Annotated in this window: 53 protein-coding genes and 1 riboswitch; of the genes, 28 read left to right on the top strand and 25 right to left on the bottom strand. The window is 57.8% G+C overall.

The features are described from left to right. The first annotated feature begins 169 nt into the window (after positions 1-169). From ACW9HX_RS11345 to ACW9HX_RS11310, 8 genes are all read left to right on the top strand, one after another. A complete protein-coding gene (locus ACW9HX_RS11345; protein WP_457380679.1) occupies positions 170-457 on the top strand; it encodes a hypothetical protein in 288 nt (95 codons plus the stop codon). 511 nt (positions 458-968) lie between these two features. Next, positions 969-1286, top strand: a complete 318-nt coding sequence (locus ACW9HX_RS11340; RefSeq protein ID WP_457380678.1) for a hypothetical protein — start codon at positions 969-971, stop codon at positions 1284-1286. Positions 1287-1489: 203 nt separating this feature from the next. Further along, entirely contained in the window at positions 1490-1900 is a 411-nt protein-coding gene (locus ACW9HX_RS11335; RefSeq protein WP_457380677.1) for a hypothetical protein, read from the top strand. Positions 1901-1982: 82 nt separating this feature from the next. Further along, positions 1983-2240, top strand: a complete 258-nt coding sequence (locus ACW9HX_RS11330) for a MafI family immunity protein (protein WP_457380676.1) — start codon at positions 1983-1985, stop codon at positions 2238-2240. Between the two features lie 185 nt (positions 2241-2425). Beyond that, on the top strand, positions 2426-2791 hold the full coding sequence (locus tag ACW9HX_RS11325; RefSeq protein WP_457380675.1) for a hypothetical protein: 366 nt from the start codon (positions 2426-2428) through the stop codon (positions 2789-2791). Positions 2792-3028: 237 nt separating this feature from the next. Then, positions 3029-3625: a LysE family translocator gene (locus ACW9HX_RS11320; protein ID WP_457380674.1), complete on the top strand. Its 597-nt coding sequence runs from the start codon at positions 3029-3031 to the stop codon at positions 3623-3625. A 108-nt stretch (positions 3626-3733) separates the two neighbouring features. Beyond that, entirely contained in the window at positions 3734-4441 is a 708-nt protein-coding gene (locus ACW9HX_RS11315) for a class I SAM-dependent methyltransferase (RefSeq protein WP_457380673.1), read from the top strand. Between the two features lie 117 nt (positions 4442-4558). Further along, a complete protein-coding gene (locus tag ACW9HX_RS11310; RefSeq protein WP_457380672.1) occupies positions 4559-5254 on the top strand; it encodes a tRNA (adenine(22)-N(1))-methyltransferase in 696 nt (231 codons plus the stop codon). 129 nt (positions 5255-5383) lie between these two features. On the opposite strand, the gene ACW9HX_RS11305 is transcribed toward ACW9HX_RS11310, so the two are convergent. Beyond that, the gene (locus ACW9HX_RS11305) at positions 5384-6448 is read right to left on the bottom strand and encodes an alkene reductase (protein WP_457380671.1); all 1065 of its coding nucleotides are present in this window, start codon (positions 6446-6448) and stop codon (positions 5384-5386) included. 100 nt (positions 6449-6548) lie between these two features. Between ACW9HX_RS11305 and ACW9HX_RS11300 the strand changes: the two genes are divergently transcribed. Both ACW9HX_RS11300 and ACW9HX_RS11295 read left to right on the top strand, forming a co-directional pair. After that, positions 6549-7430: a LysR family transcriptional regulator gene (locus ACW9HX_RS11300; RefSeq protein ID WP_457380670.1), complete on the top strand. Its 882-nt coding sequence runs from the start codon at positions 6549-6551 to the stop codon at positions 7428-7430. A gap of 71 nt (positions 7431-7501) precedes the next feature. After that, positions 7502-7666, top strand: a complete 165-nt coding sequence (locus tag ACW9HX_RS11295) for a DUF2986 domain-containing protein (protein WP_457380669.1) — start codon at positions 7502-7504, stop codon at positions 7664-7666. Positions 7667-7708: 42 nt separating this feature from the next. Here ACW9HX_RS11295 and ACW9HX_RS11290 read toward each other — a convergent pair whose 3' ends face one another. After that, positions 7709-10087: a DUF3772 domain-containing protein gene (locus ACW9HX_RS11290; protein ID WP_457380668.1), complete on the bottom strand. Its 2379-nt coding sequence runs from the start codon at positions 10085-10087 to the stop codon at positions 7709-7711. Positions 10088-10244: 157 nt separating this feature from the next. On the opposite strand from ACW9HX_RS11290, the gene ACW9HX_RS11285 reads away from it, so the two are divergent. The 5 genes from ACW9HX_RS11285 to ACW9HX_RS11265 all read left to right on the top strand — a co-directional run bounded on the left by ACW9HX_RS11285 (position 10245) and on the right by ACW9HX_RS11265 (position 16682). After that, positions 10245-10586 carry a hypothetical protein gene (locus ACW9HX_RS11285; protein WP_457380667.1) on the top strand — a complete coding sequence of 114 codons (342 nt, stop codon included), beginning with the start codon at positions 10245-10247 and terminating at the stop codon, positions 10584-10586. 99 nt (positions 10587-10685) lie between these two features. Next, positions 10686-11936: a TolC family protein gene (locus ACW9HX_RS11280; RefSeq protein WP_457380666.1), complete on the top strand. Its 1251-nt coding sequence runs from the start codon at positions 10686-10688 to the stop codon at positions 11934-11936. Further along, positions 11933-13180 carry an efflux RND transporter periplasmic adaptor subunit gene (locus ACW9HX_RS11275; protein WP_457380665.1) on the top strand — a complete coding sequence of 416 codons (1248 nt, stop codon included), beginning with the start codon at positions 11933-11935 and terminating at the stop codon, positions 13178-13180. The genes ACW9HX_RS11280 and ACW9HX_RS11275 overlap by 4 nt, the downstream gene beginning before the upstream one ends. Beyond that, positions 13177-16335: an efflux RND transporter permease subunit gene (locus ACW9HX_RS11270; protein ID WP_457380664.1), complete on the top strand. Its 3159-nt coding sequence runs from the start codon at positions 13177-13179 to the stop codon at positions 16333-16335. Before ACW9HX_RS11275 ends, ACW9HX_RS11270 begins: the two co-directional genes overlap by 4 nt. Continuing rightward, positions 16332-16682, top strand: a complete 351-nt coding sequence (locus ACW9HX_RS11265) for a copper-binding protein (RefSeq protein WP_457380663.1) — start codon at positions 16332-16334, stop codon at positions 16680-16682. The genes ACW9HX_RS11270 and ACW9HX_RS11265 overlap by 4 nt, the downstream gene beginning before the upstream one ends. Before the next feature lie 55 nt (positions 16683-16737). Here the strand turns inward: ACW9HX_RS11265 and arsH are convergent, their stop codons facing one another. The 4 genes from arsH to ACW9HX_RS11245 all read right to left on the bottom strand — a co-directional run bounded on the left by arsH (position 16738) and on the right by ACW9HX_RS11245 (position 19002). Next, positions 16738-17427, bottom strand: coding sequence for an arsenical resistance protein ArsH (arsH, locus tag ACW9HX_RS11260; protein ID WP_457380662.1), 690 nt, complete (start codon positions 17425-17427; stop codon positions 16738-16740). 11 nt (positions 17428-17438) lie between these two features. Then, a complete protein-coding gene (locus ACW9HX_RS11255) occupies positions 17439-17909 on the bottom strand; it encodes an arsenate reductase ArsC (protein ID WP_457380661.1) in 471 nt (156 codons plus the stop codon). 9 nt (positions 17910-17918) lie between these two features. Next, a complete protein-coding gene (locus ACW9HX_RS11250) occupies positions 17919-18266 on the bottom strand; it encodes a metalloregulator ArsR/SmtB family transcription factor (RefSeq protein ID WP_457380660.1) in 348 nt (115 codons plus the stop codon). A gap of 115 nt (positions 18267-18381) precedes the next feature. Further along, the gene (locus tag ACW9HX_RS11245; RefSeq protein WP_457380659.1) at positions 18382-19002 is read right to left on the bottom strand and encodes a LysE family translocator; all 621 of its coding nucleotides are present in this window, start codon (positions 19000-19002) and stop codon (positions 18382-18384) included. Between the two features lie 283 nt (positions 19003-19285). Here ACW9HX_RS11245 and ACW9HX_RS11240 point away from each other — a divergent pair, with 283 nt between their 5' ends. The 4 genes from ACW9HX_RS11240 to ACW9HX_RS11225 are packed head-to-tail and all read left to right on the top strand — an operon-like array spanning position 19286 to position 23040. Beyond that, complete coding sequence (locus ACW9HX_RS11240) at positions 19286-20245, top strand: hypothetical protein (protein ID WP_457380658.1); 960 nt, start codon at positions 19286-19288, stop codon at positions 20243-20245. 2 nt (positions 20246-20247) lie between these two features. Then, on the top strand, positions 20248-20880 hold the full coding sequence (locus ACW9HX_RS11235; protein ID WP_457380657.1) for a DUF2997 domain-containing protein: 633 nt from the start codon (positions 20248-20250) through the stop codon (positions 20878-20880). Next, a complete protein-coding gene (locus ACW9HX_RS11230; RefSeq protein WP_457380656.1) occupies positions 20881-21402 on the top strand; it encodes a 4Fe-4S single cluster domain-containing protein in 522 nt (173 codons plus the stop codon). A 27-nt stretch (positions 21403-21429) separates the two neighbouring features. Then, positions 21430-23040, top strand: coding sequence for an AAA family ATPase (locus ACW9HX_RS11225; RefSeq protein WP_457380655.1), 1611 nt, complete (start codon positions 21430-21432; stop codon positions 23038-23040). 325 nt (positions 23041-23365) lie between these two features. Here ACW9HX_RS11225 and ACW9HX_RS11220 read toward each other — a convergent pair whose 3' ends face one another. Further along, positions 23366-24289, bottom strand: a complete 924-nt coding sequence (locus tag ACW9HX_RS11220; RefSeq protein WP_457380654.1) for a bifunctional helix-turn-helix transcriptional regulator/GNAT family N-acetyltransferase — start codon at positions 24287-24289, stop codon at positions 23366-23368. A 130-nt stretch (positions 24290-24419) separates the two neighbouring features. On the opposite strand from ACW9HX_RS11220, the gene ACW9HX_RS11215 reads away from it, so the two are divergent. Continuing rightward, entirely contained in the window at positions 24420-24863 is a 444-nt protein-coding gene (locus tag ACW9HX_RS11215; RefSeq protein WP_457380653.1) for a hypothetical protein, read from the top strand. Between the two features lie 61 nt (positions 24864-24924). Here the strand turns inward: ACW9HX_RS11215 and ACW9HX_RS11210 are convergent, their stop codons facing one another. From ACW9HX_RS11210 to ACW9HX_RS11175, 8 genes are all read right to left on the bottom strand, one after another. Beyond that, on the bottom strand, positions 24925-25416 hold the full coding sequence (locus ACW9HX_RS11210; protein WP_457380652.1) for a GNAT family N-acetyltransferase: 492 nt from the start codon (positions 25414-25416) through the stop codon (positions 24925-24927). A gap of 35 nt (positions 25417-25451) precedes the next feature. Next, positions 25452-26135 (bottom strand): phytanoyl-CoA dioxygenase family protein, encoded by a 684-nt coding sequence (locus ACW9HX_RS11205; protein ID WP_457380651.1) that lies wholly within the window; start codon positions 26133-26135, stop codon positions 25452-25454. A 59-nt stretch (positions 26136-26194) separates the two neighbouring features. Further along, positions 26195-27232, bottom strand: coding sequence for an alpha/beta hydrolase family protein (locus ACW9HX_RS11200; RefSeq protein ID WP_457380650.1), 1038 nt, complete (start codon positions 27230-27232; stop codon positions 26195-26197). Between the two features lie 16 nt (positions 27233-27248). Continuing rightward, positions 27249-27680: a bleomycin resistance protein gene (locus tag ACW9HX_RS11195; protein ID WP_457380649.1), complete on the bottom strand. Its 432-nt coding sequence runs from the start codon at positions 27678-27680 to the stop codon at positions 27249-27251. A 59-nt stretch (positions 27681-27739) separates the two neighbouring features. Further along, positions 27740-28213, bottom strand: coding sequence for a hypothetical protein (locus ACW9HX_RS11190; protein WP_457380648.1), 474 nt, complete (start codon positions 28211-28213; stop codon positions 27740-27742). A gap of 112 nt (positions 28214-28325) precedes the next feature. Further along, the gene (locus tag ACW9HX_RS11185; RefSeq protein WP_457380647.1) at positions 28326-29237 is read right to left on the bottom strand and encodes an ABC transporter substrate-binding protein; all 912 of its coding nucleotides are present in this window, start codon (positions 29235-29237) and stop codon (positions 28326-28328) included. Beyond that, a complete protein-coding gene (locus tag ACW9HX_RS11180) occupies positions 29234-29593 on the bottom strand; it encodes a (2Fe-2S) ferredoxin domain-containing protein (RefSeq protein WP_457380646.1) in 360 nt (119 codons plus the stop codon). The genes ACW9HX_RS11185 and ACW9HX_RS11180 overlap by 4 nt, the downstream gene beginning before the upstream one ends. Next, positions 29593-31530, bottom strand: a complete 1938-nt coding sequence (locus ACW9HX_RS11175) for a TonB-dependent receptor plug domain-containing protein (protein ID WP_457380645.1) — start codon at positions 31528-31530, stop codon at positions 29593-29595. Before ACW9HX_RS11175 ends, ACW9HX_RS11180 begins: the two co-directional genes overlap by 1 nt. 92 nt (positions 31531-31622) lie before the next feature. Further along, positions 31623-31828, bottom strand: a riboswitch (cobalamin riboswitch). A gap of 661 nt (positions 31829-32489) precedes the next feature. Between ACW9HX_RS11175 and ACW9HX_RS11170 the strand changes: the two genes are divergently transcribed. Beyond that, on the top strand, positions 32490-32750 hold the full coding sequence (locus tag ACW9HX_RS11170; protein WP_457380644.1) for a DUF2790 domain-containing protein: 261 nt from the start codon (positions 32490-32492) through the stop codon (positions 32748-32750). Between the two features lie 51 nt (positions 32751-32801). On the opposite strand, the gene ACW9HX_RS11165 is transcribed toward ACW9HX_RS11170, so the two are convergent. The 5 genes from ACW9HX_RS11165 to ACW9HX_RS11145 form a co-directional block, all read right to left on the bottom strand. Next, positions 32802-33731, bottom strand: coding sequence for a LysR family transcriptional regulator (locus ACW9HX_RS11165; protein WP_457380643.1), 930 nt, complete (start codon positions 33729-33731; stop codon positions 32802-32804). A gap of 260 nt (positions 33732-33991) precedes the next feature. After that, positions 33992-34945 carry an aldo/keto reductase gene (locus ACW9HX_RS11160; protein WP_457380642.1) on the bottom strand — a complete coding sequence of 318 codons (954 nt, stop codon included), beginning with the start codon at positions 34943-34945 and terminating at the stop codon, positions 33992-33994. 19 nt (positions 34946-34964) lie between these two features. Then, positions 34965-36383, bottom strand: coding sequence for an efflux transporter outer membrane subunit (locus ACW9HX_RS11155; RefSeq protein WP_457380641.1), 1419 nt, complete (start codon positions 36381-36383; stop codon positions 34965-34967). Positions 36384-36402: 19 nt separating this feature from the next. Continuing rightward, entirely contained in the window at positions 36403-37869 is a 1467-nt protein-coding gene (locus ACW9HX_RS11150) for a DHA2 family efflux MFS transporter permease subunit (RefSeq protein WP_457380640.1), read from the bottom strand. Continuing rightward, entirely contained in the window at positions 37869-38993 is a 1125-nt protein-coding gene (locus ACW9HX_RS11145) for an HlyD family secretion protein (protein ID WP_457380639.1), read from the bottom strand. Before ACW9HX_RS11145 ends, ACW9HX_RS11150 begins: the two co-directional genes overlap by 1 nt. Positions 38994-39243: 250 nt before the next feature. Between ACW9HX_RS11145 and ACW9HX_RS11140 the strand changes: the two genes are divergently transcribed. Further along, complete coding sequence (locus ACW9HX_RS11140) at positions 39244-39867, top strand: TetR/AcrR family transcriptional regulator (protein ID WP_457380638.1); 624 nt, start codon at positions 39244-39246, stop codon at positions 39865-39867. 9 nt (positions 39868-39876) lie between these two features. Beyond that, complete coding sequence (mug, locus tag ACW9HX_RS11135) at positions 39877-40386, top strand: G/U mismatch-specific DNA glycosylase (RefSeq protein WP_457380637.1); 510 nt, start codon at positions 39877-39879, stop codon at positions 40384-40386. Here mug and ACW9HX_RS11130 read toward each other — a convergent pair. Continuing rightward, positions 40359-40991: a TetR family transcriptional regulator gene (locus ACW9HX_RS11130; protein WP_457380636.1), complete on the bottom strand. Its 633-nt coding sequence runs from the start codon at positions 40989-40991 to the stop codon at positions 40359-40361. The two genes, mug and ACW9HX_RS11130, sit on opposite strands and share 28 nt — an antisense overlap. Positions 40992-41103: 112 nt before the next feature. On the opposite strand from ACW9HX_RS11130, the gene ACW9HX_RS11125 reads away from it, so the two are divergent. Next, positions 41104-41760 (top strand): O-methyltransferase, encoded by a 657-nt coding sequence (locus tag ACW9HX_RS11125; protein ID WP_457380635.1) that lies wholly within the window; start codon positions 41104-41106, stop codon positions 41758-41760. A 145-nt stretch (positions 41761-41905) separates the two neighbouring features. Then, entirely contained in the window at positions 41906-42409 is a 504-nt protein-coding gene (locus ACW9HX_RS11120; RefSeq protein ID WP_457380634.1) for a hypothetical protein, read from the top strand. Between the two features lie 18 nt (positions 42410-42427). Here ACW9HX_RS11120 and ACW9HX_RS11115 read toward each other — a convergent pair whose 3' ends face one another. Both ACW9HX_RS11115 and ACW9HX_RS11110 read right to left on the bottom strand, forming a co-directional pair. Next, positions 42428-42808: a c-type cytochrome gene (locus ACW9HX_RS11115; RefSeq protein WP_457380684.1), complete on the bottom strand. Its 381-nt coding sequence runs from the start codon at positions 42806-42808 to the stop codon at positions 42428-42430. 69 nt (positions 42809-42877) lie between these two features. After that, the gene (locus tag ACW9HX_RS11110) at positions 42878-43063 is read right to left on the bottom strand and encodes a hypothetical protein (protein WP_457380633.1); all 186 of its coding nucleotides are present in this window, start codon (positions 43061-43063) and stop codon (positions 42878-42880) included. Between the two features lie 272 nt (positions 43064-43335). Between ACW9HX_RS11110 and ACW9HX_RS11105 the strand changes: the two genes are divergently transcribed. Continuing rightward, positions 43336-45075: a DUF262 domain-containing protein gene (locus ACW9HX_RS11105; RefSeq protein WP_457380632.1), complete on the top strand. Its 1740-nt coding sequence runs from the start codon at positions 43336-43338 to the stop codon at positions 45073-45075. A gap of 462 nt (positions 45076-45537) precedes the next feature. Continuing rightward, positions 45538-46059, top strand: coding sequence for an AidA/PixA family protein (locus ACW9HX_RS11100; protein WP_457380631.1), 522 nt, complete (start codon positions 45538-45540; stop codon positions 46057-46059). Positions 46060-46170: 111 nt separating this feature from the next. Here the strand turns inward: ACW9HX_RS11100 and ACW9HX_RS11095 are convergent, their stop codons facing one another. Both ACW9HX_RS11095 and ACW9HX_RS11090 read right to left on the bottom strand, forming a co-directional pair. Then, positions 46171-46956, bottom strand: a complete 786-nt coding sequence (locus ACW9HX_RS11095) for a molybdopterin-dependent oxidoreductase (RefSeq protein ID WP_457380630.1) — start codon at positions 46954-46956, stop codon at positions 46171-46173. Further along, positions 46953-47591 carry a cytochrome b/b6 domain-containing protein gene (locus ACW9HX_RS11090; RefSeq protein WP_457380629.1) on the bottom strand — a complete coding sequence of 213 codons (639 nt, stop codon included), beginning with the start codon at positions 47589-47591 and terminating at the stop codon, positions 46953-46955. Before ACW9HX_RS11090 ends, ACW9HX_RS11095 begins: the two co-directional genes overlap by 4 nt. A 139-nt stretch (positions 47592-47730) precedes the next feature. Between ACW9HX_RS11090 and ACW9HX_RS11085 the strand changes: the two genes are divergently transcribed. Further along, positions 47731-48603: a patatin-like phospholipase family protein gene (locus ACW9HX_RS11085; protein WP_457380628.1), complete on the top strand. Its 873-nt coding sequence runs from the start codon at positions 47731-47733 to the stop codon at positions 48601-48603. Positions 48604-48642 lie beyond the last annotated feature (39 nt).

Below are 48642 nucleotides of genomic sequence, written 5' to 3'. Positions count from 1 at the left end.
AAACTGCAGGGCGCGGTGGCTTTTAACCTTGACTTGAGACCGGCTAATGGGTGTCCCCTTTTTTATTGGACGCAAGTAAGTCCCAGCAGTACTTGCTTAATAAACAGGGTGGAGAACATCTCCCTGAGGTAAAAAATATTACTGTGCTAGATAGTAAGTGAGAGGGCTTATGGACGCTTTTCAGTTTAATAAAGAAGTTAAGCCTCTATTGAAAGGCTACTCCGTAGAGTATTCAACATTCGCCAACGGGGATTTTGGTAACCTTGAGCGGATAGAGCTGGAAGGCTTTAATAAGCTGGCGACCGTAGAGTTTTGGTCTGAAGGCTGGGTAGGCATTGATATATATGACTGTGCTTGTGATGAGCAGGTCATGAATATTTTGCTTTCTCCAGAGGAGAAAGATATTGTCCCTAAAGCATTTGAAAAGCTTCTGGATACATTAAGTCGAAATAGTTAATAAATATCTCCGGAAATCCAGGGTGCTTATTTATCTGTAGATCCCAGTCTCGATTTGACACCGGCCCTGCGCCGGTGTTGTTTTATCTGCTTTGCCAAAGCGATAGACGACTCTGTGTCCTATGAGAAATGACTTGAGGTCAACGGCACGAGAGTTAATGTTTAATAGGAAAATGGCTGATTCCTTGAGCAAAGCTGACCCGAATAGAACTTGGAGTGAGATTGTGAATAAGTACTCAGGTCAAGGTTTGTCAGGAGATGAACTATGGTCGAAGATTATAGAAAAATTCCAGTCTTCAGCGAGTCCGGAGCTGTTGAATAAAGCGGACGATCTCGGGATCAAGCTAAGAAGTGGTGGGGCGCGAACAGAAAGACCTGAAAGCATTAGGCTTGACTGATCTGGTTAATCAGTTAACTAAACAAGCAGGCCGAGAGGTGAATTTCATGATTTATGATTCGACTACGTCTGCGATTAGTCGTGCTCCAAGTATTATGTTGCCGAGGAAGTGAGAATGGCTGCTTACGATTTATATGGTGTGAAAGATTTGAGCATTTTTGCAGCCAGTTTGAGCATCGAGGAAAGTTTGAAACTCTCCTTTGAACGGCGAGAAAGTTCGTATCATGGTGGGGAGTATTATTTTTCTGGCAATAAAGAGTCAGAGCACTTTACGCAAAAAAATAATGTGGATCCTTTTGACGGGGAAGCTGTGGAACACGAATTTCCCGAATATCCAATTTTGTTATATGTGGATATGACCGATCGCGCAGAAGAGGTGAAAGGGAAACTGGGAGTAGAGTTTCACCTCCTTAGGCATGAGTTGCTTGATTAGCGTCAAGTTCTTCGAGTTCCTGTCACCGCTCGGTAATCGCTGTGGCCGACCACAGGCGTTTGAATTCCTGAAAAAGGGACACCCATTAGCCGGTCTCAAGTCAAGGTTGATGGGTGTCCCCCTTTCTGTGCCTTTCTGTATGGTCTAGATGAAAAATTTTATAGAAGCCCTTGGTTTGACCATATTTCAGTGGATTTTTAAAAATGAAAGACATCTCGTATTATTACTCTTTGCCGGACTCCATGTCAGAAGGTGAATTGTATATTGAGTTTTTTGAATTTGTTAAAAGCTGCAAGAGTGTTAGGTTGGATAAGATAGGCGTTGTAGATATTCTGTTTGAGCTTAGTGATCGTCAGTGGCATACGTATACGGTCTTGAATGACTCTTTGAAGAAGGCGCTGGAGGATATTTTGATATCCTGCTGGGATGGTGGTAATTTGGAATTTGTTGAGGGGGGTATTGCGGTCACTGCAAGACTCGGCCTTGTAGGTTTTTTTGATTTTCTATGTGCTCAGGCTGTTGAAGGGCTGTCGTTTGAAGTCGCAGGGGAAATTAGAGGGGCAATAGCTGAATTCGGAGGTTCTGTGGCTGATCCATATAGTGGTATGCGGTAATTTTTAAAAAATTGTGGACTGAAAAGAGGGAGATTTATTTGAATTAATAAAGCTGTCCCCTTTTTAAATACAGAGATAGGCTGTGTATTCGAAACGTATATTGGTTTTTGGCGTCAAGCTAAAGGGGCGGTTGGACACGCTATTTCTTGAGGGAGCACTGGATTACGTCAAGCACAATGAAGAGAGTCTGGCATTGGAGATTCTTTGTGACCATATCTGCGAGTATGACGTGTTTCTCAGTGGTGAAGAGTTTGATGAGGTAAGGTCGTTGATAGTTGATATGGGACTTGATATGAGCAAGGCGCCCTTTAAGTATCTGGAAGGGATGGTCCGAAGGTGAAGATACGGAAAATAGAGGAAGTGTCTGGTTTCAATGTGGTGAAAGTTCCAATGTGTTAGCGGGGGGGCGATTGTCGAAGGAGGAGGTAAAAGGGCAGGTGTCATTTAGTTAATCTGCCTTATTTTGAGCGGCGCTATTTTGCTGAGCTTGCGCATCCATGGTTGTAGAGCATTGAGGGGGTGAATGTGTCAGCAGTGAAAAGTTATAAAGAAATACAGCTATGGATGTTTGATTATTATCCGATTTATTGCCGGCTTAAACTCAGAAGTAGCAAGAAAAGAGGCTTTTCCTGGGTTGAGGGCGAGACGGAAGTTGGATATGCCCTGAATGAAATGGAAGACAGCTTCTCTCATCCAGTGGAAGAGATGATGTTGCAAATAGCAGGGCTTGTGCTCTCGGCCGGAAGAAGCCCTGCAATCGCTTTTGATATTGCGTGCATCAAAATAAAGGAAATAATTGCTCGGCACGGGCTGGAGTCTCTCTTGGCACAATTGTCTGAAGAGGATTCCAGAGTGGTTCGGTCGGATTTGGAACTTTTGGATATTATTTGATGCTCTGTGCGTGGTGGGTTTATCCCTCCAGGCTATCAAGGTAGTCGTAACCGGTGGCGAAGCACGAGTACATGTGCTTTTCGTTACCGGGGCTGGTGAGGATATTTAAACCTTGGCAGGCATTGGCCACCTGAGTCGTTGATCCCGGCGTGGCTCCTCAAGCGCTGCTCAAACCTTCCAGACTGATCGTCGCGCAACCGCGACCATGGCTCCCTGAACTGATCCGGAGTCCATGCCATGGAATCGTTGTTGCCCTTTTTGCTGTTTGCCTTCGTCGCCTCGATCACCCCGGGGCCGACCAATATTCTGGTGATGAGCCACAGTTCGCGGCGCGGGATGGTCGCCACGCTGCCGATCATCCTTGGCGCTTGCCTGTCGGCGGCACTGGTGGTGCTGGTGGTCGGGCTCGGCGTCGGCGAAACGCTGCTGCGCTATCCCCGCGTGCAGCAGGCAATGGCCTGGTCAGGGGTACTGTGGCTGAGCTGGCTGGCGTGGCAGATTTTTCGCAGTACGCCGCCGTCACTGGATCCTGTAACGGCGGATGAGGAGGGAATTGGTGTTTATGGCGCTGCCGGCCTGCAACTGATCAATCCCAAGGTGTGGATGATGGCGGTGGCGGTGGTGAGCGTGTTTGGCGGGAACGGCGACGAGAGTGTGCGGATGCTGTCGCTGGCCTTTGTGTTTCTGCTGGTCTGCCTGCCGTGCATGACGGCGTGGGCGTTGCTGGGCGTGGGCAGTGCGCGGCTCTTTGGTTCGCCACGGGCATTCAGGCGCATGAATGCCGGGCTGGCGTTTTTGTTGTTGCTGTCGGCTTGGTTGACGGTGTTGGTCTAGGTGTCAGCGCCTCCCGCATTCCTGGCGGGAATGCACTGCATAAAATCAATGAATTTCTCTTGTCGATCACTGTGACGTAGGGTGACTCAAGGACACGGAGAAGCGCCCTTGAACTCTTCATCGACTGAAAAATTCGACACCTCCCGCGCCAATGAATATGGCAAGCAAAGCCGCATTGCGCTGGCGGGGTATGACGCTTGCCATGACCTTGCCGCGTGCATGCTGGCGGCCAGCCTCGGTAACGCGGGCTCGGCGCGGATTCTGGCAGTTGGCGCAGGTGGGACAGCCCAGGAAATCATCGCGATGGGGCGTCTGGAGCCGGACTGGCGTTTCATGGCGGTTGACCCTTCCGAGCCGATGCTGGCCGCTGCGACCGAGCAGTTGCGTTCGCATGACTTGCTGGCGCGCACGGATCTGCATTTGGGGCCAGTCGACGACTTGCCGGCCGATGAGTCATACGACGCCGCAACGGTGATCGGCGTTCTACATCATCTGGAAGGCGATGAGGCCAAGCGAGCGCTTCTGCAATCCATTCGGGCGCGTTTGAAGCCGGATGCTCCGCTGATCGTGGCTGGCAATCACTATGCATACGCCAGCCAACCGTTACTGCTGGAAGCGTGGGGACAACGCTGGCGCCAGAACGGTGCCAGCGCAGATGAGGTGAAGGCCAAGCTGGGGAAAATCCTTCAGGGTGCCGATCCTCCCCATTCCGAGGCGGCGGTTCAAAAGCTGTTGCATGAAGCCGGGTTCGGTGAGGCCATCCGGTTTTTCAGCAGTCTGTTCTGGGGGGCGTGGTTGACGCGTAGAACGCGCTGACCCGTGCCTTAGTTGACGATTCCGACCACGCGCATTTGAAATCCCCGCCGTTGCCCCCCAGAATCGCGCCCCGATCCGGCCACCGGAGCCGGACGTTCAGAGTGAAAGGGGTTGCGGTTGAACGAACAGACATTGTCCATGCGCCTGGAGCGGGTGGCGGCGCACGTGCCCGCCGGTGCGCGGCTGGCCGATATCGGCTCGGATCACGGCTACCTGCCGGTGGCCCTGATGCGCCGTGGCGCGATCGCGGCGGCGGTGGCGGGCGAGATGGCCGAGACGCCGTACCGTTCGGCGCAACGCACCGTGCGCGAAAACGATCTTGAGCAGCAGATCACCGTGCGTCTGGCCAATGGTTTGATGGCCGTCGAACCGGAAGACGGGATCACGGCGATTACCCTGTGTGGCATGGGCGGCGAAACCATCCGTGACATCCTCGAAGCCGGCAAGGCGCGCCTGAGCGGTCGCGAACGTCTGATCCTGCAACCCAACGGCGGCGAGCAGCCGCTGCGCCAATGGCTGATGGACAACGACTACCGAATACTCTGCGAAGAAGTCCTGCGGGAGAACCGCTTCGACTACGAAATCATCGTCGCCGAGTGGGGAGAACCGGTGACCTACACCGCCGAGGAACTGTACTTCGGGCCGCTGCAGTTGCAGGCGCGTAGTCCGGCGTTTGTCACAAAGTGGCAGCACCGATTGCGGCACAAACAGCAGACGCTGGCTCATTTTGGACGGGCACGGCACGGCGTATGCGAGCAGAAGGTGGGGGATCTGAAGCAGCAGGTGCGGTGGATCACTGACGTGCTGGGGTGAAGTTTTTGCAACAGGTTCAATGACGGCAATCCTTGCCGGAGCGCCGTCTTGCGGGTGCTTGATGGCTATGAAGTCCAGGTCATCTGGCGATGCCAGAGCATCACCGACAATGGAGCATGGCTGCGTTTCTCAAGCCTCTGCGGATAGGGTCGGGTAGTCGATGTAGCCTTCAGGGCCCGGGGCGTAAAAAGTGTTTTTGTCCGCAGCGTTGAGCTCGGCACCGCTGTGCAAACGCTCGGGCAAGTCAGGGTTGGCGATAAACGCACTGCCAAATACCACCGCATCGGCCTGGCCACTGGAGATCAGGGATTCGGCGGTATCTTTGTCGAGACCGCTGCCGATCAGGTAGCGCCCGGCAAAGAGAGGTCGCAGCGCTGCGTGGTAGTCGAACGTGGCGCCGAACAGCGCGACATGCAGGTAAGCGAGATTGAACGCGCGCAGTTGTTCGACCAGATGCGTGTAGGTTTCCTGCGGGTTGGCATCGACGATGTCGTTGAAGTTCATCTCGGGCGAGATCTTGATGCCGACCCGGTCACCGCCGATCTCATCGACCATGGCGGCGAGCACTTCCAGCACGAAGCGGACGCGGTTTTCGACCGGGCCGCCATATTCGTCCTCTCGTTGGTTACTGCCAGTGGACAGGAATTGCTCCGGCAGATAACCCGATGCCGCATGCAACTCGACACCATCGAAACCCGCCTCGATCGCGCGGCGTGCAGCCTGGCGATAGCCTTCGACGACGGCGGCGATTTCGACGATGGTCAAGGCGTGCGGGACGACGAAATCCTGCAAGCCGCTGGCGGTGTAGGTCTGTCCCGCTGCCTTGATGGCAGAGGGGGCCTGCGGCTGAGCGCCATTGGCGAGCAATGAAGGGTGGGACACTCGTCCGCAGTGCATCAGTTGCATGAAGATGCGACCGCCACGGGCATGCACGGCATCCGTGACCTGCTTCCAGGCCGCCACCTGTTCGGCGGTTTCGATACCCGGCGTTCGGGTATAGCCCTTACCGAGTGCAACGGGAAACACGCCTTCGGAAATGATCAGCCCGGCACTGGCGCGCTGACCGTAATAAGTCGCGACCAGATCCGTCGGTACACCGTCATCATCGGCGCGCGAACGCGTCATGGGTGCCATGACGATACGGTTGGAGAGGGTGTGGCGGCCTACCTGGATTTCAGAAAAAAGTGGGTTCATCGCGGTGCTCCTCAGCAGTGATGGGGCTATCATCAGTCAATTCAAATTCGGGATAAATCCGTCTGAATTGAAATGACTGATCCACTGGTGGAGCAATCTTTTGGAATACCTGAACGACATGGCGTTGTTTGTGGAAGTTGTGAAAAAGCGCGGCTTTCGTGGGGCGGCGGAGTCTCTCGGCATGCCCAACTCAACGCTTTCCCGGCGCATCAGTGGCCTGGAGAAGGCCATCGGCTTGCGTCTGTTGCACCGCACGACACGCCGGATCGAGTTGACGGAGGCCGGGCAGCTTTATTTCGATCGCTGCAAACGGATTGTGGAAGAGGCGAGGCTGGCCCATGAACAATTGGGCGAAATGCTTGCCCGGCCCAGTGGTTTGCTGCGGGTTTCGATGCCGGTGGACTTTGCCACAATCTATCTGGCGCCGTTGATTGCCGAGTTTGCCCGTGAATATCCGGGTATCAGCTTCGATCTCGAGCTCACACCACGGCAGGTGGATCTGGTCAGCGACCCGGTCGACATCGTCATTCGGATGGGAGAACCACCGAATTCAAACCTGATTGCCCGCAAGTTGGCGAGTATGAAGCGTGGTTTTTACGCATCCCCCAGGTATCTCGAACTGTCCGGGGAGCCGGAGCAACCTGCCCAACTCATCAATCATGAATGCCTCAGAATGCGCGGCTCCGGTTCTGACCGCTGGACGCTCACCAGTGAAGCAGGGAGCGTACAGGTGGAGGTCGGTGGACGTTTTGAACTCAACAGTGTGGGCATGCTCCGGCGTATGGCGTCTCTGGATCTGGGGATCGCGCTGCTGCCGGAAGGTGTCGCGGTCCAGGACGTGGCGAGCGGAACATTGCGCAGAGTGCTGGAGCAATGGCAGGCACCACCGGTTTCGGTCTACGCACTGACCGAGACGCGATTGCTCCCGGCCAAGACGCAACGTTTCATCGAGTTTCTGCGCGACCGGCTCGATAGTGTGTGAGGAATGCACAAGGAATCGGTGCCGGACTCAAGCTGATATCATGCGACAACTTTCAAGCAGGGCAGAACACCATGAACCGTCAGAAAAAACTGCAACAGCTCTTCAAGGAAAAATCCAGAAAGGCCAACGCCAAACTGGCTCCCAAAAGCAACAAGCCGAAGTACATCAGCAAGGCAGATCGCTTGAAACTGGCGGCGGAAACGGCTCCAGAGTCCGTGGAAACCCCTGAGGCCTGATCAGGCAGGCGCGCAGTGGTACAGAACCACATAAGGTTTCCCTCAGGTACTCGGCGGCTTGGCCAGTTCAATCCCCGCCGCCCCCAGCCGCTTGAGAATCTCGAACAACAAATCACTCTTGGTCTTGCCGACAATCCTCGGGCTGTCGACGTAACCCGTTACAGTCAGGGTGATGCCATCGGGCGACAGTTTGCTGAAACGCACGAACGGCGCCGGTTTTTCGAGGATGATTTCGTGCTCTTTGTAGGTGTCGAGCAACAGGTTTTTGACCTGCTCGGGGTCGATGTCCAGCGGAAACATCAGCTCCAGTGTCGCCACGCCCTGGGCGCTGCCGCCGAGGGTGACGTTGCGCAGGTTCTGCGAAATCAGTTGTGAGTTGGGGACGATCACGATCGAGCGATCGCTGAGCTGGATCTCGGTGGCGCGCACATTGATCCGGCGGATGTCGCCCTCGACGCCGCTGATGCTGATCAGGTCGCCGACCTTGACCGGGCGTTCGGTGAGCAGGATCAGACCGGAGACGAAGTTCTTCACGATCTCCTGCAAGCCGAAACCGATCCCCACTGACAGGGCGCTGACGATCCACGCCAGATTGGTCCACTTCACGCCCAGCGAAGACAGCGCCAGCAACACCACCAGTGCATAGCCGATATTGGAAAACAGTGTGCTGAGCGAGGCGCACATGCCCGGGTCCATGTCGGTCTTGGGCAGGAATTCGTTGTCCAGCCAGCGGCGCAGGGCGCGGATCAGATAAATGCCGATCAGCAACGCGAGCATCGCGTTGAGCAAATGCCCGGGAACGATGTTCAGTTTGCGCAGACCGGCGCCGCCGAGAATCGCACCGATGTTGGTCACCAATTGGCCGAGGGTCGTGCCGATGCCACCCACGAACAATGTGATCACCGCCAGTAGCACCAACGCAGCGCGGCCCACACCTGCCAGCAGGGTCGAGGCTTGTTCGAGGCGCCGGTCGCCGACACCCAACAGTTGCTTGAGCGCCTTGCCGCTGGAATGGCGGGGCGAGAAGAAGTATTCGCAGCTGTCCTTGAGCAACTGCATCAGCAAGTAGAAACCCGACAGCACGATAAAGGCCCACACCACTTCATAGGTGATGAACCGTGCCAGCGACACATACCCGGTCAGCAAGGCACCCAGCGACGCAACCATCGCCAGGGTTGTAACGCTGTAAATCACCCCGGCAAGGGTGTTGCCGGTCACTTGCGGATCTGCGTTCGCCAGCAATGCCTTGCGCACCTTGCCAACGCGCATCAGCAGTACTGTGATGATGCCCAGCACCACCAGTGAGATCACACCACGGCCGGTGATCACGATCTGGCTGCTCATGCCGGACGCGTTGCCGACTTGCACCGCTGTCACCAGCACCAACAGCGTTGCGGCCAATATTCGTGCGTAGGGCTTGAGCGTCAGTGCCACCGGGTCGGCAATCACCGGCAACCGCCAGGATGGATGTTCGGTGGACAGCAACGCGCGGCTCAGGCCGGTGATCATCACGCAGGCGTACACGACTTTCTGGAACTCGTCGGAGAACGTCGCCAGGATCGGCGGCAGTGGCACATGCCGGGTGCAGGCGTAGTACAACAACTCCAGGGCAATCGCGGTGGTCGCCAATGTCGCCAGTGCTGAGGCGAACGCCAGCGAACTGCGACGCAGCCGTCCTTCCGGCATGCGGTGAATGCACACCCATGCCAGCCAACGGTCGGCGAGTCGTCGGCCCAGCGTCCAGACGATGAAGGCCAGCACCACCAGCGCACCGGTGTAAAAGCGTTGGCCCGGTCGCCAGGCTTCGGTGCCGGTTTCCTTGATCTGATCGACGAACATCTGCAGGCGCTGGCGATCATCAGAGTCAGGATCAACCAGTGGTGACCAGAAATCAGGGCTCAGTACGCTGTCAGTGCGCAGGGTGAGTTCGCTTTCCAGCAACGTACGGCGAATGCTGGCAATTTGTGTGATCAGGTCTGTGGCGTTCTGCTTGAGTGTCGCCAGGTTTTTCAGGGCGGTGTCGACTTTGGTCTTCTGCTCGATCAGCGTTGCCCGCTGTGCTGCGATGTCAGCCTGTTCGGCGGCAACCGTTTCCGTCGGTGTCGCCCCCAATACACCCAGTTGCACGGTCAGTTGAGCCTGCTGCGGCAACAGCGACGCCGACAACCGATCAATGTCCAGAATGAACGCCTGCACCCGATCCTGCGGACCTTCGAGCTGGTTGTAGTTGTTGGCGGACGAAATTTGCTGTTTGAGGCCGTCGAGGCGCTGTTGCAGCGCTTGCAAATCGTTTTGGCTGACCCCGGGAAGCGGGGCACCAATGTCGATTGCGTTCGACAAATCGGCGGCCGACACGGTTGTCAGGCCCGGGCCGAACAGTGGCAGAGCGACGAACAACAATAATTTCAATGCATTGCGCATGGGACGGGCTGCTTCCGGTTGATCACACAACCAATGAGGTTAGGTGATCGTTCGACCGCTGCATGATTTTCCGCTGCTAATCCTGGCTTAATGCTTATCCGTTGATATCGCCGGCACTTGATTGTGAATCCCTTTTTTCGCAACTAAACTTCCGGCCATGAAACGCTACCTGCGGTTTTGTCTCATCTTCCTGATCAGCCTGGCGCTTCCCCTCAGCGGGATGGCGGGCGTACAGGCACCGACAGAACCCTGCCCGATGCAAGCCATGGGCATGGCGATGATGGACGGCATGGGCATGGACTGCTGCAAGGACATGAAAAGCCCCACCGACCACGGCACGCCTTGCAAGCCGGGTCAGGAGTGCAAGACCGGCGGTGTGCTGCAAGTCTCCATCCTCAAGCCCCTTGTCACCGTGTTCAGCCCCGTGACACATACTTTCTTCAGTGATTCCCTGCCCGTAGCGACCCCGTCCGGGGTCTGGCGACCGCCCCGCGTCTGATTCCTGTCTCCCTTGAAAACTCATTCCGCCCGGGCGGAGTGGATTGGCTGTGCGCGTGTTTTGCGCCGCGCGCAGCGGACGATCACAGGAATCGTAAACATGACATTCAAGTGCACAGGTTGGCCCTTCGCGGCCGGCCTTGCGGCAAGCGTGCTCGCGTGGCCGGGCTTCGCCGCCGCGCTGACACTCGATGAAGCGCTGCGGCTGGCGGAAACCAACGCACCGTCGCTGAGCGCTCAAGATGCAAAAATCCAGGCCGCCAGCAGTGCCGCCATTCCGGCGGGGGAGCTGCCCGATCCGAAACTGGTGCTGGGCGTGCAGAACTATCCCGTGGGCGGACCGGATCGCTACAGCCTCGATAAAGACTTCATGACTATGCAAATGGTCGGCTGGCGCCAGGACATGCCCAACGACGACAAGCGCAAGGCGCGTATCGAAGTCGCCGAGGCTGGCGTCGAGCGCGCGGCGGCGGAACGTCGCGTCGAACGTCTGAAAGTCCGTCAGGCCACGGCGCTGGCGTGGATCGGCAGCTATTCGGTGGAGCGCAAACAGGCGCTGCTTCAGGACTTCTACAAGGAAAACCGCCTGCTGACCGATACCGTTCGAGCGCAGATCGCCGGCGGCCGGGCGCAGCCTGCCGATGCGGTGACGCCGAAGCAGGAAGCCACTCGACTGGCGGAGCAGGAAGACAACCTGACGCTGGAACGCACTCAGGCCCGGGCGGCGCTCAAACGCTGGATCGGTACCGCCGGTAACGACCAGCTCGAGGGCAACCTGCCGCAGTGGTCGGTCGAGCCCGCCACCTTCAATCATCAACTGCAACACCATCCCGAGCTGGCCGCGTTTGTGCCCATGGCCCGCGAAGCGCAGGCGAAGGTTCAGGAAGCAGTGTCCGAGAAAAAATCCGACTGGAGCTGGGAAGTGGATTACCAGCACCGTGGCCGCGAGTTCGGCGACATGGTCAGCGTGCAGTTTTCCTGGGATCTGCCGCTGTTTCCCGAATCGCGACAAAACCCGAAGATCGCCGCCCGGCAGGCCGAACTCAGCCAGCTCGAAGCCGAGCGTGAAGCCTTGTCCCGGGAGCACACCGAGCAACTGGAAAACGAGTTGGCCGACTACGCGCGGCTCGACCGGGCGCTGCGGCGCAGTCAGCAAAGCCTCGTGCCGCTGGCCAAAGAGAAAGTCGATTTAAGCCTGGCCAGTTATCGCGCCGGCAAGGGCGATTTGAACGCGGTGGTCAGCGCCCGCCGCGAACTCATCGAAGCCCGCCTCAAACAGATCGACGTAGAAGAACAGCGCGCACTGACCGCTGCGCGCCTGCATTTCGCTTATGGGGAGACCAGCCTGTGAACCTACAAAAACACAACAGCTTCTGGCTGGTCGGCCTCGCCCTTGCTGTGGGTGTTGCTGCGGGCTATGGCGTGGCTTATCAGCGCCTGCCTGGCGAAACCGGCGCGGCAGCGGAGCAGGGCACCGAATCCAAGGCCCTGTACTGGTACGACCCGATGTACCCGCAACAGAAGTTCGACAAACCGGGCAAGTCGCCTTTCATGGACATGCAACTGGTGCCGCGATACGCCAGCGAAGGTGCAGGCAATGCGACGGTCAGCATCGATCCGGGCCTGACCCAGAATCTGGGCTTGCGCACGGCGACGGTCACGCGTGGGGCCTTCACCTCAAATCTCGATGTGACAGGTGTGCTGGCCTTCAACGAGCGCGACGTGGCGGTGATCCAGACCCGCACCAGCGGTTTTGTCGAACGGGTCTACGCCCGGGCGCCGGGGGATGTGCTGGCGGCGGGGGCGCCATTGGCGGACATTCTCGTACCTGACTGGGCGGCAGCACAGACGGAGTTTCTGGCTCTCAAGCGTAGCGGTGACCACGACCTGATCGCAGCAGCGCGTCAGCGCGTGCAACTAACCGGCATGCCATCGAGCCTGATTGCCCAGGTGGAACGCAGCGGCAAGGTTCAGCCGAACCTCACCGTCACCAGCCCGGTGGGCGGCGTGGTACAGGAACTCAACGTGCGCACCGGCATGACCGTGGCGAGCGGCGAAACTCTGGCGCGGGTCAACGGTCTGGGCAGTGTCTGGCTAGCCGTGGCGGTGCCGGAAGCGCAGACCGGTTCCATCATCGAAGGGCAATCCATCGAAGCGCGTCTGCCGGCATTTCCTGGCACCGTGTTCAACGGCAAGGTCAGCGCCATTCTTCCGGACACCAACCCCGACAGCCGCACCCTGCGCGTGCGGGTCGAACTGGCCAACGCCGAGGGTCGCTTGCGGCCGGGGATGACGGCGCAGGTTCGTTTGAATCGTTCGACCGGTCAAAACAGCCTGTGGGTTCCGAGTGAAGCGGTGATCCGCACCGGCAAGCGGGCCTTGGTCATGCTGGCCGAAGACGCGGGTCACTATCGCCCGGTGGAAGTACGGCCCGGACAGGAAAGCGACGGCAAAACGGTGATCCTCCAAGGCCTGGAAGAAGGGCAGAAGGTTGTGACTTCCGGCCAGTTCCTGCTCGATTCCGAGGCCAGTCTGAAGGGCATCGTCGCTGCGCCGCTTGAGACGGAAGGTGAAGCCTCGGGGAGTCAGCCATGATCGCCGCGCTGATTCGCTGGTCCGTGGCCAACCGCTTTCTGGTGCTGTTGGCGACGTTGTTTGTCACCGGCTGGGGTGTGTGGTCGGTGCAGAGTACGCCGATCGATGCATTGCCGGACTTGTCCGACGTGCAGGTGATCATCCGCACGCCGTACCCCGGGCAGGCGCCGCGGATCGTCGAGAGCCAGGTGACCTATCCGCTGACCACCACCATGCTCTCGGTGCCGGGGGCGAAAACCGTACGCGGTTATTCGTTCTTCGGTGACAGCTTCGTGTACGTGTTGTTCGAGGACGGCACCGATCAATACTGGGCCCGCTCTCGGGTGCTGGAGTACCTGAGCCAGATCCAGAGTCGTCTGCCGGCCAGTGCCAAACCTGCGCTGGGCCCGGATGCCACCGGGGTCGGCTGGATCTATCAGTACGCGCTGGTGGATCGCAGCGGCCATCACGATCTTGCGCAGTTGCGCGCGTTGCAGGACTGGTTCCTCAAGTTCGAGCTCAAGACCCTGCCCAACGTCGCTGAAGTCGCCACCCTCGGCGGCATGGTCAAGCAGTATCAGGTGCAGCCCGATCCGGTAAAACTGGCCAGTCTCGGCATCACCCTGGCACAGGTGCGTGAAGCCATCGGCAAGGCCAACCAGGAAACCGGCGGTGCGGTGCTGGAGATGGCCGAGACCGAGTTCATCGTGCGCGCGTCCGGCTATTTGAAGACGCTGGATGACTTCCGGGCGATCCCGCTCAAACTTGGCGTCGGCGGGGTGCCGGTGACCCTGGGCGATGCCGCGACGATCCAGACCGGTCCGGACACGCGCCGGGGTATCACCGAACTGGACGGCCAGGGCGAAACCGTCGGTGGCGTGGTCGTTCTGCGCAGCGGCAAGAATGCTCGGGAGACCATCGCCGCGGTCAAGGCCAAACTCGACGACATGAAAAGCAGCCTGCCGCCCGGTGTGGAGATCGTCACCACCTACGACCGCAGCAAGCTGATCGACCGCGCCGTGGACAACCTCAGCCACAAACTGCTCGAAGAGTTCATTGTCGTCGCACTGGTCTGCGGGATCTTTCTCTGGCACCTGCGCTCGTCACTGGTGGCGATCATCTCGTTGCCGGTCGGGGTGTTGATCGCGTTCATCTTCATGCGTCATCAGGGGCTGAACGCCAACATCATGTCGCTGGGCGGGATTGCCATCGCCATTGGTGCGATGGTCGATGCCGCTGTGGTGATGATCGAGAACGCGCACAAGAAAATCGAGGCGTGGCACGCCGCCAATCCGGGGCAGGAACTCAAGGGCGAGCGCCATTGGCAGGTGATGACATACGCGGCAGCGGAAGTGGGGCCGGCGCTGTTTTTTTGCCTGTTGATCATCACGCTGTCGTTCATTCCGGTGTTCACCTTGCAGGCTCAGGAGGGGCGGCTGTTCGGTCCGCTGGCGTTCACCAAGACCTACGCGATGGCGGCGGCAGCGGGGTTGTCGGTGACGCTGGTGCCGGTGCTGATGGGTTACTGGATTCGCGGTCGGATTCCGGATGAGCGCCACAATCCGCTCAACCGTTGGCTGATCCGGATCTACCAGCCAGCCTTGGATGCGGTGTTACGCCGACCGAAGTTCACGCTGGTGGTGGCGCTGCTGGTGTTCGTCAGTGCCGCGTGGCCGGTCTCGCGTCTGGGGGGCGAATTTCTGCCGCCGCTGGACGAAGGCGATCTGCTTTACATGCCGTCGGCCTTGCCGGGTTTGTCAGCGCAAAAAGCCGCGCAGTTGCTGCAGCAGACTGATCGTTTGATCAAGACTGTTCCCGAGGTCGAGCATGTGTTCGGCAAGGCCGGCCGCGCGGAAACGGCTACCGATCCGGCGCCGCTGGAGATGTTCGAAACCACGATCCAGTTCAAGTCCCACGAGCAATGGCGCTCGGGTATGACCCCGGAAAAACTCGTGGAAGAACTGGACCGCGTGGTGAAGGTGCCGGGGCTGACCAATATCTGGATTCCGCCGATCCGCAACCGTATCGACATGCTTGCCACAGGGATCAAAAGCCCCATCGGCGTGAAAGTCGCCGGCAACGATCTGGCCCAGATCGATGCAGCAACCCAGGCCGTCGAACGCGTGGCCAAAACCGTGTCCGGCGTCAGTTCGGCGCTGGCCGAGCGACTTACCGGTGGTCGTTACATCGACGTCGATATCGACCGCAACGCCGCCGGTCGCTACGGGCTTAACATCAGTGATGTGCAGTCCATCGTGGCCGGCGCCATCGGTGGGGAAAACGTCGGCGAAACCATCGAAGGACTGGCGCGGTTTCCGATCAACATCCGTTACCCGCGAGAGTGGCGCGATTCGCCCGGCGCCCTGGAGCAACTGCCGATCTATACGCCCTCGGGCAGTCAGGTCACCCTCGGCATGTTGGCGAAAATCCGGGTCACGGACGGCCCGCCGATGCTCAAGAGCGAAAACGCCCGACCGTCCGGCTGGGTTTACATCGACGTGCGCGGGCGGGACATCGCTTCGGTGGTGGCTGATTTGCGCCGCGCGGTCAGCGAGCAAGTGAAGTTGCAGCCCGGCATGAGCCTGAGCTACTCGGGGCAGTTCGAGTTTCTCGAACGGGCCAATGCCCGCCTGAAGCTCGTGGTGCCGGCCACGCTGCTGATCATCTTCGTGCTGCTTTACCTGACGTTCGCCCGTTTCGATGAAGCGTTGCTGATCATGGCCACGTTGCCGTTCGCCCTGAGTGGCGGTGCTTGGTTTCTCTACCTGCTGGGCTACAACCTGTCGGTGGCCACCGGGGTCGGGTTCATTGCGCTGGCCGGGGTCTCCGCCGAGTTCGGCGTGATCATGCTGCTCTATCTGAAAAACGCCTGGGCCGAGCGTAAAGACCTGGGTGATCACTCCGAACGCGGGCTGATCGCGGCAATTCGCGAAGGCGCCGTGCAGCGCGTACGCCCCAAAGCCATGACCGTGGCCGTGATCATCGCCGGGCTTTTGCCGATTCTACTGGGCAGCGGCACCGGCAGCGAAGTCATGAGCCGCATTGCCGCGCCCATGGTCGGCGGCATGGTGACGGCGCCCTTGTTGTCCCTGTTCGTTATCCCGGCGGCGTATCGGTTGATGCGCCGCCGTCACTTGTCCGTTGAAAAAAACCAACCTGAAGGAAAAACCTCATGAAACTGATCCCGATCTCTGTTGCCGGCACGCTGGTTGCTTTCGCTTTTACCGTGCAGGCAGAAGACATGCCCGGCATGAAAATGGACGATATGCAGGGCATGCAAATGCAGTCCGCCACGCAACAGGCACCTGCGGCGAATGCCGAGGGCACGATCAAGGCAATCGACGCCACGAAGCACACCGTGACCATCGCCCACGGCGCGGTAGCCGCGTTGCAGTGGCCGCCGATGACCATGGGATTCGCTGCGACTCAGGAACAACTGGCCGGCGTGGCGGTGGGGGACCGGGTGAAGTTTTCGTTCCGGATGGAGGGCAGCAAAGCGACACTGCTTTCGATCAGCAAGTAAGGTCTAGGTATAAAAAAACCGGCGCGAACCATCGCGCCGGTTTTTATTCGGGTTTTCAGATCGAGCGCTGATTGACCCGCTGCATGAATTCCTCCGCCGACTCCTTGCGCTCCGAGTAGCGATCCACCAGATCCGGGCGATCACGCAGCAACAGCGTGAACTTCACCAGTTCTTCCATCACATCCACCACCCGGTCGTACAGCGCCGAAGGCTTCATGCGGTTGCCTTCGTCAAACTCCAGATAGGCCTTGGGCACCGAAGACTGGTTGGGGATGGTGAACATGCGCATCCAGCGGCCCAGCACGCGCAGTTGATTGACCACGTTGAACGATTGCGAACCACCGCAGACTTGCATCACCGCCAGGGTCTTGCCCTGGGTCGGGCGCACCGCACCGAGCGCCAGCGGCACCCAGTCGATCTGCGCCTTGAACACCGCCGACATCGCACCGTGGCGTTCGGGTGAGCACCAGACCTGGCCTTCCGACCATTGCATCAGCTCCAGCAGTTCCTGGACCTTTGGGTGATCGCCGGGCGCGTCATCCGGCAGCGGCAGGCCCGAGGGATTGAAGATGCGTGTCTCGGCGCCGAAGTGCTCCAGCAACCGCGCGGCTTCTTCTACCAGCAACCGGCTGAAGGAGCGTGGGCGGGTTGAGCCGTAGAGCAGCAGAATCCGCGGTTTGTGGAAGCCGTCGTCGCGGGTGGTTTTCTGAATCAATGAAGTATCGAGATTGGGCAGGTCGGTCATGACGGCTCCGGTCACAGCGTACTGATACGATCGAGCTCGCGCGTGAGGGCATCGCGGTCGAGTTGGGCGAAGGGCAGAGCGAGGAAGGCCCGGCAGCGGGTTTCGATTCGGGCGAGGGTGGCGTGGAAGGCTGCGTTGATGGCGGCCTCGTCGCCACTCACCTCTGACGGGTCCTCCAGCCCCCAATGGGCTTTCAGGGCCGGGCCGAAGTACACCGGGCAGGCTTCACCGGCGGCCTTGTCACACACGGTGATGACAATATCCGGCGGGTTGTCTTCGAAGGCGTCGTTGCCCTTGCTGCTCAACCCGGCGATGGAAATACCGGCCTCCTGCAACGTGGTCAGGCTGCGTGGCAGCACCTGGCCCTTGGGAAAGCTGCCGGCGCTGACTGCTTCGAATCCGGCCGGCGCCAGATGGTTGAACATCGCCTCCGAGAGAATGCTGCGGCAGCTGTTGGCGGTGCACATGAATAGAACACGCATGATCGATCCTCAGCAGCAGGCAAATGTATTCAGTGGGCGATCGCCCATGACTTCGAGCCGGGCGCTGTTTTCTTCCAGCCACGCGGTGTTGGCGGCCAGCGTGGTTTCAAGCAGCGTGCGAATCCACGCTGGCAGGTCGGGATTGAGCCGGTAGTAAACCCACTGACCCTGACGACGATCCAGCAGCAGGCCGCAGGTACGCAATTGCGCGAGATGACGGGAGATTTTCGGCTGACTGTCGTCCAACGCGCAGACCAGCTCGCAGACGCACAACTCGCCTTCGCGGGTGATCAGCAGCGTGGCCCGGGCGCGGGTTTCGTCAGCGAGGCATTTGAAAACGGTGGCGGGGGTGAGCATGAACGTGCCCTGAATACATATGGGGTTTCGAATATACGAATATCCATATGTGCTAGGCAAGCGCTCTGTTTGCTCAATCTTGCATCGGCGAAAGAGGGCGACTTGAGTTTGTGAGTCAGCGCTTGCTGAAGGCCAGCCGCGCCGCAAACAGCACGAAAATCATCCCGGTGGTGCGATCCATCCAGCGAATCACTTTCTCCCGTCGCAGAAACCCGGACAGCGGCTGCGTCGCGCCGATCAACACCAGCGACCAGATCAACCCGAGCACGACGTGAATGCTCACCAGTCCGAACGTCCACGGCACCAGCGGCTGCCCTTGCGGAATGAACTGCGGCAGAAACGACACGTAGAAAATCCCGATCTTCGGGTTGAGCACATTCCCCAGCATGCCCTTCAAAAACCAGTTGGCCCCGGGTTTGCCATTGGCCTCGGCGGGCGCCAGCGAGCGGCGAGGGCGCAGCAGCATGTTCAACCCGAGCCACGCCAGATATGCCGCACCGCAGTACTTCAACAGGTTGTAGGCCAGCTCCGACACCGCAATCAACGCCCCTAGCCCGAACGCCACCGCCGCGCCCCACAACAGGCAACCGGCGTTGATGCCCAACGCAGCACGCAAGGCCTGTTGTTTGCCTTCGACGGTGGCGGTGCGCAGGACCAGCGCGGTGTCGAGGCCCGGAGTCAGAGTAAGCAACGTAGCGGCAAGGGTGAAGGCGAGAAGGTTGTCGGCGATGGGCATGGCGCGTGGTTTTCCTGTTCTGGATGGGGGAACGGTAGCGGTTTCAGACGGGGGCATCCAGCAGGGAGATGAAGCGGGGTTGGCCACTGCAGTGGTTGAAGGTCAGGAGTTCGGAGAGGTCTTATAACGTAATAAGTTGCCTGGCTACTTCAGGTCCCCCTAAGACGTGATAAACCCAAGATCGTCATGTAGCATAGGGCCATCTATCCTCTCGCTAGTCGCTTCTACGCTAACTCAAGAAGGTTTGTAAATGATAAAAACTATCCCGATGTGGAAAATGGTGATGGACACCAAAGGCAAGATAATAGGGCTTTTATTGCTTGCAACCTTACCTGCTTTCATCGCTGGTGGTGCGTGGATGTTTGTTGAAGGGTTGCAGAAAGGGTTAATAAACCAGGCCATAATGGGGTTCATTGCAATGGCTTTTTTTGGTGCAGGCACCATTCTATTTGCACCGTCAAAAAAATATGTTCCCGGCAAAACGTTTTCGATGTACAGGAATAAAAAATTCAGTACAAAGACGTACGTAAATTACGGTTACGGAATCATTGTTTTAATTTTTGTCGTTTTTGCTGTTTTGTCTCCGAAAGATGCTTTGAAATCAATAGGTTATGGGTTGGTAGCTATCTATGGTCTTTATGTTTATTCCAAAAGTTTGAAGTTTCACGCGGATGTCGATTTTTCGGCAAATGAATATCTGGCCACCGCTCTGGGGTTTTCTGCAGGGGAGGAAATTCTGCTCAGCTATCAGAATTTCGATGCTGACGAGGTTAAAGCGGGTAGCAATGCTTTTGCTGCAACTGCGACCAAATTAATTGTAGCGTCGTTTGATGGGAATGCTTGGGCGAAGTTGTCAAAAGACCTGAACCAACTCTCGCGCATTGGGATCATTGGCAATGATAGCCAAACTTACGCCATTAAATTGGAGTTCAATGATGGTATCGATGCTTTGTTGTACATTGGACTCTATGACAAGCTCACATCAAACCCGTTTATGGTAATCCGAGGGCTGCTGGAAACGATTGATGCAAGTCTCCTGAGTGACAGTAGTGCACCACAGACAACCAAAAGACGTCGGGTGGTGGTCAACTCCGATACTTCAGCCGCGATTTCAGAAAATGTATCAACTGATGCAACGCTTGCCGCCGGGGCGCCTGTACGCAATATTGAGGTTGCTCCTGACGTGTTGAATGCTATTCAGAATGCCGAAGTCACTGTTTCCGGTCGCAGGCTGGAGCTTTAACAATGTCTCATTGCACGAAGTTTGAATTTTCGTATGTTGATGAAGAGGCCATTGCCAAAGCTTTCGGCAAGATGGGCCTTAGCCCGACAACTGGCCTGGTTTCAGTATTTGCCAGCGACTTCAGTAAAAAGGTGCTGAGCAAAATAGGCTATATGGGCCAGCAGCAATTCAGAGCGATTTGTGGCAAAACGGCTGATGAATTCAATTTGTTTGTTTGCCAGATTGAGGAGGGCTCCTACAAACTCCTCATTGAACGGGGAACTGTTTCGGCCAACGATGAAGCGATGATGGCTGATTTGGCTTTACGCTTTCAGAAAGCGTATGTCAGCGTAGCCATCGATGAAACCGTAAAACGCATAGATGCATCAGGTTTTCCATCGAGGGTGAAAGAAACTGGTCAAGGCTTTGAGGTTGAATTCGGACCCAGTTACGAATACAGCATTCACGTCACGTTTACAGGCGATCAAGTGACGGAAGAAGTGCATGGTGTCAAAGGCGATATTTGCACAAAACTCACTGAAGAGCTTGAGGCGCTTCTTTCCCGCCCGACTGCGGAGCTTGTGACCGAGTGGAAGCCCGCCTATACCGTAGTCCATGAAGAACAAACCCTTCAAATTCTCAGGGCCAATTTCTAGATGGAAATCAATGTGCATCATATGGACTTGAGCAGCGTTAACGGCCCCGGGTTGCGCTTGACATTATGGGTGCAGGGTTGTGCGCTGAATTGTAAGGGATGCTTCAATCAGACTACCCACGCTCGCGTAGCGAGTACGCTGATATCTGTTCATGACCTGGCAAAGAAGATCAACGCAATGGACATTGCAGGGGTTACTCTGTCTGGGGGGGAACCGCTCGACCAGGCGCCAGCCCTGGAACAACTGATACATGCCGTCGATGGCGAGAAGAACTGGATTCTTTATACAGGTTATACGCCAAAAGAAATATTCCAGAATGAGGCCATGATTCGAGTTGTCAAAGCCGTGGACTTGACGCTGGCGGGCCGGTATCTGCAAAACGCGAAACATCCCTATCAGCACAAACAAATTATCAAGACAAGCGATAGAGTCGATATTGACTTTTTTCGTGCCGGGAGACCTGTCGAGTTTGTTGTTTCAAACTCCGGGGTTACCAAAACCGGTCTTCCAATGCATGTATAACTTAGTTCAGGCGCAGGGATAACAGGCATGAGCCGTACCAAGCAGATAACAGATTACCTCAAGGCGCGTTACGCGATTCTGGTCATTGAAACTTTTGAGGAAGAGCGTGCCCTCAAAGAAATCTCTGAAATCGCCAAGGCACTTAGCCATCGTTTATTCGTCTGGAACTCGACGCTGGGTGTTCAGATAAATGGTGTCGTGGCCGGGGATAAAACCTTTGATTTGAAAATGGCCCTGGACTTTTGCGAAGAAAGAGCCAAGGAGGAGAGCAGCAAAAACATTTTTGTTTTTTGTGATGCTCATAATTACCTTACCCCAAGCTCGAATCCTGTCTATCGTCGTCGACTTCGGGATCTGGCCATAAATATTCGCTCGCGTGGATATCGAAGTAATTGCATCATCGTGGCGCCGAGCTTTGAAATTGCCAACGATCTTCAGAAAGAAATCACGTTGATTGATTTTCCTTTGCCGTCGAGAGAGGAAGTTAAAAGTCAGGTCAATGACTTTGTTAATTCCTGGCAAGGCAACAGTAGCGTCAAGATCGATCTGACTGGTGAAACCAAAGATAAACTTATTGACGCCGCTTTGGGACTTACGGGGTTAGAGATTGACAACAGTTTGTCTCGCTCATTGGTATCCAGTCTGAGTGTCAATGAAAGTACCGTAAAGGATCTGCTTTTCGAAAAGAAGCAAATCATAAGGAAGACAGGCATCCTGGAGTACATCGACTCCACGGTGAATCTTGAGGATGTTGGAGGGCTGGCGACTCTCAAGAAGTGGCTCCATTTACGCAGCCAGTGTTTTGGGCAGATGGCTCAGGAGTTTGGTGTCAAAACCCCGAAAGGCTTGCTCTTGACCGGAGTTCCTGGCTGCGGCAAGTCGCTGACGGCAAAGTGCATATCGTCTTCCTGGAATATGCCCTTGTTGCGTTTGGATATGGGAAAAATCTTCCAGGGAGTGGTGGGTTCTTCAGAATCAAATATTCGTTCCGCACTCCACACTGCCGAAGCCATTTCGCCTTGCATCCTGTGGATCGATGAAATTGAAAAAGGACTTTCCGGTTCTTCCGGAGGAGCCTCCGATGGTGGCACGGCCACACGCGTATTCGGCACACTGTTGACGTGGATGCAAGAAAAAACGGCGCCTGTTTTTGTATTTGCTACCGCTAACAACATCAATAGTTTGCCTCCGGAACTGTTGCGGAAGGGGCGGTTCGACGAAATATTTTTCGTTGATTTTCCGTCGACACAGGAAAGAAAGAAGATTCTTGAAATACACCTGAAGAAGTTGAAACGTGACCCGGAAAAATTTGATCTGGATCGGTTGTCTGCTCTGGGAGGCGAGTCGAATTTTGGTAAAGACGTCGTGCTTTCCGGTGCTGAAATCGAAGCGTGGGTCGGGGACTCGCTGATTGAAGCATTCTCACGGCGAATGAGCGGATCCGGTGACGAAAGTGACCTGACCATGGCTGATTTTGAAACGACTATTTCGCGTTTGGTACCCATGAGCAAAATGCGTAAAGACGAGTTCACAAAACTTCGTGATTGGGCGAATCAAAATGCAATCAGTGCTTCGGCTATGGTTGCCGGTCAGAACGATACGGAAACTCAAATCGGCGGCAGGCAAATTGATTTTTGAACTGCGGTGATTTTTCAGTGGGACAGCGTTTGGCATTGACGCTTTGCACTCCTTCCGTGGAGGCCGAGCTGAGCGGATTCCATGTTATCCATGGAGTCTCGGATAACCGCTACAAGCGCCTTTCCATTGACGAAACCAGAAAACGTGTTGGGTATGCGCCACTTGATGATGCATTCGACATTCTGGAGGGGCACGCACAACATGACTGAGCGCAAGTGCCCTTGCAACCCGACATAGCACATCGCTGAAGGCTCTCGCGTGTTCCGAATCACCAGAGCGCGCCAGAACCTTGGGCGTTTCATGTTGGGGCAGACGAAACACAGTCTCACAACTCAATCGCCCAGGTCTGGCTCACCAGTTCCTTGCCGAAGCTGAATATCGGCTCTTCCTCCACCAACTCAAACCCCGCCCGCTGATACAACTTGCGCGCATCCACCAGATTGCTCGTCGTCCACAGAATCATCTTTTTGTACCCGACATCCCGGGCAAAGCGCAGACACTCTTCAACCAGTCGGTTGCCGATCCCCAACCCCCGAGCACTGGCGTCCACAAACAGCATGCGCAGTTTTGCCGTGGTTTCGTCGTGCCGGATGACAAACACCGAGCCCACCACCTTGCCGTCCTTTTCCGCGATCCAGCAGCGCTCGCTGGCAGGGTCGAATTCACGCAGGTACTTGGCGACGATCTCGGCGACCAGCGCTTCGAACTCCCAGTTCCAGCCGTATTCGCGGGTGTAGATCACGGTTTGTTGCTGCACCACCAGCCCCATGTCGCCGGGTTGCGGGTCGCGCAACAGGTAGGTCGGCTGTTGGCGGCCCTCGAGCAAGGTCTGGATCTGCTTCATGGATTCGATCAATTGCAGCTGCTGCGGCTCGGTCAGGCGTTCGAGCAAGGTGATGACTTCCTGCCGCGACGCCTGTTCCAGCGGGGCGAGGGTCTCGCGGCCGAGGTCGGTGATGTGAAGCAGGCTGGCACGGGCGTCGGTGGCGGAGGGGACTTTCTGGATAAGGCCTTTTTTGTCGAAGCCGCTGATGATCCGGCTCATGTAACCTGCGTCCAGGCCCAGCATCTGCCGCAGGTCGGCACTGGTCAGATCGCCGCCGGAGGCCAGTTCGTAGAGAATGCGCAGTTCGGTCAGCGAGTAGTCGCTTTGCAGCAGGTGTTCCTGCAGGACGCCGATCTGATGGGTGTAGAAACGGTTGAATTGCCGGACGATGTCGGCTCGTTCAGTGATAAGGGGTGCGGACATGGCGGTTGCTCAGATGGTTGCCTTGAGCAACTATATAGTTGCCTGAGGCAATCAAGTCAAATGAATTGCTGACCAACGGCACCCTCCCTTATCCTGCGTGTTCATGGAGCCACACTCACAAGGAAAGAACGTGAAATTACTTGTTGCTGCGTCTGTATTGGCTGTTCTGGCCGGCTGTGCATCCCACGGCAAGAGCGACGAAACCATCTACCGGGAAGCTGCCGACGCCCACGTCATGACGCTTCCCGCCGGGCAGAATAAGGTCAGCCTGCCCGCCACCAAAATCCAGAGTCACGGCCTGATCGCCGACAATCTGGCGATTGCAGCCGGCGGCGGGGCCAACGCCACGCAACTCAAACAACAACTGCTGATCGCCAAATCTGCCGGCGAAAGCGGCTTCTTGATCATCGGTGCGGGGACTTCACTCGACGTGGCCATCATCAAGAACGCGTTTGAGTCGCTCGATCTCAATGGCATGCGTATCTACTATGCCGGCGGTGAAGATCAGAAGGATGCGGCGCGCAATGCCGTAGAAAAAGCCCAAGCGAAATTCCAATACATCAGCGTGCAATGAGGAAGGCTGTGCCACGACGTGCGCATTGAGAATGCACACGTCATGGCACGCTCGGCGTCGATCACGCCCGGGACAAACGCATACCCATATCGACGGTGCGGCTCTCAAACCCGAACTCCGCGTACATCCGAGCCGCGCGTTCATTGAATGGCCAGACCGACAATCTCAACTCCTGGGCGTCGTGTTCGATGGCCCAGTCTTTGACCCGCTCCATCAGTTGACGGCCGATGCCTTTGCCCCAGAAGGCCTCGGCGACGCACACCGAACCTATGCGCACGATGTTCATGGGTTGCATCAGCGGGCTGGTGCTGGCCGAGAGGCTCGCGGCGATGAAGCCTGCAGGCTGCTGGCCGACGTGCGAAATGAAGACAACCTGACCCGGTTTGTCGAAGTAGTTCATCCAGTGCGGCAGGTCACGGGCGAAATCTTCGGTGGTGGCGGTGTAGATGTCGGGGCGGGCGGCGTGGTGGACGGCGTTGAGCACCTGGCCCAGTTCGCAGACGGTCAATGCATCTTCAACGGTGGCGATTCTGTACTGCGTGGTTTCGTCCATGGGGTGTCAAGTTCCTTGAGTGGCGGGTGGCTGCATCAGTTCAGGAGGTCGAGGACGAAGTCCGTCGGATCGAACCGCTCGGTCGTGTCCATTCGAATATTTCTGAGGCTCACCGTTTCCAGGTGTGAGGGGTAGAGCGATTCAGAAAACCAGGTGATCAACAGGGTGCGGCGGCGTGCGCCGGTCGGGTTCAGGCTGCCGGCGTGGATCAGGTCGGCATCGAAGATCAGGATGTCGCCCGCGTTGCCCGTCAGTTGCACGGATCGGGACTCGTCAGTGAAATCGAACGGGGGTTCGCCCGGTGCGGGGCGATGGCTGCCGGGGACGAGGCGGGTTGCGCCGTTGTCGGGGCCATAATCGTCGAGATACACCAGTGCGATGACGGTGTCGCCGGGGCGTTGCGCCGACAAGTCCCGGTGCAACTGCTGGTGGCCGCCGTTCGCAAGCGGCTCGCGGCCCTCCACCTGGGAGAGGAAGAAGCGTTCTCCGATCAACTCGCCCACCACCGCCAGCATTGGCGGCAGACGACATACGCTCTGAACCTTCGGGTCGATGTCCAGCAGCGAGTGGCGCCAATCCATGCCACGGGGCACAGGCCATTCGCTTGAGGGTTTGATTCCGGTGTCGAACACCGTGCGAAGGTCCTCAAGCCGCGCTGTTGGAATCGCCTGACGTAACAGCACGTAGCCGTTTCGGTGAAGCTGTTCACGGTCAGTCATGGCTTTCTCGGTTTCAAATTCATCAAGTGCCGCCCAGTGCTGTACAGGCAACACCGTCATCAGTTCGCAAATGACCGGCTCAGAAACCCGTCGATCAAGGCCACAACCTGTTGCTGGATCACTTCACGCGAACGTCCGCCGCCATCCCCGCAAATGATGCCGTCGCCTGGCGAGTCTTCTTCCAGCAGCGCCACTGCACCGGGCTTGCACGATGCCACGAAGCTGAAATGGCTGGCATCGCTGATCTCGACATACTGCGACGATGCCGAAGGCAGGCGCTTGGCAAGATTGGCCGACTCCAGTTGGGCGGGCAGGTCCTCGGACGGCACGCCAGCACCGATCACCAGTGTTGGAACCGCCAGCGCGGCGAGGCTTGCGTCGGTCATGCCGCGTGACAGGCCCAGGTCCAGTGAAACAATCGCGCTGACGCGTTTGTCGCGCAAGTCCGCGCTCATCCGGCTCTTTGATTCTGGCGTGTCGGCCACGTTGATCGTCTTGTAGACGGAGCAACTGGCCAGTTTTTGATGGGCTGCGCAGTCCTTCGCAAAGCGCTCGGGATCGAACCGTGAACCGGCGATTTCGAGCGCGGTCCAGCCACCGAGTGAATGGCCGGCTACCGCAATTCGCCGCATCGAAACGGCACCCAGTTGCTCGGGCCGGGCGGTGACCGCATCGATGACGCGGCTGATGTCGGCAGGTCGTTGCCACAACTGTGCGGCGGCTTGAGGACTGCGGTCATGAGTCGTGGTGCCGGGATGGTTGACCGCCGCCACGATGTAACCCTGACGGGCCAAAGCGGTGGCCAGCCAAGCCTGGTTGCTCCAGTTCCCCCGATAACCATGAGAGAGCACCAGTAACGGATGCTCACCGGCAGCCGGTGGCGCATCGCGCACGGCGGACGTCCCGACGAACACGATATCGTCGGCAATCAACTGCGGGGTGGCAGTGGTCTTGGCGGGATACCAGACGACCATTTCCAGCGGACGGTCGTTGTGCGCGTCCGGCAGTGTGGCGGTCCGGAAGCCAATGGGGGATTCGTCAGCGTGTACGCTGCTGGAAAGGCAGATCAGAAGCAGGAGGCCGAAAGTTTTTTTCATTATTTTTCTTCCTTGATCAGATCGAGCAAACGGGACGTTCGCCCAGGCGTTCTACCAGCCTTATCAGATAACCGTCCGGATCCTGGACGAGAAATTCACGCTGGCCGACTTCGACGTCGTCAGCGCGATACCAGTTGTCTTTGCAGGTTCTGTAGAGTGGAAACTGCGCGATGCCAAGTTTTTCGATGATGGGAGCAACGGCCGCCACATCAATTTGCAGGTTGATGCCTCGTCCGAAGGGTTTGCTCAGTTCCGCCGTCAGCCACTGACCAGCATTCGGCTCAACTTGCTCGAGCATGACTTGAGCGCCATTCAGATCGAGATAGGCGAAGCCGTCTTCAGGGCGTTGATAGGCGATGTTGAATCCCAAACAGCCGACCCAGAAAGCGAGGCTGGTCTGCATGTTCGTGACCATTAACTCTGGAACCAGTTTGTTTCGTACAAACATAAGGTGAATTCCGTTTCATTGGATGTATTGCCAAGAGCGCAGCCGTTTTCTATACGAATCTAGTTCACATAAGGCTCATTCAGCTTATCCAGCGCCTCGACGATTGCGGTCGTTTGGGCCTTTGCCGCATCTTCAATGACCAGATCAACCACGGCCTGAACTTCCACCACTCTGTCGAACAGTGCGCGACCTTCCTGGGTGCTGGAAAGAATGCTTTCGGTTTCCTCGAGACTCTTGTTGTTGGCACGAATCATCACGTCGAGTTCTTCTTCGTTGAAATGGTCGGCGTAGACATCAATGATCTGGTTTTTGGTCGCTTCTCTATCCAGGTTTTTGGTCACGACTTCGCGAATGGTGTCGGTCGGCAGTGCCCAGTAGTGTGAGTTGAAGAATTCCAGCAATACGTCCAGGCGGGACTCGAAGTCGTCGTAGCGAGTGGACTCGACCAGCTCCCGAGCTTTGTCCTTGCTGCCACCGCAAGCAGTCAGAACCACAGCAAGTAATACAGCGAACGATATTGTTCTCAAACCCATGAGCGTCTTTCCTTGATCAATCTGCAGGTATGGATTGGGTGGCATGATTCAGATGCCAGGGGCCAGTGGCTCGGGATTCTATCGGGTCTTCAGAGATTTCTCGCGGTGATGTTCAAGGTAAGGCCCTGAGCCGCTCCGCCAACTCCAGCGCCACACGACCACTGCCCACCGTCGGCAACAGATGCGTGAAGGGAATATCGATCATCCGCCCCTCACGCACGGCCCGCAGGGTCGACAGCACGGGATCCTGCATCAGCAACTGACGCTTGCGACTGGCCGGCGACCATTGCGCGTCGGCCAGCAGGATCACGTCCGGGTCACTGGCGAGCAGGGTTTCGCGGCTGACGGTCACGCGGTACTGGTTGATGTCGGCGAACAGGTTTCGAGCCCCGGCAGCGGTCAGTAGCGTGGTGACGAAACCACGTCCGCCTTCGCTGTCCAGTCCGTTGACCTCGCTGTCGAGATAAAAAACCGACAGCGGCTTCTCCGGGCCGGTTAAAGCCTTGGCCTTATTCAGATCAGCGTCCATTGCGTTGCTCAACTCCCGTGCGCGCGGCTGTTTGTGCAGCAGGGCGCCGAGGGTCGAGAGGTCATTGCGGATGTGTTCAAAGTAATCCAGCGAGTGCCCGTTGCAGGCTGATTCCAGGAGATACGAAGCAACACTGTTGCGCCCCAGTCCGCTGCGTGACGTCACGCCATTGCCAAACGCCGTGGCGAAGCCGCCGACCACCAGATCCGGTTTCTGCGCGTACAGCACTTCGCTCGACGGATAGCGGGGCGAGATCACTGGCACGCCGAAATACTCGGTCTGAGGCGTACCGGTGTCATCCAGATAGGCAACGCCTGCCAGCGCAGGGCCCGCGCCCAACGCCAGCACGAGATCGGCGGCATGCTGATTGAGGGCGACAATCCGCAACGGTGGCGATGCCGGCAGGTGCCAGGTCTCGCCACAATTGCGGTAGTCATCTGCCAGAGCCGGAGAAGCGCAAAGCAGGGCGACCGCAAGCAAAAACAGCCTTCTCATGGACGCTCCTTGATCAGCAGATCTTCGACCACTTCGCCACCGACCAGATGCACCTCGACCAATCGCTGCGCATCAGCGTGGCTGCGTACGCCATACCAGCAGGTCTCCGGATACACCGTCATGACCGGCCCGAGATTGCACGGAAACTGGCAATGCGTACGCGTCAGCAAAACCCCGCCCGGTGTCTCGATGCGGTCATGCGCCAGCAAGTGCCGACGCAGGGTTTTCCATATCTGCAAGGCGCCGCGCTGAGCGCAGCGCGGGCCGGTGCAGAGGAACACGTGGCGGGCATGAGCGGGAACATGCGACCAGTCCGGGTGCGTGTCGACGCAGTCGATGGTTTTGATTTCAGCCATCAGAAACGGTACGTGTAGCGGACTTCGGAGGTGAATGGCCGCCCGAGGTTGTCGACGTTGTTCGAACGGCTGGTGACGTAATCGCGGTCGAACAGGTTTTCCAGCAGCAGGCTCAACCGGTGCTGATGGGCGCCGTCCAGGTAGCGATAAGCGTCGGCGTCCACCACCGAGTAGTGACCGTACTCGACCTGTTTCGAACTGATCACGTCGCGGATATAGCGGATCGCACCACCCGCGCCCCACATCCGGTCAACCGACTCGTAACCGATGCGCGAGCGGGCGAAGAAGCTCGGCACATCGTTCAGCGTCACTCCGGCGCGCGATTCGGTGAGGTTGCGGGTCATGTCCGCTTGCAGGCTCCATTGCTCGTTGAGCGCCAGTTTCGCGTCCGCCTCGAAACCGCGCATCTGGATCTGTCCCTGGCCGTTTACCCACTGGATGTCGTCGAGGGTGATCAAGTCGTCGATCTTGCGTTTGAACAAGGTGACACTGGCGCTGAAGTCGCGGTCAAGCAGCATGCCCTTGTAGTCGAGGCCGAGTTCGGCGTTGCGACTTTTCTCCGGTTTCAAATTGCGGTTGCCCAGTTCATCGCCCGGTTCGTTGACGAACAGTTGCTCGGCGTTCGGCAGTTTGTAGGCCGTGCCGTACTGGCCGCGCAGTGCCCAGTGTTCATTGAGGTCATACAGCGAAGTGAGCATGCCGACCGTGGCGCTGTCGCCGCCGCTCATGGCTTCGTGACGAATGCCGATGCTCGGGTGCCAGTCGGGCAGGGCGTCGATACGTGGGCGCAACTGGGTGTAGAGCGCGTGGGCTTCGGCCTTGTCGTTATCGATGATCAGCACATCGTCCTGACCCTTGAACCACTGGTTGTCCGTACCGAACACCAGCACGTGGCCGCCAGGCAATTCAGCCTTGCCTTCGGTCTGCACCCCCCAGTCGGTAAAGCCCCAGTAGTCATTGTGGTTGATGGTTTTTGTGCCGCCATCGGATGTGTTGTTGATGCGGGTGTAGCGGGTGTCCCAGTCGTTGATGTGGCCTTTGACGAAGTAGCTCAGGCGCTCGTTGAGGGTCTGTTCGAAGGTCGCCGTGGCAATCTGCTGGATGCGGTCGTTAGTCGTCTTGTGGTTGTCCACCGGGCGGGCGAAGTCGAGGTTGGCGTCGGCGTATTGGTAGAACAGTTCCAGGCGTGCGTCATCGCCAAAGGACTGAATGGCCTTGGCGCCGAAGGTGGTGACTTCGTAGGCGCGATTCTTTTCGCTGCTGTTCCTGATGTCGCGATTGCGAAACGGCTGATAGCCGTCCGAGACGTTATGACTGACGTACGCCAGCAGGCCCAGGTCGCCGAAACCGTTGGTGAAAATGTTCTCGACCCGCGCATCCTCGGTGGTGCCACCGAACGTATCCACGCCCAAGTTCACCTCGCCAGAGGCTTTGCGACTCTGCGGGCTGCGGGTGACGATGTTGATCACGCCGGACACGGCCTGCGTGCCGAACAGCAGGCTCTGCCCGCCCTTGAGCACTTCGATGCGTTCGATGGCGTTGGCCGGCAGGGTGTCCAGGTACAGGCCGCCATACAGGCGATTGTTCAGGCGCACGCCGTCGAGCAGGATCAGCGTGTCATCGTTGCGCCCGCCCAGCAGGGAATAGGTGCCGTAGTCGAACGGGCCGTTTTTCGGCGCGACGTACAGGCCGGGAATGAACATCTGCATGACGCGGCTGACATCGGCGCTGGGGCCGGCGCGTTCGATCTGCTCGCGAGTGACAATCTCGACCTTGCTGCCGAACTGCGCCATGTCGGCCACGGTCGTGGACTCCACGGATGGCGCGGAAACGATTTGCTGAGTGAGTTCGAGCGGCGCGTCATCCGCCATCAGCAGGGGGCTGAACAGACAGCCGAACAACAGGGAGGGAGCCGGGGAGTTGAAAGGTCGAATCATTGTCTTCTCGAAAGGATCTTCGCAGAAGAGCATGCAGGAGAAGGCATCGCGCACACGCCGACACCGGCCCATGCCCGCCCACCGCAGGATTTTGCCAAACAGCATTTCAGGCCGGTCTCCGGGCTCGCGCGTATGGACGCCTTCACCTTCCCATGGCCGTCTGGCCACAGTGGTGTGTCGAAAGCATCACGCGCCTACCGTTGCGGGGGCAGCACCGGACTTGTTCGAAAAGAACGTACCGGTTTCCCGTTTCACCCCATGCACGGCGGCATGGGACACCTGAAACAGGGCGGCATCTGAACATTCGGATGACCTTGCGTCAACTTCGTCGGTGATCGAATGAATGCGGTGGTGTACCCCAGCGACACAGGTGCAAGACTGAGATCAGCCCCGATATGTGAATCATCAGGCTGTGCCGGTGTTCAAGTAATCCCGGTCCCTGTTCATGCCAGATAACCCGCGACGCCGTCCCACCGCGGACTTCTCCGCCCGCCTCTGGATTTTGAGAAGTCCACGAGTTTTTTAGTAATGGGGTTGTGTTGCTTGGTGTCCAGCGGAGGGCAGTCGTAGAAGAAAACTCTGTAGAGCTCTTTTCTGGGGCGCTGCCGCGGCCTCTGCGTTTTGATCAAGGGCTAGCCATCGATCTTGAATGCCCTCTGCATTTTGCCGATGAGCAGTGACGGGGAGAAGATAAGGCCTAAGGAGTTGGCCTACAAGCCGGCCCTTTCTGGCGTATTTGTAGGCATTTACTCAAGGCGGTGTAGCCTGAAGGGAGAGTTCGTTGGTGTTTTAAACATTCACGTTTAAAACACCTTTATGTAACGAAGCACGCACCACACATTCCTACAAATTCCAGCAACAGTGTTTGTCCAACCTGCCGATTTTTCACCACTGTCTCACCCCTTAACATCGTCTCCAACCCGTGAACAAACACGGTCCTTAACGAGACGGTGAACATCATGAACTTCAAGAAAATCGCGCTGGTTTTAATGCTTGGCAGTTTTGGCGCACACGCCTATGCGGACACTGCCGAGGCCAATAACACCCCGGTCGAGACCTACGGTTCCGCGACCCAACTGGACATCGCACACGTCATCTCCATCACCGAGCCGGCCAATGAGTGTGCGCCATCGCCGGTTCAGATGACCTACGAAGATTCCTACGGCGAGCAGCACGTTCTGCAGTATCAAGTGATGGGCACTGGTTGTTCCAACGGTTGAGTCCGGTGCAGGTGATGGAGGGTCGACACTCCATATCTGCTGCACTCGGGTTTATCTTCCTCCGACGATTTCTTCATCCGATGCCAGCAACTCTGGAATCGACTGCTTCAAGAATTCCACCCAGGTCTTGATCTTCGCATCGACGAACTTGCGCGACGGATAGATCGCGAACAGGTTCAACTCCTCCAGCCGGTACTCCGGCAACACCCGCACCAACGTTCCCGCCCGCAGGCCATCGACGGCCGATGCGATCGGCTGAATGCCTATTCCCATGCCTTTCCTGATCGCGATGGTCATGCCGTCGGCGGTGTTGATGTGAAACGGCGACAGAGGAATGGTGACGGTTTCCATGCCGTCGGGCCCTTCGAATGTCCAGTTCTCCACCGGCATCACCGTGTTGACGATGCGCAGGCACTCATGTTCGCAGAGTTCGTCGGGCGTTTTGGGCAGTCCGCGTTTTGCCACGTAGGCAGGCGAGGCGCAGAGGATGCTGTAGGTGATGCCAAGGCGTTGCGCAACGAAGCCGGAATCCGGCAGGTCGCGGGCCAGCACGATGGACATGTCGAAGCCTTCTTCGAGCAGGTCAGGGACGCGGTTGGTCAGGCTCAGGTCGAACATCACCGTGGGGTGGATCTCGCGATAGCGGGCGATGGCGTCGATCACGTAGTGGTTGCCGATGGCCGACATGGTGTGGATCTTCAATCGCCCGACGGGCAGGGTCTGGGCGGTGCCGGCTTCTTCGTCGGCTTCGCGCACGTCATCGAGGATCTTTTCGCAGCGTTCCAGGTAGCGCACGCCGGCTTCGGTCAGGGCCAGGCGGCGGGTCGTGCGATTGATCAGTCGCGTATGCAGGCGCGCTTCGAGGGCGGAGACGGCTTTGGAGACGTTGGTGGTGTTGGTGTCCAGCAACTCGGCAGCGGCGGTAAAACTGCCGCTTTGGGCGACAGCGATGAAGAAACGCATGGTCTGGAAAACGTCCATCGGGTTTTCGCCTTGGGGAAATGGGGTGGATTATAGGGCGTGGGGTTTGTGGTGGCTGGTCAATGGTATTCCACTTCAAAAACTGCCCTCACCCTAACCCTCTCCCAGTGGGAGAGGGGACTGACCGAGTTGTTTTCATGAGTTACACCGACCTGAAATATCGAGCAGAACTCAGGATTTGAATCCACGAAGATCAGGCTCCCTCTCCCCCCGGGAGAGGGCGGGGGGTGAGGGCTCCGATCGATGTCACAGCACAAATCTCAGACCGAGCGACGGGGGATGAAACCGGGCACGCCAGTCTCCACCACCGAGTTGAATCGAATCCGCGTCGTGATCTCTTCCTTGATCTCGTGCATCGCCCGATGTGGCAGGGGCGCGATGTCGAAGTTTTCCTGAATCCGGCTCGGGTTCGCCGAGGTCGTCAGGAACGCGGCGCCGCGTTGCACCGCCCAGGCCAGCGCCACTTGCGCCGGGGTTTTGTGTACATGCCGGGCAATCCCGGTAAGCACCGAGTCTTCAAGCACATTCGGCTCCATGCCATGCCCCAGCGGGGCGAACGCGAGCAGGATAATGCCGTGTGCCTTGCAGAATTCCAGCATCTCCCATTCGGGCAGGTACGGGTGGGATTCGATTTGCACCACCGCCGGTTTGATTCGCGCGGCGGCGACGATTTCCTTCAGGGCATCGAGGGTTATGTCGGAAAGTCCGATGGACTTGCAACGGCCTTCATCCACCAGGCTTTCGAGGGCGCGCCAGGTGTCGATCAGACGGGTTTCGCCGTCGTAGATCACGTGCCCGAACACGTCTCGCGGATCCTGATCGTCGCCGGGCTGAAAGGCGAACGGCGTGTGGATCAGGTAGCAATCGATGTAGTCGACCTGCAGCCGCTGGCAACTGGCTTCGAACGCCGGTTTCACTCGCTCGGGACGGTGATTGGTGTTCCACAGTTTGGTGGTGATGAACACGTCTTCACGGCGGATCCGGCCAGCGGCGAAGGTCTGTTGGAACGCCACGCCGATCTGCGTTTCGTTGCGATAGCGCTCGGCGCAATCGAAGTGGCGAAAACCGGTTTCCAGCGCACATTTGACCGCTTCGGTGGTGGTACTCAAATCGCGAAACAGCGTGCCGAACCCCACCGCCGGCATCGAGCCGGCGCCGTTGTTCAGCGGCAAACGGGTGTCGCGAAGTTCATCGTGAAAGGCTTCGTAAGTCATGTCGTTCTCCGGCTTGGCCTTAAAGAGGTTTTGAGGTTTCGCGCATCGCGACTTTCTGATCGAAGACACCCACCGAGTTGCCGCCCAGCGCCACGAACAGGCGCACCGAGTCGAGATAACGCGCGGTCTTCACCTGGATCTGTCCGAGCAGCGCCTGCTGGTAGGCACGTTCGGCTTCCAGTACTTGCAGCAGACTGTTTTCGCCCTGGGCGTAAGCCTGTTGGTTCAGGCGCAGGCTGGTGTCGGCGGCGCGCAAGGCGTCGTCCTGAGCGAGGTTTTGTTCGGCGCCGTGATTGAGCGCCTGCAAGGTGTCCGCGACCTGGCCGAAGGACTGAATCACCGTCTGCTGATAGCGGGCGAGTGATGCTTTGTAGCCCTCGACCGCGCCCTGACGTTCAGCCTTGAGCGTGCCGCCATTGAAGATCGGCGCAGTCAGCCCGGCGGCGAATCCCCAGAGTGCGGCGCCGCCATTGCCTGACGCGGCTTGCGCCAAAGAGGCGGACAACTCAACGCGGGGATACAGATTGGCGGTCGCCACACCCACCGCCGCGCTAGCGATGTGCAGTTCGGATTCGGCTTGCAGGATGTCCGGCCGGGTGCGGGCCATTTCCGACGGCAGGCTGACCGGGATGTTCGACGGCAAGGCGAACTCATCGAGGGTGAAGTCCGGCGCAATCCAGTCTGCCGGGCCTTTGCCGGCCAGGATCGACAACGCGTGCCGCGCCGCATCGCGCTGCTGGGCGAGGGGCGGCAACAGCGTGCGATCCTGTGCGAGCCGGGTTTCGGCCAGCGACACGTCGATCCGCGTGGTGGTGCCGCTCGCTTGGGCCTTGCGCACCAGATCGAGGTTTTTCGTATCGTTGGCCAACAGCGTTTGCACGGCCTGAATCTGCGCGTTGGCCGAGGCCAGCAGCAACGCCTGGCTGGCGACGTCGCCGGTCAGGGTCAGGTACGCGGCTTCGTAGCGATGCTTTTGCAGATCGGTCAGCGCCTGCTGTTCTTCGACCCGACGCTTGTTGCCGCCGAATGCGTCCAGATCAAAAGCGACCCGTGGCCCGATGGCGTAGAAGTTCGAAACGGTGGGTTCCGGCCCGTTGTGGGTGCGTTGACGACCGGCCGAGGCGCCGAAATCCACCTGCGGATACAACGCACCTTCCGCCGCTGCGACAGAAGATGCCGCCTGGCGAATGGTCGCATCGGCGGCGGCCAGCCCCAGGTTGCCGTCGATGGCACGACGTACGACCTGATCGAGTTTCGGCGAGCGGAATGCCGACCACCAATCACCGTTGACACGCTTGCCCATGTCGAAATGTTGTTCGGCGGCTTGGTCGTAGTGCTGCGATTGACTCGCGTCAGGCCGTTGGAAATCGGGGCCGACGGTGCAGGCGGACAACATCACCATCATCGCCAGCGGGGTGAAGCGCATAGAAACTTTCATGGTTCAGACTCCACGTTAATCAGTTGGCCGCAACCGGCTTGCGCAGGAACACCACCAGCGGGCTCACCACGAGCATCGCCAGCATCAGAATCTTGAATTGGCCCATCACCGCGATGAACGCCGCTTGATGGGTCACCAGATGGTTGAGCCCTTCAAGTGTCGGCAACGAAGTCGGCATCAAGCCGCGATAGGGCGTCAGGTGGCTGGCCAGCGCCGAATGCATTGCCTGGGTGTTGTTGAAGAAAAAAATCTGCACCACTGCGACGCCGAGGGTGCTGCCGTAGACCCGCATCAGGTTGAAGAAACCGGTGGCTTCCGGGCGCAGTTTCGGGTCGAGGGTGCTGAACGCCGTTTTGCTGAGCGCCGGCATCAAGATGCCGAGGCCGACGCCCTGGATGAACCCGGTGACGGCTACGGGCGTCCAGTCCATCAGTGGCGAATAACCGAGCATCAGCCAGTTGGCGTACACCACCAGTGCGATGCCCGTGGCGACGAACAGCCGGGCGTCGATCCACGCTGGCGCACGGCCCATCAGCAGGAACGCGCCCACCAGTCCGATGCCACGCGGGACGGTCAGCAATCCGGTGGTGTCCGGCGGATAGCCGAGGATCTCGTCGAGCATTGGCGAGGTCAGTGCCATGGTCGACAGCAGCACGAAACCGAGGGCGAAAAACATTACTGTCGAGAGCATGAAGTTGCGATCACCGAACAAGCCTTTGCTGAGGAAATGCGTCTTGCGGGTGAGCGCATGGACGATGAACAGGTACAAGCCGAGAGCGCAGGCCAACGCCTCGATCCAGATTTCCGGCGAATCGAACCAGTCCAGCCGTTCGCCCCGATCAAGCAGCATTTGCAGGGCGATCATGCCGAGGGTGAAAGTGCCGAAGCCGAAGAAATCGAATGCCGGACGCGGATCTGCTTTCTTCTCGGCGAGCAACAACGTCACCACCAGGAAGATGTACGCTGTCAGCGGCAGGCTGAGGTAGAACATCGGGCGCCAGTCGAAATACTCGCAGATCAACCCGCCAATGCTCGGGCCGCTGACAATGCCGAACAGCACCAGCGCCGTCCATTTCGGGCCGAACGCGGGACGGCGTTCGGCGGGCAACGTCTCCAGTGCAATGGCCATCGACAACGGCGCAATCACGCCACTGGCCAGGCCTTGCAGGATGCGGGCGCCGATTAACTCCAGCGGCGTGCCGGCCAGGGTTGCGAGCCACAGCCCGAGGGCGAACGCGGCAAGGGCAATCTGGTAAACCCGCTTCAAACCGAAGCGCCCGGCCAGCCATTGCGCAACCGGCAGGGTGATCGCGCTCGCTGCCAGATAGGACGTGAAAACCCACCCGGCCTGATCGTCAGTCATCGACAGGCTGCCCTGGATCAGGCGCAGCGCAGCATTCGGCAACGGCAGGTTGGCTGACTGCATGTAAGTGGCGAGCAGGGCGACAAACCTCAGCGCCCGTGCATCTGCTGTCGAGGTGTTCATCACGAGTTACCTGCGGCCAACAACGATTTGAGCGGATGCCACCATGGCGCGCGGTGCCCGGTATCGACCTTGACCGTGGCGCTGGTGCCGGAAAACAGCGGCAGGGCAGGGTCGGCCTCGTCCAGCTCCAGACGGACCGGCACCCGCTGCACCACCTTCACCCAGTTGCCGGTGGCGTTCTCCGGCGGCAGCAGGGCGAAGTCGGCACCGGCGCCGGGGCTCATGCTGATGACGTGCGCCTTGAACTGACGATCCGGGTAGGTATCGAGGGTGATGGTCGCGGGCTGACCGGGGCGCATGTGCGTCAGTTGCGTCTCGCGGAAGTTGGCCTCGACCCAGATTTCACGATCGGAAATCAACGCGAACGCCGGCGCACCGTTGTTGACGTAGTTGCCCACCTGCAAATCATCGACCTTGGCGACGATGCCATCATCCGGCGCGGTGACGGTCGCGTAGGACAGATACAGCTGCGCTTCATCGAGTTGGGCCTTGGCTTCACGCACGGTCGGGTGACTGTCGACGGCGATGTCCGGATTGCCATTCAACGCGACGACGGTGCTGGCGATCTGTTGTTCGATGGACGCGATGTGTTGGCGCGAGACTTTAAGGTCGGTTTCGGCGCGTTCGTAAACCGCCCGTGATACGAACTCGGTGGCGACCAGGGTTTTCTTGCGGGCGAACTCTTTCTGATCGAAATCCGCCGAAGCCTTGGCCGATTGCAGTTCGGCCTGTTGCTGGTGGTAGCTGGCCTTGAGGCCGTCGATGCGCAGCCGAGCATTGCCGAGCTGGGCTTCGGCGCGGTCGACAGCGATCTGCAAAGGCTTGGGGTCGATGCGAAACAGCACCTGGCCTTTTTGCACCGGTTGGTTGTCGTCGACGGCGATCTCGACCACTTGCCCGGAAACCCGTGCGTTGATCGAGGCCTTGGCCACGCGCGCATAAGCATTATCGGTGGAAACGAAGGGCTCGTTGGCAAGGTATTGGCCGTAGCCAATGACGGCGAAGAGGGCGGGGATGCCACCCAACAGCAGCGGTCGCAACTTCTGCTTGAGCGGTTTTTTTGCGGGTGCGTCAGCCGGGTGGGCACTGATTTGTGCGGCGGCGAGATCGAATGGCTGAGTCATGATCGGTACTCCAAAGGGCTGGGTCCCTGTGCGAATTCGTCAGCGGCCCGGGCGTCGTTAAAGGCTGTGCATCATCAAGTCCGTGCGCGGTGTTGGAGGGTGGCTCCGCTGCCGCTGTTTCGTCGTCGCCAGCCCCGGTACGAGCGCTGTTACAACAAACCTGCCGATCAAGGAATTTCTGGTTCCTTAATTTTGTGCGATGGTGTAAGAATATGAGCGACCAAACTTTCCCGCAAGGAATTTATACGAGATGGCACAAAATAAACCGACAGAAGGAAAAGGCCGTGGCCGCCCACGTGCCTACGACCCGCAAACCGCGCTGCAACAAGCGCTCGGCGTGTTCTGGAACACCGGTTACTCGGCTGCTTCGCTGGACAGCATCGCCACCGCTGCCGGCATGAATCGCCCAAGCCTGTACGCCGCGTTCGGCGATAAACACGCGCTCTACATCAAGGCGCTCGACCAATATTGGGAAACCGCCCATGCCGCGATGCAGGCCGCCTTGAACGACGGCAACCTGACCCTGGAGCAGGCGCTGACCGGCTTTTACGAAGGGCAACTGGCGATCTACTTTTCCGGCGATGGCCAGCCCCGTGGCTGTTTTGCGATCGGCACGGCAACCACCGAAGCGGTCGAAGACCCGGAGATCCGCAAGGTGTTGTCCCTGCGACTCAGCCAGCTCGACGCGGATCTGGAAGCCCGCTTGCAGAAGGCGCTCGATACCGGCGAACTGAAACCGGATACCGATCTAGCTGCACTGGCCATGCTCGCGTCTTCGCTGCTGCACAGCATCTCGATCCGCGCCCGGGCCGGTAAGTCCCGCGAGGAGCTGACCGCTCAGGCACGCAACGCCGTCAGCGTCATCTGTGGCTGAGAGGTTCATATGGGATTGGAAGACATCCTGAGCGAAGGCCTGGCTGTGGTGTTCTGCGGGATAAACCCCGGCTTGCTGGCGGCGGAGCAGGGGCATCACTTCGCCGGACGAAGCAATCGTTTCTGGCGCACATTGCACCTGGCCGGGTTCACCCCCCACGAGGTGAGGCCGGAAAACGATCGCTCGATCCTGCAGTTTCACTGCGGGCTGACCGCTGTGGTCGAGCGGGCGACGGCTCGGGCCGATCAATTGTCAGCGGACGAATTCACTGCTGCGACTGTGGGTTTCGAACGCAAGATCACCCGGTATTCGCCGCGCTTCGTGGCGTTTCTCGGCAAGGCTGCGTATGCCGGGTTGTCCGGGAAAAAGTCGATTGAATGGGGGCTGCAGGACACCACGTTTGGGGGCGCCGCAGTGTGGATTCTGCCGAACCCCAGCGGCCGCAATCTGGCGTTCAATCAAGGGCAACTGGTGACGGCATACCGACAGCTTTACCTGGCATCCAGCGAAACGACGTAAGCACGAAACATGTCTGCCATCGCCTCCGCCCGTGCTGTGATTTCGTCGTCAGTACGCGGGCTTAATGAAAAATCCTTCCCCACCGAACTGAGCGTGGCCAGGATCAGATCGCAGGCCAGTGTGCGAGTGGATTCGCTCGCCTCGGGCAGCAATTCAACCATGAACGCCTCGAAGGTCCGCTTTCCCGCCGCCCGCACCTCATGGGCCTCGGGCGCATCACGATAGAGCGGCGCCGCATCGCTCAATGCGCCGCGCATTTGCGCCTCTTCACATTCCGATCGGATAAACGCATGCACCAGCGTGCGCAAGCGATCCAGTGGCGGTGCCTCGCGATTTTGCAGAATCCGCTGCAGCATCTCGGTGGTCTGCAACCACTCATCACTCTGCAACCGAAACAGAATCGCAGCCTTGTTCGGGAAGTACTGATACAGCGAGCCAACGCTCACGCCAGCCTTTTCCGCGACCCGCGCCGTGGTGAATCGAGCCGCGCCTTCATTGGCCAAAACCTGAATAGCCGCCTCAAGAATCGCCGAAACCAGCTCGGCGGAGCGTGCCTGCTGTGGCTGTTTGCGTGAGGAAATACGGGCAGTCTGGCGGTCGGTCATGGTCGGCTCAGGCATGAAGAGGGAATGCGAATAGCGGATCGGGCCATTCGCTCGCATCATTTAAACGCGACGAATCATTCGCATTTTAGCCCTCAACTGACGGAAAACCACCATGACAACCTTGACCACCGAACCCCTGGCCACCCTGATCGAACGCCTTTACACCCAGGCCAGCGCCGCCACTAGTCCGATCCTGAGCGCCGTCTCCAACGAAGAACGCGAACGCCTGATGCACAGCAAAACCGAGTACCGCGAACTCTACGGAATGCTCAAGGACCTGTGGCTGCCCGTCTCCCGCGACACCGGCAAACTGCTGTACATGCTGGCCCGTAGCACCCAGGCCAAAGCCATTGTCGAGTTCGGTACTTCGTTCGGATTGTCGACCCTGCACCTGGCAGCGGCCCTGCGGGACAACGGCGGTGGCGTGCTGATCGGCAGCGAATTCGAACCGTCGAAAGTCGAACTGGCACGCCTTCACTTCGTTGAAGGAGGCGTCAGTGATCTGATTGAAATTCGCGAAGGCGATGCGCTGGTGACCCTGGCGAGCGATCTTCCGGAAACTATTGATCTGCTCCTTTTGGATGGCGCCAAGGCGTTGTATGGCGACGTGTTGAACCTGGTTGAAAAACACCTGCGGCCCGGGGCGCTGGTGATTGCCGACAACACCGATTACTGCCCGGAATACCTGGCTCATGTGCGCTCGCCGCAGAACGGCTACATCAGCGTGCCGTTTGCCGATGATATTGAAGTGTCGATGCGGTTGGGCTGAGCGGTGGCATCCGATATGCCGCGAGGGTGCGTGTTGCTTCAGAAGCCAACCTTCGAGGCATTTTTCGGTTTGATCTTTCATGCGTGCGACAGGATTCGTCTATCGTCATGAAGATCAACACATGACCAGGATCAGGGAGCTGATCATGAATCGTCAGGACGACCTCAACATCATCTGGAAGCGAATCTTCTGGATTTTCATAGCCCTCTTGTTGCTGGCGATTGCCGTCACTTACAGTCTGCCCGACTACAAAGTGCCCTTTATCGTTTGTATCGCCGGGAATATCGGGGGCTACGTAGGGTTTCACCGACGACTGTCGATACTGACCGATCCGGAAATCGAAAACCTCGCCAAGTCATGGTTCGCTTTGATACTGCCTTCATTCATCGGCGGGATACTGGCGGGGCTGTTGTATCTGCTGTTCCTTTCCGGCGTTATCAGGGGCGATCTGTTTCCGGTGATCGTTCCGGACGACGATCCGAAATGTTTGAAGCAAATCTTCAACGACATTTTTTGCCAGCATGCGGAGGGGTACGCGGCCTACGCCAAGTTGCTGTTCTGGTCATTCGTGGCGGGCTTCAATCAGGACTACGTCGTTGACCTGATTGAGAACATAAAAGGCACCGACAAAAAGGCCGACGAACGCTGAACGGGACTGTTGCCCGGCTTAGTGCTGTTTTTTTGAAATGACATCGTTCATGTACTGATTCAAATCGCGAAAATCGCCGACGCTCCAGGCGTGCGGCGGGATCTTCACACCATTCTCGCGCAAGGTTTTTGGAATCAGGTCGCCGTTCGGGCGAAGGATGATCGAGGACACGATCACGCCTGGGTAATCACTCAATCGTTTCTTGAAGGCGGGGGTCGTCAGGTCAGGTGTCGGAGGATTGCTTTTATGGGCCAACGGCCCGGTTCCTTTGATATCGGGCCCGTGGCACACGGCGCATCTTTGTGTGTAGAGGCTCTTTCCGTTGAGGTTGTCTGCGAAGGAGGGGGTTGTTTGAGTGAGCGATAGAACTGCCAATAAAGTGATGGCGGATGTTTTCATTTTTATGCGTCGATATTGATTGGATTTGATGATGAAACGCATCGTGCGCTTCTCAAGATGATGCGATAGCTATCCGCCGCCGTAATAAATGAGCAGGGCGATAATAATCACAAAGGGTGCATACAGCACCAAACCGCCAACGGCGAGTGCCGAGCCCCAGGCAAAACCGCTTTCTCCCTTGAAACGACCGCCACTCAGCGGGCGCAGGACGAAAGTGCCAACCTTGTAAGCCAGTACGTTGAACAGGAAATCCATTTTTGATCCAATGCCCTCGCAATGATGGGTAGCTTTTAGCTCGCGACAGCCTTCCACCCGTTAGTTGCATCAGCTTTTCGATCGCATCATCCAGTCGATGGCTCAGCCGTACCTTAATGTTGCCAGTAATAGCAATGCGCCACTCTGCGCGGTACTCTCTCGTTTTCAAATTAACTGCCAACGGAACGGAATTCTGCTCGACCACCTACTAAAAAGCAGCTCGTCATCATTGTGGTTGATCATATTACCGAGACAGTATTTACGAGGTTCCCATGCTTGACGCTGCACAATTGCGAATAGAGGCCGCTCACAAGAAGGTAGTTGAGGTTTTTTCAAAGGACTATGCCTTTACGATTCCTGCTTATCAGCGGCCATATGCTTGGGAGTCGACCCAGGTACAGGAGCTGCTTGCAGACCTGGAAGATGCGATGGCACCAACTGCCGTTGCCGGTGGTTTTTACTTTCTTGGCAGCATCGTTCTTGTTAAGACTCACGGCAACCCGGCATCACGGGTGGTTGATGGTCAACAGCGCCTGACTACGCTGACAATCCTGTTTAGTGTGATCCGAGATTTGACCGCAGAACTCGTCGCACAGGCAGCGCGGGAAAATTACATCAAGCAATTGGCTAATAAGGATGAGGGTATCCCCGAAGCACTACGCCTCCAATTGCGTCAAAAGGACCAGGCTTTTTTTGAGAAACATGTTCAAACCCGAGGGGCAACTGGCCAACTGCCTTCGCTAGAAGGGCAGTCAGGGGCGAAAGCACGCATTATTGAAAATACTGCAATCATCCGCGCACGGTTACTCGCGATGGGCGAGGAAGGGCGTGATGATTTGCTGCGTTTTTTACTCCAAAGCTGCTATCTCGTTGTAGTTGAAGTTCCGACCGAAGTAGCGGCTCGTAGAATTTTTACTGTATTGAACGCAAGAGGCCTGGATCTGTCCGCCACCGATATCCTTAAAGCGGATTTGCTTGAGCGAGCCGGAATGGACAAGGAAACAGCCCTCGCTCAGCGCTGGGAGGACATAGAGGTCGGACTCGGACGCGAAATGTTCAACGCGCTATTTGTCCACATTCGTATGATTTTCGAGCGGGATAAACCGAGGTCTGCTTTAGAAACTGGCTTTCCCGAGCACGTACCGATTTTCCGGGAGGCCCCCGTCGACTTCGTCGGCGCGGTACTCGAGCCTTACGCTGACGCATTAATGTTGGCCATGGATACTGAACAGCTTCGTACTCGTTATGGGACTACGACAGCTGCTCTGGTTCGCTCGCTGGAAAGGCTTGATAACCGAGACTGGTTGCCATCCTTGCTGCTGTGTTTGCGTCAAAGTAATGGGGGAGTTCGGGATGATGTCTCGACCATTGTGTTCAAGTTGGAGCGACTGGCCTATTTCCTGTTCTTGACTCGCGCAGATGTTAACGTACGTATCGCGCGCTATACCGATGTGCTCGATGAATTAGAGCCTCAAACAGGCATAAAACAAAGATCTGGAGCGCGCGAGCGAACGGCCGGTCTAGAGCTTGAACAGGATGAGGCTTCTGCCTTGTTTGATGCTTTGGACGGAAGCGTTTACCTCGCCTCCAAGGTCGTTAAGCCTCTATTGTTGAGGCTGGAGCAGGCATCTTCCGATGGTTCTGCAAACTATGATTACCCGGTAATTTCTGTTGAACATGTCTGTCCGCAGAAAATTGATGCCGGGTCTCAATGGGCACAGTGGTTTCCCGATCCAAACGAGCATGCTGATTGGGTGCACAGCCTGGCTAATCTGGTACTGCTCAATTTTCGCAAGAACTCAGCTGCCAAAAACTATGATTTCGACAAGAAAAAAAGTAAGTACTTTGCGTCTGGGGATTCTTGTGCGTTCACCTTGACCAGTGAAGTCCGCGAGTTTTCGACATGGACTATGCCTGAGCTACAGCAGCGTAGAGTGGTGCTCCTTAAACGCTTGGCCAAAACGTGGGGGCTCGAACAAAATCTGGAAAACTGGTGGTACGAGAGCGAGTAGACCTTCACCCCGGCAGTATCGCGCCGACGCCGCTGGCCGCCTAGCCAATGCCGGAAGTGGCGGCGGCGGTGGAGCCGGTGAGGCTCGTGGTCAACGCTTTAGGCTCCTTCGCTCAGCGGTGGCGGAGCGGAATCCAGGAGGCCTCAAGGCTTTGAGGCGCTCCCGTTGTTTTGTCTAAATTAGGTGTGAGTCATGCGGCTTTTTACGACAAAAGCTGTGCGCCTTTGTCGATTAAAGCAGTCGGAAAAAATCCCACGATCGGTTAATAGATCGGTCATCGCGAAAGCAAATCAAAGCCTTGGTCGCACCGCATCACACCGCATATATCCCGCGTCAACTGATCGCACGTTGACACCATCAAGCCATCTCCTATCGTTCTCCCCAGACCGCATCCAGGGACCGGATGAGCCGGACAGCCTTTGCGGGCGCGGTCGTCATGCCATTCCAACAAGGAGCTGCAAAATGTCCAGTGCGACCAGTACCTATGACGTGCTCGTCAATATCGATGCCGATTACCTGATTGCCCATCCCGGCGATGTCGGCGGTGCGATTTCCATGCTGGTGACGCGCGATGCCGTCGATCCGCATGCCAGCGGCAACACCGGCGAAGGCGGCAACGAGTTGTGGATCGATGTCAAAACCGGCGACAACATTCGCTGGCGTGCCACCACGCTGTCGCGCAATTTCGACCGTATCGCACAGATCAAAAACGTTCAGCCCGGCGACCCGCATCAGGGCGGCGACTACAAAGGCACTATCTCGCCACCTGTCTCTTTCAACGTGCCCGGTGTGGTGATCTATCTGAACAAGGGGGCTCAGGGCGGTATTTCCAAAACCGATGTGACGTACAGCCTGTGGCAAGCCACTGCTCTGAATCCAGGAAAACTCTGGTACACCATCAACTTCGCCCTGTACGACCGTGACCTTAACCAGATTGGCACAGACCACACCTGGGACCCCTACATCACCGTCAATAACCAATAACTGAACGGCACACATCCCGGTCTCCCTTGTTGGATAAGGGGCTGACCGGGCTGTGTGCTGGCTTTTGGTCGGGCAGGGTTCGCACAAGAAAATATCGGGCACTGATAGACGTCAGCTACCACCAAACCAGTTATAGCCCTGGTCTTCCCAATAACCCCCGGGATAGGTATCGGTGACGAAAATCGCCTGAATGTGTTTCGGGTTCTTGTAGCCCAGTTTGGTGGGCATGCGCAGTTTCATCGGGAAGCCATATTCACGCGGCAGTACTGCACCGTCGTAGGTCAGCGTCAGCAGCGTCTGGGCGTGCAAGGCCGTGGCCATGTCGATGCTGGTGTAGTAATCGTCGGCGCATTTGAAGCCGACGTACCTGGCGTCCGTGTCGGCGCCAACGCGCTTGAGGAAGTCACTGAAACGTACGCCACCCCAACGACCGATGGCGCTCCAGCCCTCGACGCATATGTGTCGAGTAATCTGATCGGTCTGGGCCATGGCCCGCAGTTCTTCCAGTTTCCAGCTGCGCTTGTCGGCCACCATGCCGGTAACTTCCAGTCGGTAGCTGTCTTCATCGACGGCGGGCGCTTCGTCGATGCCGTAATACGCATTGAAGGGAAACGGCCGGGTAATCATCGACTCGGAGTAGGTGGGCGCCATGGCGTTCGGGTTGAACAGCCAGCCCTGCACCCTGTCGTTGAAGCGCGATATGGAAGAGAGCGCTGTATCAACGCTTTCGTTATCCGAGATATTGCAGCCGGACAGCAACGCCACTCCGCCCAACGTCAGGCTGCGCAACAGGAAAGTGCGGCGAGAGCGGTCTTCTATTCGAGAGGCAATCACTTTGCGGGCGTCCTTCAGGATGGACGATTCATCCAGCTCCGGCCTTTGCACATGCTTGTTCATAGGCGCTCCTTGTGGCCGACAATCATGGCCCACAACGTCTTGGGAACGAGCGCGACCATCACTAGATGCACGACAAAGAACGCCACCAACAAAGACATCGCAATGAAGTGCACATGCCGGGCGCTGTCGTAGCCGCCCAACAGTTCACGCAGTAGCGGAAACTGAACGGACTTCCACAACACCAGCCCGGACATCACCAGCACGGTGATGTCGAGCATCACAAACAAGTACGCGACACGCTGTACCTGGTTGTAATGGCTGAGATCGGCATGCCCCAACCGTCCTTGCAGCGCGGCCCCCAGATCCTGAAAAAAACCTTTGATCGATAACGGAAAAAAACGCCGCGACAGACGACCACTCAATACATTGGTCATCAAGTAGAGAAGGCCGACCACCACCAGCATCCACATGGCCGCGAAGTGCCATTGCAACGCGCCGCCCAGCCAGCCGCCCAAGGTAATCGAGTTGGGAAAATTGAAACCATAAAGTGGGGAAGCGTTGTAGATGCGCCAGCCGCTGGTGACCATGACCAGCACCGCCAAAGCATTCAGCCAATGCGCCAGCCTCAACCACCGGGGATGGCTGTTCTTGGGGCGCAGGCGAACGGCATGGGTCGCTTCAGGTGCAGCTGGCATAGGGGGGCTCCGGGTTCGAACAACGTCGTAACCCAAGATCAAGTGTAGTCCCCAATTCAGCGCTCAAAACATTCCGCCGGACGCGGTCGTCGGCCAGCTATGCTTTTCAGGTCTGGGCAGCATTTCGGTCGGGTGTGCCATGCCAACAGTCAAAACTGCGCTTGTCCTTGCCGGTGGCGGGAGTCTGGGCGCGGTACAGGTCGGGATGTTGGAGGCGCTGGTCGAGGCCGAGGTCGCATTCGACCTGGTGATTGGCGCTTCAGTCGGCGCGATCAACGGCGCCTACTTCGCCGCCAGACCCAATGCCCAAGGCGTGGCCGAACTTGCGGATTTCTGGCGCGGCTTGCGCCAGTCCGATGTGTTTCCGTTCTCGGTACTCGACACCCTGAAGGGCATCCTCAATCGTCGCGGGCACTTGTTGAGTGCATCTGCGCTGCATCGTTTGGTGCGCCGATCGCTGCCGGTCGAATTGATCGAAGAGACCGAACTACCGCTGTATATCGTCACCACCAATCTACTGAACGGTGCCGAAGAGCTTTTATCCAGCGGCAGCGCCGAACAGGCTTTGTTGGCCAGTGCTGCGATTCCGCTGGTGTTTCCCAACGTGCAAGTCGGCGCGAAGTTCCTGGTTGATGGCGGAGTTTCCAGCAACACGCCGATTGCCAGTGCGGTTGCATTAGGGGCAACGCGAGTTGTCGTTCTGCCCACCGGGTTCGGCTGTGCTTGCCCGTGTCCACCGAGCGGACTTGTCGCGCTGGCCTTGCACACGCTCAACTTGATGAGCATGCGTCAACTGGTGCGCGACATCGAGTTGTACAGTGCACGCGCGGCTATCCATGTTGTCCCGCCGTTATGTCCGCTGGACGCTTCGGTGTTCGACTTCAACCAGACGGACCAACTGCTGCAACGGGCTTATCAATCAACTCAGTCGTGGATTGAGGCGGGCGGATTGATTCATGTGGGAATACCCGATTCCTTGCGGGCTCATACTCATCATTTTGACGACAAGTGAATTTGGTAGGTGATCAACACTTTCCGACGCGCAGGGTGG

The sequence above is a fragment of the Pseudomonas sp. SDO52101_S400 genome (assembly GCF_054071635.1).
Note: the sequence above shows the minus strand (reverse complement) of the source record. Positions and strands in the feature narration are given on the sequence as shown.

What these genes read in the sequence shown, in the direction of transcription:
- ACW9HX_RS11115 (WP_457380684.1), bottom strand. Translation starts at nt 42,808, where the DNA reads ATGAAAACATCCGCCATCACTTTATTGGCAGTTCTATCGCTCACTCAA.
- ACW9HX_RS11100 (WP_457380631.1), top strand. Translation starts at nt 45,538, where the DNA reads ATGTCCAGTGCGACCAGTACCTATGACGTGCTCGTCAATATCGATGCC.
- ACW9HX_RS11145 (WP_457380639.1), bottom strand. Translation starts at nt 38,993, where the DNA reads ATGACTCAGCCATTCGATCTCGCCGCCGCACAAATCAGTGCCCACCCG.
- arsH (WP_457380662.1), bottom strand. Translation starts at nt 17,427, where the DNA reads ATGACCGACCTGCCCAATCTCGATACTTCATTGATTCAGAAAACCACC.
- ACW9HX_RS11240 (WP_457380658.1), top strand. Translation starts at nt 19,286, where the DNA reads ATGGACACCAAAGGCAAGATAATAGGGCTTTTATTGCTTGCAACCTTA.
- ACW9HX_RS11155 (WP_457380641.1), bottom strand. Translation starts at nt 36,383, where the DNA reads ATGAAAGTTTCTATGCGCTTCACCCCGCTGGCGATGATGGTGATGTTG.
- ACW9HX_RS11280 (WP_457380666.1), top strand. Translation starts at nt 10,686, where the DNA reads ATGACATTCAAGTGCACAGGTTGGCCCTTCGCGGCCGGCCTTGCGGCA.
- ACW9HX_RS11130 (WP_457380636.1), bottom strand. Translation starts at nt 40,991, where the DNA reads ATGACCGACCGCCAGACTGCCCGTATTTCCTCACGCAAACAGCCACAG.
- ACW9HX_RS11200 (WP_457380650.1), bottom strand. Translation starts at nt 27,232, where the DNA reads ATGAAAAAAACTTTCGGCCTCCTGCTTCTGATCTGCCTTTCCAGCAGC.
- ACW9HX_RS11335 (WP_457380677.1), top strand. Translation starts at nt 1,490, where the DNA reads ATGAAAGACATCTCGTATTATTACTCTTTGCCGGACTCCATGTCAGAA.
- ACW9HX_RS11250 (WP_457380660.1), bottom strand. Translation starts at nt 18,266, where the DNA reads ATGCTCACCCCCGCCACCGTTTTCAAATGCCTCGCTGACGAAACCCGC.
- ACW9HX_RS11090 (WP_457380629.1), bottom strand. Translation starts at nt 47,591, where the DNA reads ATGCCAGCTGCACCTGAAGCGACCCATGCCGTTCGCCTGCGCCCCAAG.
- ACW9HX_RS11340 (WP_457380678.1), top strand. Translation starts at nt 969, where the DNA reads ATGGCTGCTTACGATTTATATGGTGTGAAAGATTTGAGCATTTTTGCA.
- ACW9HX_RS11205 (WP_457380651.1), bottom strand. Translation starts at nt 26,135, where the DNA reads ATGACTGACCGTGAACAGCTTCACCGAAACGGCTACGTGCTGTTACGT.
- ACW9HX_RS11125 (WP_457380635.1), top strand. Translation starts at nt 41,104, where the DNA reads ATGACAACCTTGACCACCGAACCCCTGGCCACCCTGATCGAACGCCTT.
- ACW9HX_RS11180 (WP_457380646.1), bottom strand. Translation starts at nt 29,593, where the DNA reads ATGGCTGAAATCAAAACCATCGACTGCGTCGACACGCACCCGGACTGG.
- ACW9HX_RS11160 (WP_457380642.1), bottom strand. Translation starts at nt 34,945, where the DNA reads ATGACTTACGAAGCCTTTCACGATGAACTTCGCGACACCCGTTTGCCG.
- ACW9HX_RS11190 (WP_457380648.1), bottom strand. Translation starts at nt 28,213, where the DNA reads ATGGGTTTGAGAACAATATCGTTCGCTGTATTACTTGCTGTGGTTCTG.
- ACW9HX_RS11085 (WP_457380628.1), top strand. Translation starts at nt 47,731, where the DNA reads ATGCCAACAGTCAAAACTGCGCTTGTCCTTGCCGGTGGCGGGAGTCTG.
- ACW9HX_RS11185 (WP_457380647.1), bottom strand. Translation starts at nt 29,237, where the DNA reads ATGAGAAGGCTGTTTTTGCTTGCGGTCGCCCTGCTTTGCGCTTCTCCG.
- ACW9HX_RS11170 (WP_457380644.1), top strand. Translation starts at nt 32,490, where the DNA reads ATGAACTTCAAGAAAATCGCGCTGGTTTTAATGCTTGGCAGTTTTGGC.
- ACW9HX_RS11305 (WP_457380671.1), bottom strand. Translation starts at nt 6,448, where the DNA reads ATGAACCCACTTTTTTCTGAAATCCAGGTAGGCCGCCACACCCTCTCC.
- ACW9HX_RS11105 (WP_457380632.1), top strand. Translation starts at nt 43,336, where the DNA reads ATGCTTGACGCTGCACAATTGCGAATAGAGGCCGCTCACAAGAAGGTA.
- ACW9HX_RS11210 (WP_457380652.1), bottom strand. Translation starts at nt 25,416, where the DNA reads ATGGACGAAACCACGCAGTACAGAATCGCCACCGTTGAAGATGCATTG.
- ACW9HX_RS11290 (WP_457380668.1), bottom strand. Translation starts at nt 10,087, where the DNA reads ATGCGCAATGCATTGAAATTATTGTTGTTCGTCGCTCTGCCACTGTTC.
- ACW9HX_RS11230 (WP_457380656.1), top strand. Translation starts at nt 20,881, where the DNA reads ATGGAAATCAATGTGCATCATATGGACTTGAGCAGCGTTAACGGCCCC.
- ACW9HX_RS11195 (WP_457380649.1), bottom strand. Translation starts at nt 27,680, where the DNA reads ATGTTTGTACGAAACAAACTGGTTCCAGAGTTAATGGTCACGAACATG.
- ACW9HX_RS11110 (WP_457380633.1), bottom strand. Translation starts at nt 43,063, where the DNA reads ATGGATTTCCTGTTCAACGTACTGGCTTACAAGGTTGGCACTTTCGTC.
- mug (WP_457380637.1), top strand. Translation starts at nt 39,877, where the DNA reads ATGGGATTGGAAGACATCCTGAGCGAAGGCCTGGCTGTGGTGTTCTGC.
- ACW9HX_RS11265 (WP_457380663.1), top strand. Translation starts at nt 16,332, where the DNA reads ATGAAACTGATCCCGATCTCTGTTGCCGGCACGCTGGTTGCTTTCGCT.
- ACW9HX_RS11245 (WP_457380659.1), bottom strand. Translation starts at nt 19,002, where the DNA reads ATGCCCATCGCCGACAACCTTCTCGCCTTCACCCTTGCCGCTACGTTG.
- ACW9HX_RS11345 (WP_457380679.1), top strand. Translation starts at nt 170, where the DNA reads ATGGACGCTTTTCAGTTTAATAAAGAAGTTAAGCCTCTATTGAAAGGC.
- ACW9HX_RS11120 (WP_457380634.1), top strand. Translation starts at nt 41,906, where the DNA reads ATGAATCGTCAGGACGACCTCAACATCATCTGGAAGCGAATCTTCTGG.
- ACW9HX_RS11165 (WP_457380643.1), bottom strand. Translation starts at nt 33,731, where the DNA reads ATGGACGTTTTCCAGACCATGCGTTTCTTCATCGCTGTCGCCCAAAGC.
- ACW9HX_RS11270 (WP_457380664.1), top strand. Translation starts at nt 13,177, where the DNA reads ATGATCGCCGCGCTGATTCGCTGGTCCGTGGCCAACCGCTTTCTGGTG.
- ACW9HX_RS11140 (WP_457380638.1), top strand. Translation starts at nt 39,244, where the DNA reads ATGGCACAAAATAAACCGACAGAAGGAAAAGGCCGTGGCCGCCCACGT.
- ACW9HX_RS11255 (WP_457380661.1), bottom strand. Translation starts at nt 17,909, where the DNA reads ATGCGTGTTCTATTCATGTGCACCGCCAACAGCTGCCGCAGCATTCTC.
- ACW9HX_RS11095 (WP_457380630.1), bottom strand. Translation starts at nt 46,956, where the DNA reads ATGAACAAGCATGTGCAAAGGCCGGAGCTGGATGAATCGTCCATCCTG.
- ACW9HX_RS11235 (WP_457380657.1), top strand. Translation starts at nt 20,248, where the DNA reads ATGTCTCATTGCACGAAGTTTGAATTTTCGTATGTTGATGAAGAGGCC.
- ACW9HX_RS11285 (WP_457380667.1), top strand. Translation starts at nt 10,245, where the DNA reads ATGAAACGCTACCTGCGGTTTTGTCTCATCTTCCTGATCAGCCTGGCG.
- ACW9HX_RS11295 (WP_457380669.1), top strand. Translation starts at nt 7,502, where the DNA reads ATGAACCGTCAGAAAAAACTGCAACAGCTCTTCAAGGAAAAATCCAGA.
- ACW9HX_RS11220 (WP_457380654.1), bottom strand. Translation starts at nt 24,289, where the DNA reads ATGTCCGCACCCCTTATCACTGAACGAGCCGACATCGTCCGGCAATTC.
- ACW9HX_RS11150 (WP_457380640.1), bottom strand. Translation starts at nt 37,869, where the DNA reads ATGAACACCTCGACAGCAGATGCACGGGCGCTGAGGTTTGTCGCCCTG.
- ACW9HX_RS11225 (WP_457380655.1), top strand. Translation starts at nt 21,430, where the DNA reads ATGAGCCGTACCAAGCAGATAACAGATTACCTCAAGGCGCGTTACGCG.
- ACW9HX_RS11320 (WP_457380674.1), top strand. Translation starts at nt 3,029, where the DNA reads ATGGAATCGTTGTTGCCCTTTTTGCTGTTTGCCTTCGTCGCCTCGATC.
- ACW9HX_RS11175 (WP_457380645.1), bottom strand. Translation starts at nt 31,530, where the DNA reads ATGATTCGACCTTTCAACTCCCCGGCTCCCTCCCTGTTGTTCGGCTGT.